56 protein-coding genes (2 of these 56 cut by a window edge) are annotated in these 55067 nt (G+C 68.3%); 36 read left to right on the top strand and 20 right to left on the bottom strand.

Annotated features, from left to right (window positions below; genetic code table 11):
- Nucleotides 1-1707, top strand: partial view of a hypothetical protein gene (locus tag G3W89_RS21835; protein ID WP_162576137.1) — the 3' portion only. 924 nt of this gene lie to the left of the window's left edge; 1707 of the gene's 2631 nt are visible here — the last part of the coding sequence; its start codon lies off the left edge, out of view; its stop codon occupies nt 1705-1707.
- Nucleotides 1708-1724: 17 nt separating this feature from the next.
- On the opposite strand, the gene G3W89_RS21830 is transcribed toward G3W89_RS21835, so the two are convergent.
- The 3 genes from G3W89_RS21830 to G3W89_RS21820 form a co-directional block, all read right to left on the bottom strand.
- Nucleotides 1725-2129 carry a hypothetical protein gene (locus G3W89_RS21830; protein ID WP_232076674.1) on the bottom strand — a complete coding sequence of 135 codons (405 nt, stop codon included), beginning with the start codon at nt 2127-2129 and terminating at the stop codon, nt 1725-1727.
- Between the two features lie 71 nt (nt 2130-2200).
- Entirely contained in the window at nt 2201-3757 is a 1557-nt protein-coding gene (locus tag G3W89_RS21825) for a TRAP transporter large permease (protein WP_162576135.1), read from the bottom strand.
- A gap of 36 nt (nt 3758-3793) precedes the next feature.
- Nucleotides 3794-4333 carry a TRAP transporter small permease subunit gene (locus tag G3W89_RS21820; RefSeq protein ID WP_162576134.1) on the bottom strand — a complete coding sequence of 180 codons (540 nt, stop codon included), beginning with the start codon at nt 4331-4333 and terminating at the stop codon, nt 3794-3796.
- A gap of 157 nt (nt 4334-4490) precedes the next feature.
- Between G3W89_RS21820 and G3W89_RS21815 the strand changes: the two genes are divergently transcribed.
- Both G3W89_RS21815 and G3W89_RS21810 read left to right on the top strand, forming a co-directional pair.
- The gene (locus G3W89_RS21815; protein WP_162576133.1) at nt 4491-5786 is read left to right on the top strand and encodes an SUMF1/EgtB/PvdO family nonheme iron enzyme; all 1296 of its coding nucleotides are present in this window, start codon (nt 4491-4493) and stop codon (nt 5784-5786) included.
- 52 nt (nt 5787-5838) lie between these two features.
- The gene (locus tag G3W89_RS21810) at nt 5839-6495 is read left to right on the top strand and encodes a TetR/AcrR family transcriptional regulator (protein ID WP_162577593.1); all 657 of its coding nucleotides are present in this window, start codon (nt 5839-5841) and stop codon (nt 6493-6495) included.
- A 26-nt stretch (nt 6496-6521) separates the two neighbouring features.
- Here G3W89_RS21810 and paaY read toward each other — a convergent pair whose 3' ends face one another.
- Nucleotides 6522-7124, bottom strand: coding sequence for a phenylacetic acid degradation protein PaaY (paaY, locus tag G3W89_RS21805; protein ID WP_162576132.1), 603 nt, complete (start codon nt 7122-7124; stop codon nt 6522-6524).
- Between the two features lie 181 nt (nt 7125-7305).
- On the opposite strand from paaY, the gene G3W89_RS21800 reads away from it, so the two are divergent.
- The 10 genes from G3W89_RS21800 (at nt 7306) to G3W89_RS21755 (ending at nt 16026) form a co-directional block, all read left to right on the top strand.
- On the top strand, nt 7306-8109 hold the full coding sequence (locus G3W89_RS21800; protein WP_162576131.1) for an enoyl-CoA hydratase-related protein: 804 nt from the start codon (nt 7306-7308) through the stop codon (nt 8107-8109).
- Nucleotides 8110-8123: 14 nt separating this feature from the next.
- Nucleotides 8124-8561 (top strand): hydroxyphenylacetyl-CoA thioesterase PaaI, encoded by a 438-nt coding sequence (gene paaI / locus G3W89_RS21795; RefSeq protein WP_162576130.1) that lies wholly within the window; start codon nt 8124-8126, stop codon nt 8559-8561.
- A 34-nt stretch (nt 8562-8595) separates the two neighbouring features.
- The gene (gene paaK / locus G3W89_RS21790) at nt 8596-9915 is read left to right on the top strand and encodes a phenylacetate--CoA ligase PaaK (protein ID WP_162576129.1); all 1320 of its coding nucleotides are present in this window, start codon (nt 8596-8598) and stop codon (nt 9913-9915) included.
- Between the two features lie 22 nt (nt 9916-9937).
- Complete coding sequence (gene paaA / locus G3W89_RS21785; RefSeq protein ID WP_162576128.1) at nt 9938-10945, top strand: 1,2-phenylacetyl-CoA epoxidase subunit PaaA; 1008 nt, start codon at nt 9938-9940, stop codon at nt 10943-10945.
- Nucleotides 10942-11244 carry a 1,2-phenylacetyl-CoA epoxidase subunit PaaB gene (gene paaB / locus G3W89_RS21780; protein WP_162576127.1) on the top strand — a complete coding sequence of 101 codons (303 nt, stop codon included), beginning with the start codon at nt 10942-10944 and terminating at the stop codon, nt 11242-11244. The genes paaA and paaB overlap by 4 nt, the downstream gene beginning before the upstream one ends.
- A gap of 9 nt (nt 11245-11253) precedes the next feature.
- Nucleotides 11254-12027, top strand: coding sequence for a 1,2-phenylacetyl-CoA epoxidase subunit PaaC (gene paaC, locus G3W89_RS21775; protein WP_162576126.1), 774 nt, complete (start codon nt 11254-11256; stop codon nt 12025-12027).
- On the top strand, nt 12027-12560 hold the full coding sequence (paaD, locus tag G3W89_RS21770) for a 1,2-phenylacetyl-CoA epoxidase subunit PaaD (protein WP_162576125.1): 534 nt from the start codon (nt 12027-12029) through the stop codon (nt 12558-12560). Before paaC ends, paaD begins: the two co-directional genes overlap by 1 nt.
- Nucleotides 12561-12563: 3 nt before the next feature.
- Nucleotides 12564-13649: a 1,2-phenylacetyl-CoA epoxidase subunit PaaE gene (gene paaE / locus G3W89_RS21765; RefSeq protein ID WP_162576124.1), complete on the top strand. Its 1086-nt coding sequence runs from the start codon at nt 12564-12566 to the stop codon at nt 13647-13649.
- A gap of 33 nt (nt 13650-13682) precedes the next feature.
- Nucleotides 13683-14834: an ABC transporter substrate-binding protein gene (locus tag G3W89_RS21760; protein WP_162576123.1), complete on the top strand. Its 1152-nt coding sequence runs from the start codon at nt 13683-13685 to the stop codon at nt 14832-14834.
- 163 nt (nt 14835-14997) lie between these two features.
- A complete protein-coding gene (locus G3W89_RS21755; protein WP_162576122.1) occupies nt 14998-16026 on the top strand; it encodes a branched-chain amino acid ABC transporter permease in 1029 nt (342 codons plus the stop codon).
- Between the two features lie 140 nt (nt 16027-16166).
- Here G3W89_RS21755 and G3W89_RS21750 read toward each other — a convergent pair whose 3' ends face one another.
- Nucleotides 16167-16538, bottom strand: a complete 372-nt coding sequence (locus G3W89_RS21750) for a hypothetical protein (protein ID WP_162576121.1) — start codon at nt 16536-16538, stop codon at nt 16167-16169.
- 509 nt (nt 16539-17047) lie between these two features.
- Here G3W89_RS21750 and G3W89_RS21745 point away from each other — a divergent pair.
- The 5 genes from G3W89_RS21745 (at nt 17048) to G3W89_RS21725 (ending at nt 21779) form a co-directional block, all read left to right on the top strand.
- Complete coding sequence (locus tag G3W89_RS21745; protein ID WP_162576120.1) at nt 17048-18886, top strand: branched-chain amino acid ABC transporter ATP-binding protein/permease; 1839 nt, start codon at nt 17048-17050, stop codon at nt 18884-18886.
- Between the two features lie 55 nt (nt 18887-18941).
- Nucleotides 18942-19688 carry an ABC transporter ATP-binding protein gene (locus G3W89_RS21740; protein WP_162576119.1) on the top strand — a complete coding sequence of 249 codons (747 nt, stop codon included), beginning with the start codon at nt 18942-18944 and terminating at the stop codon, nt 19686-19688.
- Nucleotides 19689-19811: 123 nt separating this feature from the next.
- Nucleotides 19812-20729, top strand: a complete 918-nt coding sequence (locus G3W89_RS21735) for a DUF72 domain-containing protein (protein WP_162576118.1) — start codon at nt 19812-19814, stop codon at nt 20727-20729.
- Complete coding sequence (locus G3W89_RS21730) at nt 20726-21229, top strand: DUF4259 domain-containing protein (protein ID WP_162576117.1); 504 nt, start codon at nt 20726-20728, stop codon at nt 21227-21229. Before G3W89_RS21735 ends, G3W89_RS21730 begins: the two co-directional genes overlap by 4 nt.
- Before the next feature lie 49 nt (nt 21230-21278).
- Nucleotides 21279-21779: a hypothetical protein gene (locus G3W89_RS21725; RefSeq protein ID WP_162576116.1), complete on the top strand. Its 501-nt coding sequence runs from the start codon at nt 21279-21281 to the stop codon at nt 21777-21779.
- A gap of 54 nt (nt 21780-21833) precedes the next feature.
- Here the strand turns inward: G3W89_RS21725 and G3W89_RS21720 are convergent, their stop codons facing one another.
- On the bottom strand, nt 21834-22931 hold the full coding sequence (locus G3W89_RS21720) for a substrate-binding domain-containing protein (protein WP_162577592.1): 1098 nt from the start codon (nt 22929-22931) through the stop codon (nt 21834-21836).
- A gap of 127 nt (nt 22932-23058) precedes the next feature.
- Between G3W89_RS21720 and G3W89_RS21715 the strand changes: the two genes are divergently transcribed.
- The 4 genes from G3W89_RS21715 (at nt 23059) to G3W89_RS21700 (ending at nt 25845) form a co-directional block, all read left to right on the top strand.
- Nucleotides 23059-23808, top strand: a complete 750-nt coding sequence (locus tag G3W89_RS21715; RefSeq protein ID WP_162576115.1) for an ABC transporter permease — start codon at nt 23059-23061, stop codon at nt 23806-23808.
- Nucleotides 23805-24566, top strand: a complete 762-nt coding sequence (locus G3W89_RS21710; protein ID WP_162576114.1) for an ABC transporter ATP-binding protein — start codon at nt 23805-23807, stop codon at nt 24564-24566. Before G3W89_RS21715 ends, G3W89_RS21710 begins: the two co-directional genes overlap by 4 nt.
- Complete coding sequence (locus G3W89_RS21705; protein ID WP_162576113.1) at nt 24563-25393, top strand: substrate-binding domain-containing protein; 831 nt, start codon at nt 24563-24565, stop codon at nt 25391-25393. Before G3W89_RS21710 ends, G3W89_RS21705 begins: the two co-directional genes overlap by 4 nt.
- A gap of 176 nt (nt 25394-25569) precedes the next feature.
- Nucleotides 25570-25845, top strand: coding sequence for a hypothetical protein (locus G3W89_RS21700; RefSeq protein ID WP_162576112.1), 276 nt, complete (start codon nt 25570-25572; stop codon nt 25843-25845).
- A gap of 30 nt (nt 25846-25875) precedes the next feature.
- Here the strand turns inward: G3W89_RS21700 and G3W89_RS21695 are convergent, their stop codons facing one another.
- On the bottom strand, nt 25876-26343 hold the full coding sequence (locus G3W89_RS21695; protein WP_162576111.1) for a winged helix-turn-helix transcriptional regulator: 468 nt from the start codon (nt 26341-26343) through the stop codon (nt 25876-25878).
- Nucleotides 26344-26473: 130 nt separating this feature from the next.
- Between G3W89_RS21695 and G3W89_RS21690 the strand changes: the two genes are divergently transcribed.
- A complete protein-coding gene (locus G3W89_RS21690) occupies nt 26474-27784 on the top strand; it encodes a D-amino acid dehydrogenase (RefSeq protein ID WP_162576110.1) in 1311 nt (436 codons plus the stop codon).
- Nucleotides 27785-27797: 13 nt separating this feature from the next.
- Here G3W89_RS21690 and G3W89_RS21685 read toward each other — a convergent pair whose 3' ends face one another.
- Nucleotides 27798-28334 (bottom strand): inorganic diphosphatase, encoded by a 537-nt coding sequence (locus G3W89_RS21685; RefSeq protein WP_162576109.1) that lies wholly within the window; start codon nt 28332-28334, stop codon nt 27798-27800.
- Nucleotides 28335-28459: 125 nt separating this feature from the next.
- Nucleotides 28460-29362 carry a ketopantoate reductase family protein gene (locus G3W89_RS21680; RefSeq protein ID WP_162576108.1) on the bottom strand — a complete coding sequence of 301 codons (903 nt, stop codon included), beginning with the start codon at nt 29360-29362 and terminating at the stop codon, nt 28460-28462.
- 153 nt (nt 29363-29515) lie between these two features.
- Between G3W89_RS21680 and G3W89_RS21675 the strand changes: the two genes are divergently transcribed.
- The gene (locus tag G3W89_RS21675) at nt 29516-30406 is read left to right on the top strand and encodes a DMT family transporter (RefSeq protein WP_162576107.1); all 891 of its coding nucleotides are present in this window, start codon (nt 29516-29518) and stop codon (nt 30404-30406) included.
- Nucleotides 30407-30553: 147 nt separating this feature from the next.
- Nucleotides 30554-30931, top strand: a complete 378-nt coding sequence (locus G3W89_RS21670; protein ID WP_162576106.1) for a nuclear transport factor 2 family protein — start codon at nt 30554-30556, stop codon at nt 30929-30931.
- A gap of 12 nt (nt 30932-30943) precedes the next feature.
- Here the strand turns inward: G3W89_RS21670 and modC are convergent, their stop codons facing one another.
- The 3 genes from modC to modA are packed head-to-tail and all read right to left on the bottom strand — an operon-like array spanning nt 30944 to nt 33480.
- Nucleotides 30944-32041, bottom strand: coding sequence for a molybdenum ABC transporter ATP-binding protein (gene modC, locus G3W89_RS21665; RefSeq protein ID WP_443083183.1), 1098 nt, complete (start codon nt 32039-32041; stop codon nt 30944-30946).
- The gene (modB, locus tag G3W89_RS21660) at nt 32038-32712 is read right to left on the bottom strand and encodes a molybdate ABC transporter permease subunit (protein WP_162576105.1); all 675 of its coding nucleotides are present in this window, start codon (nt 32710-32712) and stop codon (nt 32038-32040) included. The genes modC and modB overlap by 4 nt, the downstream gene beginning before the upstream one ends.
- A 6-nt stretch (nt 32713-32718) precedes the next feature.
- A complete protein-coding gene (modA, locus tag G3W89_RS21655; RefSeq protein ID WP_162576104.1) occupies nt 32719-33480 on the bottom strand; it encodes a molybdate ABC transporter substrate-binding protein in 762 nt (253 codons plus the stop codon).
- Nucleotides 33481-33545: 65 nt separating this feature from the next.
- Here modA and G3W89_RS21650 point away from each other — a divergent pair, with 65 nt between their 5' ends.
- Nucleotides 33546-33770 carry a hypothetical protein gene (locus G3W89_RS21650; RefSeq protein WP_162576103.1) on the top strand — a complete coding sequence of 75 codons (225 nt, stop codon included), beginning with the start codon at nt 33546-33548 and terminating at the stop codon, nt 33768-33770.
- Nucleotides 33771-33797: 27 nt separating this feature from the next.
- Here the strand turns inward: G3W89_RS21650 and G3W89_RS21645 are convergent, their stop codons facing one another.
- Nucleotides 33798-34250, bottom strand: coding sequence for a carboxymuconolactone decarboxylase family protein (locus tag G3W89_RS21645; protein ID WP_162576102.1), 453 nt, complete (start codon nt 34248-34250; stop codon nt 33798-33800).
- Nucleotides 34251-34449: 199 nt separating this feature from the next.
- Between G3W89_RS21645 and aspA the strand changes: the two genes are divergently transcribed.
- A complete protein-coding gene (gene aspA / locus G3W89_RS21640) occupies nt 34450-35874 on the top strand; it encodes an aspartate ammonia-lyase (protein ID WP_162576101.1) in 1425 nt (474 codons plus the stop codon).
- 1 nt (nt 35875) lies between these two features.
- On the opposite strand, the gene G3W89_RS21635 is transcribed toward aspA, so the two are convergent.
- Nucleotides 35876-36202, bottom strand: coding sequence for a thioredoxin family protein (locus tag G3W89_RS21635; protein WP_162576100.1), 327 nt, complete (start codon nt 36200-36202; stop codon nt 35876-35878).
- Between the two features lie 81 nt (nt 36203-36283).
- Nucleotides 36284-41443 (bottom strand): autotransporter-associated beta strand repeat-containing protein, encoded by a 5160-nt coding sequence (locus tag G3W89_RS21630; RefSeq protein WP_162576099.1) that lies wholly within the window; start codon nt 41441-41443, stop codon nt 36284-36286.
- A gap of 311 nt (nt 41444-41754) precedes the next feature.
- Between G3W89_RS21630 and G3W89_RS21625 the strand changes: the two genes are divergently transcribed.
- The 7 genes from G3W89_RS21625 to G3W89_RS21595 are packed head-to-tail and all read left to right on the top strand — an operon-like array spanning nt 41755 to nt 49292.
- Nucleotides 41755-42249, top strand: a complete 495-nt coding sequence (locus G3W89_RS21625) for a (2Fe-2S)-binding protein (protein WP_162576098.1) — start codon at nt 41755-41757, stop codon at nt 42247-42249.
- A gap of 11 nt (nt 42250-42260) precedes the next feature.
- Complete coding sequence (locus G3W89_RS21620; protein ID WP_162576097.1) at nt 42261-44705, top strand: xanthine dehydrogenase family protein molybdopterin-binding subunit; 2445 nt, start codon at nt 42261-42263, stop codon at nt 44703-44705.
- Between the two features lie 17 nt (nt 44706-44722).
- Nucleotides 44723-45514, top strand: a complete 792-nt coding sequence (locus G3W89_RS21615) for an FAD binding domain-containing protein (protein WP_162576096.1) — start codon at nt 44723-44725, stop codon at nt 45512-45514.
- 9 nt (nt 45515-45523) lie between these two features.
- Nucleotides 45524-46450 (top strand): AAA family ATPase, encoded by a 927-nt coding sequence (locus G3W89_RS21610; protein ID WP_162576095.1) that lies wholly within the window; start codon nt 45524-45526, stop codon nt 46448-46450.
- Entirely contained in the window at nt 46451-47644 is a 1194-nt protein-coding gene (locus tag G3W89_RS21605; protein WP_162576094.1) for a vWA domain-containing protein, read from the top strand.
- 20 nt (nt 47645-47664) lie between these two features.
- Entirely contained in the window at nt 47665-48267 is a 603-nt protein-coding gene (locus tag G3W89_RS21600) for a CoxG family protein (RefSeq protein ID WP_162576093.1), read from the top strand.
- A 17-nt stretch (nt 48268-48284) separates the two neighbouring features.
- Entirely contained in the window at nt 48285-49292 is a 1008-nt protein-coding gene (locus G3W89_RS21595; RefSeq protein WP_162576092.1) for an XdhC family protein, read from the top strand.
- A 39-nt stretch (nt 49293-49331) separates the two neighbouring features.
- Here G3W89_RS21595 and G3W89_RS33375 read toward each other — a convergent pair whose 3' ends face one another.
- The 5 genes from G3W89_RS33375 to G3W89_RS21570 form a co-directional block, all read right to left on the bottom strand.
- Complete coding sequence (locus G3W89_RS33375; protein ID WP_232076673.1) at nt 49332-50189, bottom strand: hypothetical protein; 858 nt, start codon at nt 50187-50189, stop codon at nt 49332-49334.
- Between the two features lie 215 nt (nt 50190-50404).
- Entirely contained in the window at nt 50405-50623 is a 219-nt protein-coding gene (locus G3W89_RS21585) for a hypothetical protein (protein ID WP_162576091.1), read from the bottom strand.
- Nucleotides 50624-50696: 73 nt separating this feature from the next.
- On the bottom strand, nt 50697-52358 hold the full coding sequence (locus G3W89_RS21580; RefSeq protein ID WP_162576090.1) for a hypothetical protein: 1662 nt from the start codon (nt 52356-52358) through the stop codon (nt 50697-50699).
- Nucleotides 52355-52945 carry a YceI family protein gene (locus G3W89_RS21575; RefSeq protein ID WP_162576089.1) on the bottom strand — a complete coding sequence of 197 codons (591 nt, stop codon included), beginning with the start codon at nt 52943-52945 and terminating at the stop codon, nt 52355-52357. Before G3W89_RS21575 ends, G3W89_RS21580 begins: the two co-directional genes overlap by 4 nt.
- On the bottom strand, nt 52942-53715 hold the full coding sequence (locus tag G3W89_RS21570; RefSeq protein WP_162576088.1) for a CDP-alcohol phosphatidyltransferase family protein: 774 nt from the start codon (nt 53713-53715) through the stop codon (nt 52942-52944). Before G3W89_RS21570 ends, G3W89_RS21575 begins: the two co-directional genes overlap by 4 nt.
- Nucleotides 53716-53773: 58 nt before the next feature.
- Here G3W89_RS21570 and G3W89_RS21565 point away from each other — a divergent pair, with 58 nt between their 5' ends.
- Nucleotides 53774-54772: a zinc-dependent alcohol dehydrogenase gene (locus tag G3W89_RS21565; RefSeq protein ID WP_162576087.1), complete on the top strand. Its 999-nt coding sequence runs from the start codon at nt 53774-53776 to the stop codon at nt 54770-54772.
- 30 nt (nt 54773-54802) lie between these two features.
- Nucleotides 54803-55067: the 5' portion of a 6-pyruvoyl trahydropterin synthase family protein gene (locus tag G3W89_RS21560; protein ID WP_162576086.1), read on the top strand. Its footprint extends 134 nt past the window's final position; 265 of the gene's 399 nt are visible here — the first part of the coding sequence; it begins with the start codon at nt 54803-54805; its stop codon lies off the right edge, out of view.

Genomic DNA, 55067 nt, shown 5'->3' with positions numbered 1-55067 from the left:
GACTACGACCAGAACGGCACGCGACTCTGGAGCCGCATCGAGTCGCGCTTCGACGCCCAGGGTCGCGAGGACTACGCCACTACTTTCATCGACGACGGCAGCCGGATCGTTTACGACTACGACCAAACCAACGCCCGCGGCGACAGGACATCGCAGACGTGCATTGACGCCCAAGGCCGCACCGACTCGACTTACGTGATCCAGGACGATGGCAGTGTGGACTCGACCGACTACGACCAGACCAATGTTCGCGGCGACCGCACATCGCAGACGCACGTCGACGCCCAAGGCCGCACCGATTGGGTCTACGTGACCCAGGATGACGACAGTGTGGACTCGACTGACTACGACCAAACCAACGTCCGCGCTGACCGCGCATCGCAGACGCACTTCGACGCCCAAGGCCGCGCCGATTGGACCTACGTGACCCAGGATGACGGCAGCGTGGACTCGATCGACTACGACCAGACCAATGTCCGCGGCGACCGCACATGGCAGACGCACATGGATGCTCAAGGCCGTACCGATTGGACTTACGCCACTTTGGATGACGGCAGCGTGGACTGGGCGGACTATGACCAGACCGGCGCGCGCGCGGACAGCATCTCACAGAGTCACATGGACGCCCAAGGCCGCCTGGACTGGACCTATGTCAGCCAGGACGATGGCAGCCGCGACTGGACGGACTATGACCAGACCGGCGTGCGCGCGGACAGCATCTCGCAGTCCCATACGGATAGCCAGGGCCTTCTCGACTGGACCTATGTCACCCAGGATGACGGCAGCTGCGACTGGGCGGACTATGACCAGACCGGCGCGCGCGCGGACAGCATCTCACAGTCCCACACAGATGCCCAAGGCCGTCTTGACTGGACCTATGTGACCCAGGATGACGGTAGCCGTGACTGGACCGACTACGACCAGAACAACGAGCGTGGCGACAGTATCTGGCAGAACCGCACCGACGCGTGGGGACGCGAAGATTGGGCAAGCATCACTCTCGACGACGGAAGCCGCAACTGGTACGACTACGACCAGGACGGCTCACAGGCCTGGAGTCGGGTCGAATCCCGTTTCGATGCCTGGGGCCGCGAGGACTACGCCGATCTGTACCTGGACAACGGCAGCCGCGAGCGCCACGACTACGATCAAGTGGGCAGCCAGAGTTGGAGTGCGGTTGTGTCGCATTTCGACGCGAGGGGGCGCGAAGACTTTGCCGACATGTCCATGGACGACGGGACGCGTGACCGATACGACTATGACCAGGACGGCACGCAAGACTGGACGCGCGTGATGTCCCATTTCGACGCCTGGGGGCGTGAGGATGAAGCCACCGTTTTCATGGACAACATGACGCGCATACGCTGCGACTACGACCAGGACAATACGAAGCCGTGGAGCAGGGTCGAACAGCATTTCACCACGTGGGGCTATGAGTCCACTGCCGATGTTTTCAACGATGACGGCAGCCGGATGCGGATCGAGTATCTCGACGTCGGCCTCAGGATGGTCACCACGTTCAATGCTTTCGGCCTGCAGGTATATAGGGAGGCGCAGGTCGATAGCCCGCACCTCCCGCCGCCACCGCCATTGTTCTACGGCCGCCCGACGGAGTCTCCTTCTCCGCCGCCGTACCATGACCCTTACGATCCTTATCCCAACGCTCATGTCGACGTCGGGCCGCTTGCGCCTTCAGGGGACTGGTAAGTGCAACGATCGGCGCCTCAGCCTGGCCGTTGCGCTGAAGACGCGCCTCTGTCCAGAGCCATCCGCTCAGCCACCCGTTCGGCAAACCCAGTCAACAACCGCGCATCGGAAGAGTGGAACCAGGTGACCGTGGGGCCTTGCCGCACCAGCAGCCGCGGCGCGACGATGCGGTCGACCCAGCGCCAATGCACCAGCTTGAGCTGCGTGACCTTGCCCGCGTCCGCTCGCCGGTTCCAGATCCAGGTCTGCGTCAGCACGTCGCCTTCGAGCCGGGTGCGGCTGTAGACGATCCAGTAGCCGACCCACACGATGCAGACCGCTGCGCCGGCGAACAGCAGCAGGCTGGGCGTCGACCACTCGGCGCTTCGCAGCGCGGGCAGGCTCCACAGGCCGAAGGCGATCAGGTCGACGACGAGAAGCACGGCCAGGATCCGCACCAAAGGCGGATACGCGGGGCTCTCGAGCGGTGTACCCCAGTCCGCCTCGGCGGGGCTCACTGCTTGCCGTCAGCCCCGGGCGCCGGGGCGGGCGCCTCGGGCTCGGGCTCGGGCATCGGCAGCGCGTCGGGCTCGCCGGACTTCCTGTTGCCGAACGGGTCGTCCATGTTGATGCCGCTGTTGCCGGGCCCCATCAGGTCGGCCGGCATCTCCAGCTTGACCTTGTCCACGTCGACCACGACCTTCTTGTCGAGGAAGACGGTGACGGTCTGCGGAAAGAAAATCACGATGCCGACCAGCAGCAGCTGCAGGCCGACCCACGGAATGGCGCCGAGATAGATGTCGCGCGAATCGACCTTGCGCGGCAGCGCGCCATTCTTGAACAGCGTGTCGGCAATGCCCCGCAGATAGAACAGCGCAAAGCCGAAGGGCGGGTGCATGAACGAGGTCTGCATGTTCACGCACAGCAGCACGCCGAACCACACCATGTCGATGCCCAGCTTGGCCGCGACCGGCCCGAGCATCGGCAGGATGATGAAGGCGATCTCGAAGAAGTCGAGGAAAAAGGCCAGGAAGAAGACGAAGACGTTGACCGCGATCAGGAAGCCGATCTGCCCGCCTGGCAGGCCGGAGAGCATGTGCTCGATCCACCTGGCACCGTCAACCCCCTGGAACACCAGCGAGAACACGCGCGAGCCGATCAGGATGAAGACCACCATGGCGGTGAGCCGCATGGTGCCGTTCATCGCGTCCTTGAGCATCGGCCAGTTCAGCCGCCGGTGGATGGCGGCCAGGACCAGCGAACCCACAGCGCCCATTGCGCCGGCCTCGGTCGGCGTTGCGATGGCGTGGTCCATGAAGGGCAGGCCGCCCATCGAGCCCAGCACCGCGAAGATCAGGATGGCCGAGGGGATGATGCCGCGCAGGCACTTGGCCCACAGCGCCCAGCCCTGCAGCGTGCGCGCCGAGGCCGGCACACCGGGCACGTAGCTGGGGCGGACGCGCGAGACCAGGAAGGTGTAGATCGCGAAGATCGCCACCTGCAGGATCGACGGGCCCCAGGCGCCCTTGTACATCTGGCCCACGTCGGTGCCGAGCTGGTCGGCCATCACGATCAGCACCAGCGAAGGCGGCACCAGCTGCGTGATGGTGCCCGAGGCCGCCAGCACGCCCGTGGAGTAGCGCATGTTGTAGCCGTAGCGCATCATCACCGGCAGCGAGATCATCGCCATCGCGATCACCTGTCCGGCCACGGTGCCGGTGATGGCGCCGAGGATGAAGCCCACGATGATCACCGAGTAGCCCAGGCCGCCGCGCACGGGGCCGAAGAGCTGGCCCATGGAGTCGAGCATGTCCTCGGCCAGGCCGCACTTCTCGAGCACCGCGCCCATCAGCGTGAAGAAGGGAATCGCCAGGAGCGTCTCGTTGGACAGGATGCCGAACACGTTGAGCGGCAGGTTGGCCATGAAGCCCGGCGGGAACCAGCCCATCTCGATCGCAACAAAGCCGCTGAGCAGGCCGAGCGCCGACAGCGAGAACGCCACCGGAAAGCCGATCAGCATGATCACCACCAGCCCCGCAAACATGATCGGGGCGAAATTTTCCATCTGCATTTCTTGTCCTGGGAAGCGGTGCGGTTGGGGGGGTGCTTATTGCACCGGCTTCTCGTAGTGCGTATCCATCTTGATCAGGCCGCGCAGGTAGGCGACGCGCTTGATCACCTCGGCCACGCCCTGCAGGAACACGGCGCCGAAACCCACGGGCATCATCAACGCCGCCGGCCAGCGGATCAGGCCACCGATGTTTCCGGACATCTCGCCGCTCCTCAGCATGCCGAGGAAGAAGGGGAGGGTGAGCCAGAACAGCAGGCCCATGACCGGCAGCAGGAAACAGATCAGGCCGAAGAGATCGACGTAGACCGGCCCGTTGCGCTTGAGCTTGCCGTAGATGATGTCCACCCGCACGTGCTCGTTGAGCTTGAGCACCAGCGGCGCGCCGAGCATCACCGTGGCGGCGAACAGGTACCACTGGATCTCGAGCCACGCATTGGAGCTCAAATCGAGTCCGTAGCGCACGAAGGCGTTGCCTGCGGAGATCAAGGAGGCGGCGAGGACGGCCCATGCCGCGAGCTTGCCGAGCTGGGCGCTGATCCAGTCCATGGCCAGCGCGAACTTGAGGAATGCGGACAAGGTATGTCTCTTTGGGGTGGTTCGGCGCCAGTCGGGTAGGGTCGGCGCAAAGCCCGGAATGTTAACTCGCCGCCGCAGAACGCCCGCTCGCGCACTCGGCGGGTTTACCCTGCGAAGTCCCCCCGTGTCGCGCGAGGGCGGTGGCCATAATGAGCGCATGCCTTCGAGTCCGCCGTCCCGCCCGCCTTTCGGCAGCTCCGGCCCGCCTCCCCATGCCATCGACTCGCCAGACATGCGGCGCGCGGGCCGCGAGCTGCTCTCGCTGGCACTGATCGACGCGCGCAACCACACGCTGCACCTTCTCTCGCTCTACGAGCAGGCGCTGGGCTCCCAGAGCCTCGCGGTGCCGCGGCAGGAAGGCATCGATCCGCCGCTCTGGCTGGCCGGCCACATCGGCTGGTTCTCCGAATGGTGGATTGCGCGCAACACGCAGCGCGCCTTCGGCGCCGACTGTCCTGTGCGGCCGACGCGGCTGGCCGCCATCGAGCCGCAGGCCGATGCATGGTGGAACCCGTCGCAGGTCGAGGCCAAGGCGCGCTGGTCGCCGGAGCTGCCCGATCTCTCGATGACCAAGGCTTACCTGCTCGAGACACTGGAGAGCACGCTTGAACTTCTGGAGCATGCGGTCGAGACCGATGCCGGCCTTTACTTCTACCGCTTGGCGCTGTTCCACGAAGACCTGCGTGGCGAGCAACTGGTCGTGATGGCGCAGACCCTCGGTCTGCCGCTGGGCATCGAGGCCCGAGCGGCGCCGGTGGAACACCAGCCGTTGCTGCTGCCCGCCACCGCCTGGACGCTCGGGCTCCACGAGTCCGGCTTTGGCTTCGCGCAGGAGCGCGGCCAACGCATGCTGCAAGTTCCGGAGTTCGAGATCGATGCGCAGCCCATCACCTGGAGCCAGTACGTGGAGTTCGTCGACGACGGTGGCTACGACCGCGAAGCGCTGTGGCTGCCGGGCGGGCTGGCCTGGCTCGCTGCCCAGACGGAGGGACGCCGTGGCCCCCGCCATGTGGAGCAGATCGGCGCCGCGCGGCGTGGCGGCGGCGGCTCTGTGCTGCAGCAGCGCTTCGGCCGCCCCGTGCGCGCGGCCGGCAACCAGAGCGCGGTGCATGTGAGCTGGTGGGAGGCCGATGCCTGGTCGCGCTGGGCCGGGCGCCGGCTCGTGACCGAGATCGAATGGGAGATCGCCGCCCATACCGCCGTGCGGCACGGCTTCCGCTGGGCCGATGTGCACGAGTGGACCGCCGGCACCCTGCGGCCCTGGCCTGGCTTCCGCGCCGACCCCTGGAGCGCAGGCACCGAGTTCGATCCGCAGCCTGCCTTCGGCACGGCGCGCGTGCTGCGCGGCGCTTCCACCGCCACCCGCGCACGCCTGCGTTCACCGAAGCGACGCGGCTTCGCCTGGCCGGAGCGGGATGACGGGTTCTTCGGGTTCCGGACCTGCGCGCTCTAGCGGCGTGCCATCATCGGCGCCGGCACAACATCGACGGAAAGGGCGCTTGCGGATGGCTCGCGTGCGTGACCCGGCTGGCTACGACGGCCAGCGAGAAATGATTCTTTCGAACGCGGCACAGCTGTTCGCGCAGCGCGGCTATGCGGGCACGTCGATGAACGAAGTGGCCGCGGCTTGCGGCGTTTCCAAGGCGACGCTCTACCACTACGTGCGCGACAAGCACGACCTCGCCGTGCGCATCGCCGAAGAGCACGTGCAGCGCCTCGAAACGGTGGTGGATGAAGTGCTGCGCGAACACGAGACGCCCGAGGCCCGCCTCGGTGCGCTGATCCGCAGCTTCGTGGCCGAATACGCGATGGCGCAGAACGCCCAGCGCGTGCTGACCGAAGACGTGCGCTTTCTGCGAGAAGAGGATCAGCAGCGCATCGTCGGCGTCGAGCGGCGCGTGGTCGCTGCCTTCGCGCGCACCATTGCCGAAGTGCGCGGCGAGGATCCGGCGAGCAAGCTCGGCAAGCCGATGGCGATGCTGCTCTTCGGCATGATCAACTGGATGTTCACCTGGATGAAGCCCGGCCGCGAGCTCGACCACGAGGCGATCGGCGAGATCGTCGCCGACCTGTTCTTCGGCGGCGTGCGGGCGGTGGAACTGCCGCCGGCGTTGGCCCCGAAGGGCGAGCGCGCAGTGGCCGGTGCGCGCAAGCTGCGTTGAGGAGCGATTAGAAAGAGACAGCGGGCTCAGCCGCGCCGCGTGGCGATCAGCGGACGCACGTCAGGCGACTGCAGGCGCGGCCGGTTCTCTTCCGCCGCGGCCAGGGGCTGCACCTCGACCAGGCTCGCGAGGCAGCGCTTGGTGAGGTCCTGGTAGGTCCGCGTGCCTTCCTGCTTCCACGCGACCTCTTCATCGCCGAGCTGGCGCCGTACGCGGGCCGGCACGCCCGTCACCAGACTGCGCGCGGGCACCTTCATGCCGGCTGGCACGAAGGCGCAGGCCGCGACGAAGGCGGATTCGCCGATCTCGGCCTCGTCCATCACCACCGCGTTCATGCCCACCAACGCATCGCGCCGCACCACGCAACTGTGCAGCACCGCGCCGTGGCCGATATGGCCGTCCTCCTCGACCACGGTGTCCTGGTCCGGGAAGCCGTGGATCACGCAGTTGTCCTGCACGTTGGCGCCGCGCTCGAGCACGATGCGCCCGAAGTCGCCTCGCAGGCTGGCGCAAGGGCCGACGTAGCAGCCAGGCCCCACGATCACGTCGCCTATCAGAACGGCGGTGGGGTGCACGTAGGCGCCGGGGTCGACGACCGGCACCACGCCTTCGAGCGCATAACAGGGCATGAGATCCGTTCCCTCACGATTGGAAGACAGGTCGACGCGCGCTCGCCCTCAGGGTTAGTACCGAAGGCGAAAGCTTGCGCGGGCGAGATCGCGAATCCTATAATCAACCGAACGGTCGGTCAATTATTCGAGACATCCTGCGGCCGATGGCCTGCCGTCAACCCCACCAGCAGCAACCACGATGAACGAACCCTTGGTACGTAGCACGCAATCGGGCGCCGTGCGCACGCTCCAGCTCAACCGGCCGGAGGCGCTCAACAGTTTTACCTCGCAGCTGCATGCCGCGCTCATGGCTGCGCTCGACGAAGCCGCGGACGATTCCGCGGTGCGCTGTGTCGTGCTGGGCGGCGTGGGTCGCGCCTTCTGTGCCGGCCAGGACCTGTCCGACCCGATGGTGGCGCCGGACTTCACGCCCGGCGCCACCCCCAAGGACCTGGGCCACGTGATCGAGTCGCTGTACGCGCCGCTCGTCCTGCGCATCCGCTCGATGCCGGTGCCGGTGATCGCCGAGGTGCATGGCGTCGCGGCCGGCGCCGGCGCCAATCTTGCGCTGGCCTGCGACCTCGTGATCGCCGGCCGCTCAGCGAGCTTCATCCAGGCCTTCACCAAGATCGGCCTGGTGCCCGACACCGGCGGCAGCTGGCTGCTGCCGCGCCTGGTCGGGCAGGCGCGCGCGCTGGGCCTCGCCCTGCTGGGCGACAAGCTGCCGGCGGCCGAGGCGGCGCAAATGGGCCTGATCTGGAAGTGTGTGGAGGACGACGAGCTCAGCCTCGCCGTCGAGTCGCTGGCGCAGCGCCTGGCCGCCATGCCGGTGCGCGCGCTGGTCGCCACGCGCAAGGCGCTGGCCGATGCACAGGCGCTGGACCTGCCCGCCGCGATGGCGCGCGAGGCCGCGATGCAGCGCGAGCTCGGTGCCGCTGCCGACTACCGCGAAGGCGTGGAGGCTTTCCGCGGCAAGCGCCTGCCGCAGTTCAACGACCGTTGAAAAAGCTTCGACCGATGAGCGACACCCACGCCCAGAACACCGCCGAACGCGTGCGCGATGCCATGTTCGCCAGGGACCGCGCCGTGCGCGGCCTCGGCATGGAGATCGAGGCCATCGCACCCGGCCGCGCCGACGTCACCATGACCGTGCGCGAAGACATGCTCAACGGCCACGACATCTGCCATGGCGGCTTCATCTCGGCCCTGGCCGATTCGGCCTTCGCCTATGCCTGCAACTCCTACAACGAGGTCACCGTCGCATCCGGCTTCGGCATCGACTTCGTTGCACCGGCGCGTGAGGGCGATCGGCTGCTTGCGCGCTGCGTCGAGGTCTCGAAGACAGGCCGCACGGGCGTCTACGACACCGAGGTGCTGAACCAGCGCGGCGAGCGGGTCGCGGTGTTCCGCGGGCGTTCCTACACTCTCAAGGGCAAGCCGGTCGCACCGGCGTGAATCGCAACAGCCCCCAGGATTTGAGGAGATTTCCATGCCCGCCCGACGCCCTTCGCCCGGTGATCTCGAACCCATCGAAACCGCGAGCCGCGACGAGATCGCCGCGCTTCAGCTGCAGCGCCTCCAGGCCACCCTGCAGCGCGCCTACGACAAGGTGCCGCACTACCGTCAGGCCTTCGATGCACGCGGCGTGCATCCGGGCGACCTGAAGCAGCTGAGCGACGTCGCGAAGTTTCCTTTCACCGTCAAGAAGGACTTGCGCGACAACTATCCCTTCGGCATGTTCGCCGTGCCGCGCGAGCAGGTGGCCCGCATCCACGCTTCCTCGGGCACCACCGGCAAGCCGACCGTCGTGGGGTACACCCTGCAGGACATCGAGCATTGGGCCAACCTCGTGGCGCGTTCGATCCGCGCCGCAGGCGGGCGGGCCGGCGACATCGTGCACGTGGCCTACGGCTACGGTCTTTTCACAGGCGGCCTGGGCGCGCACTACGGCGCCGAGCGCGCCGGCTGCACCGTGATCCCGATGTCAGGCGGCCAGACCGAGAAGCAGGTGCAGCTGATCCGCGACTTCCGGCCCGACATCATCATGGTCACGCCCAGCTACATGCAGGTGATCATCGAGGAGTTCCAGCGCCAGGGGCTGGATGCCCGCGAGAACTCGCTCAAGGTCGGCATCTTCGGCGCCGAGCCGTGGACCGAGGCCATGCGCCGCGAGATCGAGCACAAGGGCGGCATGGACGCAGTCGACATCTACGGCCTGTCGGAGGTGATGGGCCCCGGCGTGGCCAGCGAATGCATCGAGAGCAAGGACGGGCCGGTCGTGTGGGAAGACCATTTCTATCCCGAGATCATCGACCCCGAGACCGGCGAGGTGCTGCCTGACGGCGAAGAGGGCGAGCTGGTCTTCACCTCGCTCACCAAGGAGGCGCTGCCGATCGTGCGCTACCGCACGCGCGACCTCACGCGCCTCTTGCCGCCCACCTCGCGCAGCTTCCGCCGCATGGGCAAGATCGTCGGGCGCAGCGACGACATGCTGATCATCCGTGGCGTCAATGTGTTCCCCACGCAGATCGAGGAGATCGTGCTTGCGCACGAGAAGCTTTCGGGCCAGTACCTGATCAAGGTAGGCCGCGAGGGCCACCTGGACCATGTGGAAGTGCGCTGCGAGCTGCAGCAGGGCGCCGCCGGCATCCCCGATGCCGAGTGCGACCAGATCGCCCAATGGGTGCAGCAGCGCGTCAAGACCCTGGTCGGCATCTCGACCGCGGTGCTGGTGCAGCCCCCCGCCACGCTCGAACGCACGCTGACCGGCAAGGCCCGGCGCGTGATCGACGAACGCCCCAAGACCTGAGAGTTTGCTGAAAGGACACGCCATGTACACCCAAGCGATGGACACCATGGGCAAGGACAAGGACGGCCCCAAGGCCGTGCGCTCGGCCGAGGAGATGCGCCTGCAGCAGCGCTTCGACGATCGCATCGATGCCGGCGATTTCATCGAGGCCAAAGACTGGATGCCCGAGCACTACCGCAAGACGCTGGTGCGCCAGATCAGCCAGCATGCGCATTCCGAGATCGTCGGCATGCTGCCCGAGGGCAACTGGATCAGCCGCGCCCCCACGCTGAAACGAAAGGCCATCCTGCTGGCCAAGGTCCAGGATGAGGGAGGCCATGGCCTCTACCTGTACGCCGCCGCCGAGACCCTGGGCACCAGCCGCGACCAGATGCTGGACGCGCTGCACAGCGGCAAGGCCAAGTACAGCTCGATCTTCAACTACCCCACGCTGACCTGGGCCGACATGGGCACCATCGGCTGGCTGGTCGACGGCGCGGCGATCATGAACCAGGTGCCGATCTGCCGCTGCTCGTATGCGCCCTATGCACGCGCCATGATCCGCATCTGCCGCGAGGAGAGCTTCCATCAGCGCCAGGGCTACGAGGCGCTGCTGACGATGATGCAGCACGGTACCGAGGCCCAGAAGGCGATGGTGCAGGACGCGGTCAACCGCTGGTGGTGGCCCTCGATCATGATGTTCGGTCCGCCCGACGACCAGTCGCCCAACAGTGCGCAGTCGATGCGCTGGGGCATCAAGCGCTTCACCAACGACGAGCTGCGCCAGAAGTTCATCGATGCCGCTGTCGAGCAGGCCAAGGTGCTGGGCGTGACCCTGCCCGACCCCGACCTGAAGTGGAACGAGGAGCGCCAGGCGAACGACCATGGGCTGATCGACTGGGCCGAGTTCTGGCGGGTGATCGGCGGTGACGGGCCCTGCAACCGCGAGCGGCTCGGCGCGCGGGTGAAGGCCTGGGATGAGGGCGCCTGGGTGCGCGATGCCGCGCTGGCCCATGCGCGCAAGCAACATCATCTGAAGGAAGCAGCATGATCGACGCGACCGCAACCGAACATGAGTGGCCGCTTTGGGAAGTGTTCGTCCGCAGCAAGGCCGGCCTGGACCACAAGCATTGCGGCAGCCTGCATGCGCCCGACCCCAAGATGGCGCTCCAGATGGCACGAGACGTCTACACGCGGCGCCAGGAAGGCGTCAGCGTCTGGGTGGTGCGCTCCGACCAGATCGTCGCCAGCGACCCCGGCGACAAGGACATGTTCTTCGACCCGGCGGAAGACAAGGTCTACCGCCATCCGACCTTCTACGCCTTGCCGAAATCGGTCGACCACATGTGACGTGACGCCATGCAAGCATCCATCGAACTCGACCGCAGCCCCGCCGTGCAGTACCTGCTGCGCATCGGCGATACCTGCCTGATCCTCGCGCAGCGCCTCGGCGAATGGTGCGGCCACGCGCCCGTGCTGGAAGAGGACATCGCCATGACCAACATGGCGCTCGACCTCGTGGGCCAGGCGCGTGCGCTGCTGACCCGCGCCGGCCAGATCGAAAGCCGCGCGCACGATGAAGACCAGTTGGCCTTCCTGCGCGACGAGCGCGACTACTTCAACCCCACGCTGGTCGAACTGCCGCGCGGCGACTTCGCCTTCAGCGTGCTTCGCAACGCGATGGCCGCGACGCTGCTCAAGCTGCTGTGGGAAAGGCTTGAATCCTCGAGCGATGCCGAGGTGGCAGCCATTGCGGCCAAGGCCATCAAGGAAGCGCGCTACCACCAGCAGCATGCGGCCGACTGGGTGGTGCGCCTGGGCGACGGCACCGACGAATCGCATTCGCGCATGGAGGCTGCGCTGACCCAGCTGTGGCGCTATGTGCCCGAGCTCTTCGCGTCGGACGCCATCGACGAGGAGGCGCGCGCCAGCGGCCTGGGGCCGGCCTGGTCCGAGCTGCGGGAAGCCTGGTTTGCCGAGATGGGTTCGGTGCTCGAGGAGGCCACGCTCGCCATGCCGGCCGAATCCGCCTTCCTGAGCACCGGCAAGCGCGGCCTGCACAGCGAGCACATGGGCTACATCCTCGCCGAAATGCAGTTTCTGCAGCGCGCCTATCCCGGCGGGGTGTGGTGATGGATGCGCTGCGCCTTCCTGCTGCTGAAGAGGCTCGGATTGCACGCGCCTGGGAGGTACTGGGCACCGTGCTCGACCCCGAGGTGCCCGCGCTGTCGGTCTGCGACCTGGGCATCGTGCGCGAGATCCTGCCGCGAGAGGAGGGGTTCGAGATCGTGCTGACGCCCACCTATTCCGGCTGCCCCGCCACCGAGGTGATCGAGCGCAGCGTGCTCGAGGCCATCGACGCCGCGGGGCTCGGTCCGGCCCGCGTGACCCTTCGCCGCGCGCCGGCCTGGACCACCGACTGGATCAGCTCCGAAGGCAAGCGCAAGCTGCGCGAATACGGCATCGCGCCGCCAGGCGCAGCGGGCTCGCATGGCGGCGCGGTGCCGATTCGCCTGGTGCGCCGCCCGCCGGCCGCGCCGGTGGCCTGTCCGCGATGCGGAAGCGCCCACACGGAGCGGCTTTCGGCCTTCGGCTCCACCGCGTGCAAGTCGCTCTACCGCTGCCTCGATTGCCGCGAACCCTTCGAGCACTTCAAACCCCTCTGAGCCATGAGCGTCATCTTCCACCCGCTGCGCGTGCGCAGCATCGAGCCCGACACCGCCGAGGCGGTGATCGTCTCCTTCGACGTGCCGGAGGAACTGCGCGGCGTGTTCGGCTTCACCCAGGGCCAGTACCTCACGCTGCGCAAGGAGATCGACGGCCAGGACCTGCGCCGCTCCTACTCCATCTGCGCCGGGGTGGACGACGGCGAGTTGCGGGTCGGCGTGCGCAAGGTGCAGCAGGGCCTGTTCTCCAACTGGATCAACAGCAGCCTCCAGCCCGGCGACACGCTGCAGGTGATGGCGCCACAGGGCCGCTTCTTCGTGCCGATTGAGCCCGACGCACGGCGCCACCACGTAGGCATCGCGGGCGGCAGCGGCATCACGCCCATCCTCTCCATCATGAAGACGGTGCTGGCGCGCGAGCCGCATTCGCGCTTCACTCTCATCTACGGCAACCGGCAGCTCCGGTCCACGATGTTCAAGGAAGAAATCGAGGACCTGAAGAACCGCTACATGACGCGCCTGTCGCTGCAGCTCGTGTTCTCCGACGAGCACACCGACGTGCCCATCAACGCCGGCCTGATGAACCGCGAGAAGATCGCCGAGTTCCTCAGGGGCCTGGTGGCACCCGGCAGCATCGACCACGTCTATGTCTGCGGCCCCTTCCAGATGAACGACGAGGCCGAGGCCGCGCTCCTGGAGGCCGGCGTGCCCGAGGAGCGCATCCACATCGAGCGCTTCGGCCTCGCCCAGTCGCCCAGCGGCACGGTAGGCGCGGTCGTGCACGAGCCGCAGCCGGGCGATGCCGAGACCGCGCGCATCACCATCGTGCGCGACGGTATCGCGCGGGAGATCCCGTACACGCTGGGGCAGCCCAGCATCCTGGACGCGGCGTCTTCCGCCGGCCTGGAGGTGCCGTATTCCTGCACCTCCGGCGTGTGCGGCACCTGCCGCGCCAAGCTCCTGGAAGGGGAAGTGCGGATGGAGCGCAACTTCGCGCTCGACAAGAATGAGGTCGCGGGTGGCTTTATCCTCACCTGCCAGGCACACCCCCTGACCGAGCGCGTGCGGCTGTCCTTCGACGAACGCTGAGCGCACACGTTTTTTCAACTACCGGAGACCTTCATGAGTTCTTTCACCCGCCTCGGCGTGGCACTGCTGTGCGCCATGGCCTTTGCCGCGCACGCCGACATCAATGTCGGCGTCACCTTGTCGGCAACCGGGCCCGCCGCCTCCCTCGGCATTCCCGAAAAGAACACCATCGCACTCATGCCGAAGACCATCGGCGGGCAGAAGATCAACTACATCGTGCTCGACGATGCCTCCGACACCACGGCCGCGGTGTCGAACACGCGCAAGCTGATCAGCGAGAACAAGGTCGACATCGTGCTCGGCTCCACCGTCACGCCCAACTCGCTGGCCATGATCGACGTGGTGGCCGAGGAGAAGGTGCCGATGATTTCGATGGCCGCCTCGTCGCGCATCGTCGAGCCCATGGACGCCAAGCGCAAGTGGGTCTTCAAGACCCCGCAGAACGACATCATGATGTCGCTCGCCATCGCCGAGCACATGGCAGCCAACGGCGTGAAGACGGTCGGCTTCATCGGCTTTTCCGACGCCTACGGCGAAGGCTGGTTCCAGGAATTCACCAAGGCCGCCGAGTTGAGAAAGCTCAAGGTCGTGGCCAACGAGCGCTATGCTCGCAGCGACACCTCGGTCACCGGCCAGACGCTCAAGCTCATCTCCGCCAAGCCCGACGCCGTGCTGATCGCCGGCTCCGGCACCCCGGCCGCTCTGCCGCAGAAGACGCTCAAGGAGCGCGGCTACGCCGGCAAGATCTACCAGACCCACGGCGTCGCCAACTCCGACTTCCTGCGCGTCGGCGGCAAGGACGTCGAGGGCACGCTGCTGCCGTCCGGCCCGATGCTGGTGGCGTCGCAACTGCCCGATTCGCATCCGCTCAAGAAGTCCGCGCTGGCCTACGTCAATGCCTACGAAGCGGCCAACGGCAAGGGCAGCGTGTCGACCTTCGGCGGCCATGCCTGGGATGCCGGCCTGATCATGAACGCCGCGATCCCTGTCGCGCTGAAGAAGGCGCAGCCCGGCACGCCGGCCTTCCGCGCCGCGCTGCGCGATGCGCTGGAAGAGGTGAAGAACGTCCCCGGCGCGCATGGCATCTTCACCATGTCCCCGACTGACCACCTGGGCCTGGACCAGCGCGCGCGCGTGATGGTGAAGATCGAAAACGGCGCCTGGAAGTACCAGCCGCAAGACTAAGCTCGCCCCCAGGTTGGCTCACTTCGTGTAGCCGCCCACCCCTGCCGGGGGCAACACCAGCGGCCCGGCAAAGCCGGTTCCGCGGTGTTTCCCGAAGGGGGCCGCGTTCGTTTTGGAGCAATGAGTCAATGGGAGCCTTGGCGCTCTGCGTCGGAGTGGATGCATGGATTTGCAAATCGCCCTGATCCTGGGGCAGGACGGCATCGTGAACGGCGCGATCTACGGGCTCATGGCCCTGGCCCTGGTGCTGGTGTTCTCCGTGACCCGCGTCATCTTCATCCCGCAAGGGGAATTCGTGGCCTTCAGCGCGCTGTCGGTCGTGGCGCTGCAGGCTGGCCGGGTGCCTGCCACGCTGTGGCTGCTGCTGGTGCTGGCTGCGGCGGCACTCATCGTCGAACTGTGGCGGTGGAAGCGCGGCGTGGCCGTCGATTGGGTTTCGACACTCGCCTGGTGCGTGGTGCTGCCGCTGGTGGCGTGCGCGCTGGTGCTGCTGCTGCGGCCCGAATCGCAGTTCACCCAGACGCTCGCCGCGTTTGCCGTGATCGTGCCGCTGGGCCCGCTGCTCTACCGGCTGGCCTACCGGCCGCTGGCCGATGCGACCGTGCTCACGCTGCTGATCGTGTCGGTGGCGCTGCACGGCGTGCTCGTGGGCCTGGGGTTGCTGTTCTTCGGCGCCGAGGGCTCGCGCACGCCGGCCTTTTCCGAGATGCGGGTAGACCTGGGCGGAGTCGCGGTCACCGGCCAGTCGCTGGTGGTCGTGGCGGTCACGGCTGCGCTGGTGGTCTTGATGTTCCTGTTCTTCGAACGCTCGATCGTGGGCAAGGCGCTGCGCGCGACCGCGATCAATCGTGTCGGTGCTCGGCTGATGGGCATTCCCACCGGGCTTTCGGGCGACCTGAGCTTCGCGCTGGCAGCAGCGATCGGCGCGGTCTCCGGGCTGCTGATCGCGCCGATCACCACCATCTACTACGACACCGGCTTCCTGATCGGGCTGAAAGGCTTCGTGGCGGCGATCGTCGGCGGGCTGGCGAGTTACCCGCTGGCATTGGTGGGGGCGCTGATCGTGGGGCAGCTCGAGGCCTTCTCGTCCTTCTGGGCGAGTGCGTTCAAGGAGGTCTTCGTGTTCACGCTGATCATCCCGGTGCTGTGGTGGCGCTCGTTGAGCAGCCGGCATGTGGAGGATGAGGAATGAGCGCGCTGGTTTCCGATTTGCTCTCTCGGCCTCTGTGGGAGGGTTGGGGCGGCACCGGGGCTCTGATTTGCACGTCTATTTCGATTTGTACTTTGCGCTTGTTCGGAGGCAGGAGCCGGGGGTTCGTCCCGGCGGCCGAGTCACTTTCTTTTGCTTCGCCAAAAGAAAGTAACCAAAGAAAAGGCGACCCCACTGCGCGTGACCCTTCGCTTCGCTACGGGCAACCTGCGGTGCTCGCTTTTCGCGGGGTCCGCGCAAACTCGCCTGCGGCTCAAACACGCGCGGCCCTTTTTCCGCGAAAGGCTCCGCTCCTCGGCACGCGCAGAGGGGATGGGGGACCAGTCGGGCCATTGCTTCGCTCGGCCACCGACGGCCTCGCTGCGCGAGGCCTCGAACAGGTGCGTGCGTATGCGTGCGAACGGGAGCACGCGCATGTGCATCGCTACGAGCACGAGCACGAGCACGAGCACGAGCACGAGCACGAGCACGAGCACGAGCACGAGCACGAGCATGTGCCTGCACCTGTGCGTGTGCGTGTGCGTGTGCGCGAGTGTCGACGTGAGCGAGGACCCAGAGTTCACGCCGATCTGCACTCCACAGAAGGACGCGCCATGGCGCGTTGGAGTTCAAATCCCCTCTGGCCGCGCCGAGGAGCGGAGCTTTTCGCGGATCAGGGCCGCGCGTGTTTGAGCGCAGCGAGTTTGCGCGGACCCCGCGAAAAGCGAGCACCGCAGGTTGCCCGCAGCGAAGCGGAGGGTCGCGGCCAGTGGGGTCGCCTTTTCTTTGGTTACTTTCTTTTGGCGAAGCAAAAGAAAGTGACTCGGCTGCCGGGACGACGCCCCGGCTCCAGCCTCCGAACGAGCGCACAGTACGAATCGACAGCCAAAGCGCCCTCACCCCAGCCCACTCCCCGAGGGAGAGGGCGCAAGCGAGGGGAAGCGAGCACTACCATGAGTGTTCTCAAAGTCCAAGACCCCGCCGGCTCGCAGGCTGAAGCGACAAGCCGTCGGGAGGTTTGCCAATGACCCGCCGGCATCTGACCCTGGCCTTCATCGTCGCCCTCGCAGTGGCCTGGAGCTTCCTGCCCGACTTCTCGGTCACCGTGCTCAGCTACATCGGTCTCTACGCCTTGGTGGCGGCCGGCCTCGTGATGCTCACCGGTGTCGGCGGCATGACCTCCTTCGGGCAAGCCGCTTTCGTCGGCACCGGCGCCTACGCAACCGCGTGGATCTGCACCTCGCCGATGGCCGCCTCCGCGCTGGGTGGCATCAGCCCGGCGCTGCTCCCGTGGATCGGGCTGCTCTTCGGCATCGTCGTGACCTTCGTCATCGCCTGGTGCCTGGGCGCGATCACGCTGCGCCTGTCCGGCCACTACCTGCCGCTGTGCACCATCGCCTGGGGGCTGAGCTTCTATTTCCTGTTCGGCAATCTCGAGTTCCTCGGCGGCCATACTGGCGTGGCCGGCGTGCCGGCAATCGCAGTCGCAGGCATCTCCTTCGCTTCGCCGCGCTCGCTCGGCCTTGTCATCTGGGGCGTGCTGCTGCTGGCGCTCTGGGCGCTGCACAACCTGCTGGATTCGCGCGAGGGACGTGCCATTCGCGCGCTGAAGGGCGGCCGCGTGATGGCCGAGTCGATGGGCGTGGACACGGGCCGCTACCGCATCAAGGTCTTCGTGCTGGCGGCGCTGCTGGCGGCGGTGTCCGGCTGGCTCTATGCGCACCTGCAGCGCTTCATCAACCCGACACCCTTCAACCTCAATATCGGCATCGAGTACCTGTTCATGGCGGTCGTCGGCGGCGCCGGCCACCTGTGGGGCGCGGTGCTCGGCGCCGCGCTGATCACGCTGCTGAAGGAGCAGCTGCAGGACATCCTGCCGCAGCTGCTCGGATCGAGCGGCAACTTCGAGGTGATCGTCTTCGGGCTGTTGATGCTCGTCGTGCTGCAGCGCTTCGCCGATGGGCTGTGGCCGACGCTGGCACGCATCGGCGGGCGGTTCCTGAAGCCGGCTGCGGTGCGGCCGCCGCGCCACGTGCTCGCACTGCCCGAGACCGCATTGCCACCGCGCGGCCAGGTCGTGCTGGAGGCCAAGGCCGTCACCAAGCGCTTCGGCGGGCTGGTGGCCAACGATGCCGTCAGCCTCGATGTGAAGGCCGGCGAGATCCATGCGCTGATCGGACCCAACGGCGCCGGCAAGAGCACCTTCTTCAACATGATCTCGGGGGTGGACGATCCCACCGAAGGCGAGGTGCGGCTGATGGACCGGCCCATGACCGGCCAGCCCTCGCGTGCCTTCGCGGCGCTGGGCCTCGGCCGCACCTTCCAGCATGTGCGCCTGCTGGGCCAGCGGCGCGTGATCGAGAACGTCGCGCTGGGCGCGCACCGGCGCGGGCAGCGCGGCTGGATCGCCTCGATGCTGCGGCTCGACCGTGCCGAGGAGGCCGCGCTGCTTGCGCAAGCACGCCAGCAGATCGAGCGCTGCGGCCTGAGCGAGTTCGCGGAGGTACCGGCAGGTTCGCTGGCGCTGGGCCAACAGCGCGTGGTCGAGATCGCACGCGCGCTGGCGGGCAATCCGGCGGTGCTGCTGCTGGACGAGCCGGCGGCTGGACTGCGTCACCTGGAGAAGCGTGCGCTCGCGACGCTACTCGACCAACTGCGCGCCGAGGGGCTGGGCATCCTGGTGGTGGAACACGACATGGAGTTTGTGATGAACCTGGCGGATCGCGTGACTGTGCTGGAGTTTGGCGCTGTCATCGCGCGTGGGACGCCAGCGGAGGTTCAGGGGGATCCGAAGGTGCTGGATGCCTATCTGGGTGGGGTGGATGAGCCTGCTGAAGGTGGGCTTGTGGAGCAGGTGGCGTGAGCGGCGCATTGCTTCCGGTCTTGCTTCCTCTGCCGCTGGGGGAGGGAGCAAGACCATGAGCGCTTCCCCCTTGCTCCAACTGGAAGACTTCTGCGTCTCCTACGGCCCGGTCGAGGCAATCCACCACATCGACCTGCGCGTCGACGCCGGCGAAATCGTGACAGTGATCGGTCCCAACGGCGCCGGCAAGACCACGCTGCTGTGCGCTGCCATGGGCCTGCTGGCTTCGCGCGGCAGGGTGCTGCTCGGCGGCGAGCCCATGCCCCGCGTCAGCGTCGAGGCCATGGTGGCTCGGGGCGTGGGCCTGGTGCCCGAGAAGCGCGAGCTGTTCGGCGAGATGGCCGTTGAAGACAACCTGCTGCTGGGTGGCTTCTCGCGCTGGTGGCGCGGCGAGCGTGACCAGCGCCAGCGCATGGACGAAGTCTTTGCCATCTTCCCGCGCCTGGCCGAGCGCCGCGCGCAGCTGGCCTCCACGCTCTCGGGGGGCGAGCGGCAGATGCTGGCGATCGGCCGCGCGCTCATGGCACGGCCACGCCTGCTCATGCTGGACGAACCCTCGCTCGGCCTGGCCCCGCTCATCGTGCGCGAAGTGCTGCAGGTCGTGTCCTCGCTGCGCAAGCACGGCGTGTCGGTGCTGCTGGTCGAGCAGAACGCGCGCGCTGCGCTGCAGGTCGCAGACAGGGCCTATGTGCTGGAGATGGGCGCGGTCGCGCTGCAGGGCGCAGCCTCGGAGCTGTTGCACGATCGCCGCATCATCGACACCTACCTGGGGCTGGGCGCGCGCGCCGACAAGGCGGCTTAGCAAGGGCGGCAGGCGCGGCCTTGTCCTTCACGGCGAGGCCGTGCCACCACACAAAATCGCGCGCCGAGGCACGGCATCCCGCGCGGGCCCGTACGCGAAGGCTCCTTCAGAGCCCAGGAAAGCATGGCTGGAACACCCGGCGAGACCCGCGTCGGCATCTCAGGCTGGCGCTATGCGCCCTGGCGAGGCAAGTTCTATCCCAAGGGCTTGCCGCAGCGCCAGGAACTGGCTTTCGCCTCGCGCATGCTGCCCACCATCGAACTCAACGGGTCCTTCTATTCGCTGCAACGGCCAGAGTCGTACCTCGCCTGGCACGACGAGACGCCCGACGGTTTCGTGTTCGCAGTCAAGGGCTCGCGCTACATCACGCACATGCGGCGGCTGAAGGACATCCGCATCGCGCTGGCGAACTTCCTGGCCTCGGGCGTGCTCGCCTTGCGCGCGAAGCTGGGGCCGTTCCTGTGGCAGCTGCCACCTTCGATGGCCTATGAGCCAGAGCGGCTCGAAGATTTTTTCTCGCTGCTGCCGCGCGACACGAGCGCGGCACTGGCGCTTGCGCGCGAGCATGACGAGCGGCTCGAGGGCCGGAGCTGGCTCAAGCGTTCCGCGAAGCGGGCGCTGCGGCACGCGGTGGAAGTGCGCCATCCGAGCTTCGTCGACCCGGCTTTCATCGCCCAATTGCGCCAGCACGGCATCGCGCTGGTGGTCGCCGACACCGCCGGCCGGTGGCCGTTGATCGAGGACCTGACCGCCGATTTCGTCTACCTGCGGCTGCATGGCGACAAGGAGCTCTATGCCAGCGGCTACGACGATGCCGCGCTGGACCGGTGGGCCGCGCGCATCGATGCCTGGCGCCATGGCCGGCAGGTGGAGGATGCTCGCAAGGCCTCGACGCGCGCTGCGCCGCGCCGCGCCGCGCGCGATGTGTATTGCTATTTCGACAACGACGCCAAGGTGCATGCACCCTATGACGCCGCGAACCTCGCGCGGCGCCTGGGCGTGGCCACCGGGCTGGGCCCCGATGGAGAATTCGCCGCATGAACGTGTCCAGGCGCGCCTGCGTCGCCGTCCTCGCATGGATGCTGACCTTGCCGGTCCGGGCGGGTGCCTGGGGCGAGGGCGCCTTCGACAACGATGCCGCGCAGGACTTCCTGGCGGAATGCGCGCGCTCCACCGACGCCACCGTGGTGGCCCAGGCCATCGACATGGCGCTGACGGCGAGCTTTGTCGATGCCGATGATGGAGCCGCCGCCGTGGCTGCCGCCGAGCTCATCGCCAGCGCACTCGGCAGCAACGGCGCGGCCCCGAAGACGAGGGTGGCGCCATGCCTGTCCGCGACGCCGCCCGAGCAGCTGCGCGCACTGGCGCCACGCGCGGCGCAGGCCATGGTCCGCGTGACGGAACCCGCGTCTTCAGAGCTCGCGCAGCAGTGGGCGGAAGAGAAGCCGAACCGGTGGACAGCGAGCGTGCAGCGCTTGGCGGCGCGTCTTCGCAACTCGTTGTTGTGCGCCAAGCAAAGGGCCCCGGCTGACAGTCGCTAGACACAAAGAACGCGACACTGCGGCATCCAACAACAAACGGAGCCTGACAATGAAATGGCTGCGGCGCGTGTTCTCCGGCATTCATGCCTTCATGGCACTGCTCTTCGCCTGCGCAGCGCTGATGCTGATTGCCGTGTCGGCGCGTATCGGCTGGTCGGCCGTGGGCGAGGGATTCGACCGCGCGGCCGCGGAATCGATCATCGAGGCGGTGGGCCTGCTGGCTGCGGCGGTGGTCGCGCTGCAGGTGGCACAGACCATCACCGAGGAGGAAGTGGTGCGCGACGCGCACATCAGCGCGCCTACCCGCGTGCGTCGCTTCCTGTCGCGTTTCATGGTGGTCATCGTGGTGGCCCTGGCGGTCGAAGGGCTGGTGGCCACGTTCAGGGCGCGCGACGAACCGGCGCAACTGCTGTATGCAGGCAGCTTGGTGGGTTCGGTCGCGCTCCTGCTGGCCGGATGGGGCCTGTTCGTCCGCCTCAATCGCTCGGCCGAGGAACTGGAGCCCGAGGCGATGGCCGACGCCAAGCGCGAGGACCGCAAGCTGCGTTGACCAGGGCCTGGTACGCCGACCCGGCGATTTCGCAGCGCGAAGCCGCGCCTTCGGCTACCGCTTCGGCGCCTTGAAGCGCCACCACGGCAGCAGCGCGCTCAGCGACTGCACCTCGCCGCTGCCGGCGCTCTCGTAGCCCGCCAACGTGCCGAGCTGGTGCTGCCACCCGGCGCTGCGCAGCAGCGCGAGCAAGGCCTGGATAGCCGGCTGGTCCAGCGCCGACTTGAGACAGGCAAGGTGGTAACGCTCGTGAACCAGCGGCACGAAGCCAAGGTTCGCGCCCCGCGCGGCCGATTCGATTCCAAGGCCCGCGTCGGCCCGGCCGGATGCCACCGCATGGGCGACCGCCGTGTGCGAGGGCTCGTCGCGCGCATAGCCCTCGAGCACGTTCGCGTCCAGCCCTTCCTGCACCAGCAGCTCGTCCAGCAGCACCCGCGTGCCGGTGCCGAGGGCACGGTTCACATAGCGTGCGCGCTGCCGCGCCACATCGCCGATGCTGCGCAGGCCCAGCGGATTGCCGGGCGCGACGATCAGGCCCTGCGTACGGCGCGCAAAGCCGATCAGCTTGTGCAGCCCGGGCTTGAGCAGCGGCTTGTAGGTGCGCTGTGCGAGCGAGCCGGCCGGCGGTCGCTCCAGCGTGTGGAAACCCGCCATCACGCAGCGCCCCTGGTTGAGTGCGCTGATCGCGTCCACGCTGCCGGTGAAGCGGATGTCGAGCTGCAGCCGCGCACGCTCGGCCGCGTGGGCGCGCAGCAGCACCAGCGCATCGTCGTGGCTGGCATGCAGGCTGAGCACGTGCAGGCCGTCGTCGAAGGCCATGGCGAAGGCGCGCTCCAGGTCGGCATGCAGGGCCTCGATCTGCGGCGCCAGCCGGGCCTGCGCCTGCCGCTCGGCCCACAGCAGCTTGTCGCCGAATTCCGAGAGCTGGGCCGAGCGGCCCTGCTCACCGCTGACCAGCGGATGGCCCAAGGCCTGCTCCCAATGCTTGAGTTCGCCCCAGACATGGCGGTACGACAGGCCGAGCGCCCGCGCCGCGGCCGAGATGGAGCCGTGTTCGCGCACCGCGTGCAGCAGCTCCATGAGCGGATTGCGGATCAGCGTGCGCCCGCTGCGGCGCGGGGCGATGGCGTAGGAGAGTTCGATCTGCTGCACGACGGTGGAGGAGAAGGCCGGGATGGCGCGGAGGATTATGCAGAGTGCGTCTTCCACCTATGCACGTGTTTGCATAGGTTGTGCGCCGGCCTTTCCGATACTGCGCGAATTAAGCCAGCCGTCCCCGATGAACACCTTCACCGACAGCGCCATCGCTGCCTGGCACCTGCTGGTCGCCGGCGACCCCGTGCTACTTGCCATTGTCGGCCGTTCACTGGCCGTCAGCGCCACGGCCTGCGCGCTGGCCTGCGGCTTCGGCCTGCTGCTCGGCGCCTGGCTCGCGGTTGCACGCTTCGCGGGGCGTGGGCTGCTGCTCACCTTGCTCAATACGCTGCTGGCGCTGCCTTCGGTGGTGGTGGGGCTGGTGATCTACCTCCTGCTGTCGCGCTCGGGGCCGCTGGGCTTCCTGGGCTGGTTGTTCTCTTTCAAGGCCATGGTGCTCGCGCAGACGCTGCTGGTGCTGCCGGTGGTCACGGCCCTCACGCGCCAGTCCATCGAGGACGCGGACCGCGGCCACGGCGAGCAGTTGCGCTCGCTCGGTGCGCGTGGCCTGGTGCGAGCGCTGCTGCTGGTGTGGGACGAGCGCTACGCGCTGGTCACCGTGCTGATCGCCGCCTTCGGCCGCGCCGTGTCGGAGGTCGGCGCGGTGATGATCGTCGGGGGCAACATCGACGGCTTCACGCGGGTCATGACCACCGCCATCGCGCTCGAGACCAGCAAGGGCGACCTGCCGCTGGCCCTGGCCCTCGGCCTCGTGCTGCTCGGCGTGGTGCTGCTGCTCAATCTCGCGATCAGCGCGCTGCGCGGCTGGCGCGAGCGTGTCGATGGCGGCGCAGCCGATGCGGCAGGGCCGCGGCGGGTGGAGGTGGCGGCATGAGCGTTCGTCCCCGGCTGCAGGTCGTGGCCGCGCGCCACGACGCCGAGCCGCACGCGCCGGCGCTGGCGGGCACCGCACTTTTCACCCTGCAAGGCATCGATGTGCGCTACGGCCGCGTGCCTGCGCTGGCCGACATCACGCTGTCCATCCATGCCGGCGAGCGCGTCGCCCTGATCGGAGCCAACGGGAGTGGCAAGAGCACGCTGCTGCGCGTGCTGCACGGGCTGGTGCCGCACGCGGCCGGCGCGTTCGCCAGCCAGGTGCCGCCCTGCGCACAGGCCATGCTGTTCCAACGCCCGCACATGCTGCGCATGAGCGTCCACAAGAACGTGGCGCTGGCACTGTGGCTCCGCGGCGTGCCCTGGCGCAGCGCGCAGATCGAGGCCATGGTGGCGTTGGAACGGGTCGGCCTGGCCAGCGTCGCCGGCCGCAACGCACGCACGCTCTCAGGCGGGCAGCAGCAGCGCCTGGCGCTCGCGCGCGCGTGGACGTTGAAGCCGTCGGTGCTCCTGCTCGACGAGCCGACCGCGAGCCTGGACCCGACGGCCAAGCGCGAGGTCGAGACCCTGATCGCCGAGGCCGCGCAGGGCCGCACCCTGGTATTCGCAAGCCACAACCTGGGCCAGGTCAAGCGGCTGGCGAGCCGGGTGGTCTACCTGGAGCAGGGGCGGGTTCTCGCGGACCTGCCGGTCAACGACTTTTTCCACGGGCCGCTGCCGGAGGCGGCTCGTCTATTTGTCAAAGGAGAGCTGGCATGAAGGCATTCAAGATCCTGGCGGCAGCCCTCGCCCTTGCGGCGGGCAGCTTGGCGGCGCAGGCGGAGACGATCACCATGGCGTCCACCACCTCGACCGAGCAGTCGGGCCTGTTCGCGCACCTGCTGCCGGCCTTCAAGCAGGCCAGCGGCATCGACGTGAAAGTCGTGGCGGTCGGCACCGGCCAGGCCATCGACCTGGCCCGGCGCGGCGATGCCGACGTGCTCTTCGTGCATGACACCGCAGCCGAGGAGAAGTTCGTGGCCGAAGGCTTTGCCGACAAGCGCTACGCCGTCATGTACAACGACTTCGTGCTGATCGGGCCGAAGAGCGACCCGGCAGCGGCGAAGGGGAAGGACATCGCCGCGGCACTGAAGAAGGTGGCCGCTGCCAACGCGGCTTTCGTGTCGCGCGGCGACAAGAGCGGCACCGACGCTGCCGAGCGCCGCCTGTGGGTGCAGACTGGCCTGGGCAATGCAGGCCAACCCTTGCCCAGCGACCGGAAGGGTGCGGGCTACAAGGAATGCGGCTGCGGAATGGGCCCGGCGCTCAACATGGCGGCGTCCAGTGGCGCCTATGTGCTGGCCGATCGCGGCACCTGGCTCAGCTTCAAGAACCGCGCCGACCTCGCGGTGCTGGTGGAAGGCGACAAGCGACTCTTCAACCAATACGGCGTCATGGTGGTGAGCCCCTCGAAATTTCCGCAGCTCAACAATGCCGGCGCGCAGAAGTTCGTCGACTGGGTCGTCTCGCCGGCAGGGCAATCGACCGTCGCAAGCTACAAGATCGGCGGCGAGCAGCTGTTCTTTCCGAACGCGGGTGGCCTGTAGGGGTCTTGCCGGCGAGCGAGGCGGCAAGGCGATGCAGGACTGCGACGCCGTCCTACAGCAGGCGGATCGCAGCGGTGAGACAAGCACGCATGGTTGCATCCACATCACCCGAACCGGCATCTCCGCGGCAAGCGTTCACGTTCTACGCAGCGAACGGGCAAATCTACGTCAGCAACGTGAAGCAGAAGCTGATCGCTTTGGGGCCTCTGACCGAAGAGGGCCAAGGCTATGGCTACGTGCTCGATGGGAACCAGCAGACCGGGCAGGGGCTGCCCAGCCCTGAAGCGGCATTGCGCCACTTGGCAGACAACGTCCGGTTCCTTTACCTCGACGGCCAGTTCACCGCGCTGGCGGACGTCCGCGACACCGTCAATCTCGAGGGCGCCGCCCGCATCGACGTGATGCTCGACGAGCTGCCGCGCGAAGAAGGCATGCAGGACGCCCGCGCCTGAGCTGCTGCGGCGCGGCCGGCGGTCCGCATTTCACCGATCCATTGGCAGGTAGAGGCTTTCCTTGACCTCCTCCATGACGACATAGCTGTTCGATTCAGCCGTGACCGGCAGCTTCTTGAGCAGGTCGCCCAGCAGGCGCCGGTAGTCGCTCATCGCGCGCAGCCGCGCTTTCACCAGGTAGTCGAAGCCGCCCGAGACCAGGTGGCACTCCATCACCTCCGGCACGTGCAGCAGCTCGGTGCGCACCTTGTCGAAGACATCGGCCGACTTGGAGGAGAGCGTGATCTCGACGAACACCAGCAGGGTCTTGCCGACCGCCTGCGGGTCGATGCGGGCGTGGTAGCCGGTGATCACCCCTTCGCGTTCCATGCGCCGCACGCGCTCGGTGCACGGTGACGTCGACAGGCCGATCTGCTGCGCCAGCTCGGTCATCGGAATGCGGCCTTGCCGCTGCAGGACTTCGAGGATCTTGCGGTCGATACGGTCGAGCTCGGTCATTTCACTCCTGGTTGCCGGGGCGGCCGATCTTGACAGCAAGAAGCACCGGCATGTCGTCAAACTTCAGTGAAGTTTATGGCAAGAGGATGAATAACCTCTGCTTCTCTCTCGAGATCTAGGGGAAGTTGCCATGAAAGTAATTGTTCTGGGCGGCGGCGTCATCGGCGTCACGACGGCCTACTACCTCGCGCGCGCCGGTGCCGAGGTGACGCTGGTCGATCGTCAGCGTGGTCCCGCGGAGGAAACAAGCTTTGCCAATGCCGGGCAAGTCTCGCCCGGCTACTCCACGCCCTGGGCCGCGCCGGGCATTCCGCTGAAGGCGCTCAAGTGGATGTTCCAGAAGCATGCGCCGCTGTCGATCCGGCCGGACGGCAGCCTTTTCCAGCTGCGCTGGATGGCCGCCATGCTCAAGAACTGCTCGCCCGAGCGCTACGCGACCAACAAGGAACGCATGATGCGCGTGGCCGAGTACAGCCGCGACTGCCTGCGCGAGCTGCGCGAGCAGACCGGCGTGCAGTACGAGCACCGCACGCAAGGGACCCTCCAGCTGTTTCGCACGCAGGCGCAACTGGATGCGGTGCAGCGCGATGTTGCGGTGCTGCAGGAGTGCGGGGTGCCCTTCGAGCTGCTCGATCGCCACCAGCTCGCCGCGGTCGAGCCCGCGCTGACCCGCAGTGCAGCGCAACTGGCCGGCGGCCTGCGCCTGCCGAACGACGAAACCGGCGACTGCCACCTGTTCACCCGCGGTTTGGCCGATGTGGCGCGCGGGCTGGGGGTCGCGTTCCGCTTCGACGCCGCCGTTGAAAGCCTGCTCACCGAAGGCGGGCGCATCGCCGGCGTGCGGCTGGCCGGCCCCAAGGCCGAGGTGCTCAAGGCCGACCGCTATGTGCTTGCCTTCGGCAGCTATTCGCGCGCGTTGATCGCGCCGCTCGGGCTGGACATCCCGGTCTATCCGGTCAAGGGCTATTCGCTGACCGTGCCGCTGGTCGATTCCACGCTGGCGCCGCGGTCCACCGTGCTCGACGAGACCTTCAAGATTGCCATCACGCGCTTCGACAACCGCATCCGGGTGGGCGGCATGGCCGAGCTGGCCGGCTTCGATCTGCGCTTGAACCCGCAGCGGCGCGAGACGCTGGAGCGGGTGGTTGGCGAGCTGTTCCCCGGCGGCGACCTGCCGCGGGCCAGCTTCTGGACCGGGCTGCGGCCGATGACGCCGGACAGCACTCCGATCGTTGGCCCCACGTCATTTGCCAACCTGTACCTCAACACGGGCCACGGCACGCTCGGCTGGACCATGGCCTGCGGCTGCGGCAAGCTGGTGGCCGACGAAGTGATGGGGCGGCGGCCCGACATCAGCACCGATGGACTGGCGATGGACCGGTACGGGGCGATCGAGCCGCGACGCACGACGAGCCCGGTGCCCAACGGGGCTCCGGCCTGACCCAGGCGTACGCTCAACGTGCCTTGCGCTCGCCGGCCCTGAGCAGCGCTTCGGCCCTTTGCCGTCCATGGCGCCCGATCGCCCGGAACTCCACGCCTTTCTGCTTGTTGTAGAACTCGAAGAAGCGCTCGACCTCCTCGATCACGTCAGTCGCGATATCGACCAGGTCCTTGCAGTGCCGGAAGCGGTGCGAGGAGGACGCAACCAGCAGGAAGCGGTCGTTGCGCTTGGTCTTTCCCTTCTTCGTCTTCTGCTCGGCCTCGATCACGCCCACGAGGCGGCAGGGCACCACCACGCCCGGCGGCACCGATTCATCCATCAGCACCAGCGCGTCGAGCGGATCGCCGTCTTCGCCAAGGGTGCTCGGGATGAAGCCGAAATCGTAGGGAAAGGACACGCCGAGCGGCAGCACGACGTGAAGCTCCATGAGTGCGAGCTCCGGGTCGTACTTGAGCTTGTTGCGCGAGCCCTGGATGGCCTCGATCACGACCCGGATCGCGCCGTCTGCGTCGCGTAGCGCAAGGCGGTGCAGGGGTGGAGGTTTCGGCATGGCGATCATGGAAGCATGGAAGCCGGGCGTTGACGCCTCGACATTGGATGCGCAGCCGTCGCGCGACGGGCGGACGATGGCCCGCCTGGTTGAAGGAAAAATCCGAGGCTCGTGCGGCCGGCGCTTCAGTGCGTTGCCGTGTCGCGCGCCTCCAGCAGCTTGACCAGCGTGTGCAGCACCCGGTTGACCGGCGTCGCAACCCCCAGCGCCTCGCCCTGGCGCAGCACGTAGCCGTTGAGGTGGTCGATCTCGCTGCGCTTGCCGCGCGCCAGGTCCTGCGCGGTCGAGGAGAACTGCGAGGGCATGGTCTCGGCGATGCGCTGCACCGCCGCCCACGTGTCGCCCGCCACGGTGACGCCGCCAGCTTCGGCCACGGCCAGGCATTCGCGCACCACGTCGGCCATCACGGCCTCCACGCCTTCACCTCGCGACAGGACGCCATAGGGCAATTGCGTGATCGCCGAGATGGCGTTGTAGGCGCAATTGAGGATCAGCTTGGCCCAGAGGGCGCCGGTCACGTTGTCGGACACCTGCGTGGGCACGCCGGCGACGATCAGCAACTCGGCGATCTCGGCGCTCCTGGCGGAGGGCGCGATCACCAGTTCGCCGCGCCCATGGTGCTTGACGTGCCCCGGGCCGGCCATCTCCGTGGCCACGTAGACCACGGTCGCCGCGACCTCCTGCGCCACCGCAGCCTGCAGGCGGGTCGCGTTGTCGACGCCGTTCTGCAGCGTGAGCACCAGGGCATCGGGCGCCAGGTACGGCCGCATCGCCGCGGCGGCACTTTCGGTGTCGGTGGACTTTACGCAGAAGAGGACCAGCCCTGCATCGCGGACCGCATCGACCTCGGTGCTGGCCTCCAGCGGCACGCGGGCCTGGAAGGACCGCGTGTCCAGCAGCAGGCCATCGCGGCGGACCGCCTCCACATGCTGCGCCCGCCCGATCAGCACCACCGAATGCCCGGCGCGCGCCAGCATGCCGCCGTAGTAGCAACCCACCGCACCCGCCCCCATCACCGCGATCCTCATGACCTGCTCCGTTCAAGAAAACTGCTGCATGGTAGTGCGCCGTCCGCGGCCTCGCCGGGCAGGAGCGGTTCGGGCTGCACGCGTTCGTTCTCGCAATGGGAACTTTCGTGGCACATGGTCAGAGCCGCCAACCCGTGGCACGCTCGGCGTCTCATGAACAGCAATACGCGCGGCACGCTCGAGATGAGCGCGGCCATGGTGATCTCGGGCACGATCGGCTGGGCCGTCGTGCGGTCGGGCCAGCCGATCGTCGATCTGCTCTTCTGGCGCTGCGTCTTCGGCGCGGCCACGCTGCTGGCCGTCTGCGCGGCGCTGGGCATGCTGCGCGGCACGCTCAGCCTGCGGGTGATCGGCATCGCGGCACTGGGCGGTGTCGCCCTGGTCCTCAACTGGGTGCTGATCTTCGCTTCGTTCTCGCGCGCGTCGATCTCCATCGCCACGGCGGTCTACAACACCCAGCCCTTCATGCTCGTGGCGCTGGGCGCGGTCTTCTGTTCCGAGCGGCTGACCGCGACCAAGTTGACATGGCTGGCTGTCGCCTTCGGCGGCGTGCTGCTGATCGCGCAGGCCCAGCCCGACGCACGCTACAGCGGCACGGATTACGCGGCCGGCGTGCTGATGGCACTCGGCGCCGCCTTCCTCTATGCAATTGCCGCGATCATCACCAAGAAGCTCCGCGGTGCCGCGCCGCACCTGATCGCGCTCATTCAGCTTTGCGTCGGCATCCTGGTGTTCGCGCCATTCGCCAAGCTCTCCGTCCTGCCCTCCGACCCGGGGACCTGGACCGCGCTGGTGGCGATGGGCGTGGTGTACACCGGCCTGGTGTACGTGCTTCTCTACGGCGCCATACAGAAGCTGCCGACGCACCTGACGGCGGCGCTGTCCTTCATCTTTCCCATCGTGGCGATCGGTGTCGATTACCTGGTTTTCGGCCATCGGCTGTGCCCCACGCAGATCGTGGGCGCGGCGGCCATCCTGATTGCTGCGGCGGGAATGAACCTTGGCTGGTCGCTCCCGCGATCCAAAGCGCCGGTGCCGCAGTAAGGCTGCCGCTCCGGTGCCGCGGCAAGGTTGCGGGGAGGCTGGCACCAACCACCCATGACCTCCCACGTCATCGACCCGCGGCGCGCCTGCGGCGACCATTCGCTCACCCCGCGCCGTTGCGGGCCCTGAAGACGAAAGGATCGCACCATGAACACCGCCGCACCCGATGCCGCGCGCATCGCCGAACAGTACATCGCCGTCTGGAACGAGACCGATGCCGAGCGCCGCCTGAAGCTGCTAGAGGCCCACTGGAGCGCCGATGCGCGCTACGTCGACCCATTGATGCAGGGCAGCGGCCATGCGCAGATCAGCGCGTTGGTGGGCGGCGTGCACCAGCGCTACCCAGGCTTCCGCTTCAAGCTCAAGGGCCAGGCCGATGCGCACGGCGAGCACCTGCGCTTTTCCTGGACGCTGGGCCCGAGCGGGGCCGAGGACCTGGTCGAGGGCACGGACTTCGTGCAACTCGAGTCCGGCAAGCTGCGCGCGGTGACCGGTTTCCTGGACAAGGTGCCGGTCGGCGCGTGATCGACCGCGCCGTCACTCCACGATCGCGACGCCCTTGATCTGCGCATGCACGGCCGTGCCCGCGCGAAGGCGCAGCAGCGCGGCCGACTTGCGGGTAATGCGCGCCAACAGGCGAGCGCCGCCGGCATCCAGCCCCACCATGACCTGCGCGGGGCCGTCCTCGGCGAGCTCGGTCACTGTCGCAGGCAGGATGTTGAGCACGCTGCTGTCGGCGTGGGGCGCGAGCGTGAGGCTCACGTCGCGCGCCTGGATGCGCACCCGGACGGCCTGGCCAAGGCGCGCGCCGCCGTGCGGTAGCCAGAGCGTGCCGCCGGCGAACCCGAGCTGCGTCAGGCCGAAGGCCGCATCGAAGCCGGTGACGCTGGCCTCGACCAGCGCGCCGGCCGTGTCGCCGTGGGCCAGCGGCAGATCGAGCCGCGTCATCAGCGCATGGGCCGGGCCGCTGGCGACCACGCGCCCGGCCTCCATCAGCACCAGGTGGTCGGCCAGGCGCGCGACCTCGTCCGGTGCGTGGCTCACGTAGATGACCGGGATGTCGAGCTCGGCATGCAGCCGCTCGAGGTAGGGCAGGATCTCGCGCCTGCGCTGCAGATCGAGCGAGGCGAGCGGCTCGTCCATGAGCAGCAGCCGGGGGCTGGTGGCAAGGGCACGTGCGATGCCCACGCGCTGGCGCTCGCCGCCCGAGAGCGTGTCGGACCGGCGGGCCAGCAGATGGCCGATGCCCAGCAGCTCCACTGCCTGCACGAGCGCCACTCGGCGCTGTGCGGCGGCGACCCGCTTCATGCCGTATTCGAGATTGCGCCGCACGTCGAGATGCGCGAAGAGGCGTGTCTCCTGGAACACGTAGCCCAGGGCGCGCCGATGCGTGGGGACGAAGACCCTGTCGTCCTGCCAGCGCTCGCCGTTGATCTCCACGAGCGAGCCAGGGGCCGTCGGCTGCAACCCTGCGATGGCACGCAGGCAAGTGGTCTTGCCGCAGCCCGAGGGCCCGAAGAGCGCGCTCACGCCGCGGCCCGGCAGCGCCAGCGCGACCTCGAGCGAGAAGCCGGGGTGCTCGACCTTCAGGCGCGCCTGCACGCCCGCCGCCGCGTCGCTCATCTCATCGCTCATCGCCGCCGCCCGGTGGGATGGAGCACGTAGAGCGCCAGCAGCACGAGGAAGGAGAACAGCACCATGCCGCCGGCCAGCCAGTGCGCCTGCGCGTACTCCAGCGCTTCGACATGGTCGTAGATCTGCACCGACACCACCCGCGTCTTCTCCGGGATGTTGCCGCCGATCATCAGCACGACGCCGAACTCGCCCACCGTGTGGGCGAAGCCCATCACCACGGCCGTGAGGTAGCCGGGCCGCGCCAGCGGCAGGGCGACGCTGAAGAAGCGGTCGAGCGGCGAGGCCCGCAGCGTCGCCGCCGCCTCCAGCGGCTCGCTGCCGATGGCTTCGAAGGCGTTCTGGATCGGCTGCACCACGAAGGGCATCGAATACAGCACCGAGCCGATCACCAGCCCCGCGAAGCTGAAGGGCAGCAGCCCGATGCCCAGCCATTGGGTGAAGGCGCCGATCGGTCCGTCAGGCCCCATCGTCACAAGGAAGTAGAAGCCCAGTACGGTGGGCGGCAGCACCAGCGGCAGGGCCACCAGCGCGCCGACGGGGCCCTTCCAGGTCGAGCGCGTGCGCGCCAGCCACCAGGCCAGCGGCGTGCCAAGCAGCAGCAGGATCAGCGTGGTGAGTGCCGCCAGCTCGAGCGTGAGGACGACGGCGGCCAGGTCGGCGGCGGTGAGCATTCGAAGCTAGACGTCGTAGCCGAAGGACCGGATCACCGCCTTGGCGGCCTCGGACCTGAGAAAGGCCATGAGCGCCACGGCGGCCACATTGTCCTTGCCCCGGCCCAGCAGCACCGCGTCTTGCCGGATTGGCCTGTGCAGCTCCGCGGGCACGATCCAGGCCGAGCCTCTCTTGAGCTTGCCGTTGCCCCACACCTGCGACAGCGCGACGAAGCCGAGCTCCGCGTTGCCGCTGGAAACGAAGCCGAAGGTCTGGCCGATGCTCTCGCCTTGCACGAACTTCGGCTCCAGCCGGGCGAGCACGCCCAGGCGCGTCATCGCCTCGACGGCTGCCGCGCCATAGGGCGCGAGCTTGGGCGCGGCCAGCGCGAGGTGCGCGAACTGGCCGCTCTTGAGCACCTCGCCCTTGGCGTCCACAAGATCGGGCCGGGCCGACCACAGCACCAGCTTGCCGGTCGCGTAGGTGAAGTGGCTGCCCGGCACGGTCGCGTTTTCCTTGTCGAGCCTGGCCGGTGTCTCGTCGTCCGCTGCGAGGAAGACATCGAAGGGTGCGCCGCTCCGGATCTGCGCATAGAACTTGCCCGTGGAGCCAATCGAGAGCACCGCGTTGTGGCCGGTCGCCTTTTCGAAGTCCGCGGCCAGGACCTTCATCGGGCCGGCAAAATTGGCCGCGACGGCGACCTGGACCTCGGCCGCGTGGGCAACCAGCGATGCGGCCAGCGCGAGCAGGGCGGCAAGCGAACGCGAGAGCAGGGCGGCGACTTTCATCTTCGCTATTCATCAACGGAATAGCGGGAGTGTAAAAGGCGATTGCGCTGTGCAAGGCGACGGCGGTGCGCATCGAGCGTGCCTCCGTGCCGCGCCGGACCCGCGGCAACCAGCTTGCCGGCGTGGTGCAGGGCGTGGCGCGAGGCGATGACGGCGACCAGATCGCGATGGCGCTCGAAGGCGGCTTGCAACTCGTCGGCTTCGCACCTCGCGGGTCGGGTTTGCGTGCGCGGCAGCGCGTTTTGGCAACGGTCGACGACGCGGCCGTTGTGGTGGCGCTGCCGGGATAGGAGCTATCGCAAGCCTGTGACCGGCCCTCAGGCCTTTTCCGGCACCGGGTTGCGGAAGCTCACGTTGAGCAGGTTCCAGGCGTTGATCACGGCAATGGTGAAGCCGAGCTCGGCGATTTCCTCGTCGGAGAACTGCGCCTTGAGCTTGGCGAACTCCTCGTCGCTCGGGTCGCGGTGCGGGATGTCGGTGACGATCTCGGCCCAGGCCAGCGCGGCGCGCTCGCGCTCGGTGAAGAAGGGCGCCTCGCGCCAGCCCGCCAGGGCGTTGAGATGGCGAGCATCGATGTCCTGCTTGATCAGGTCGCGCCAGTGCATGTCGATGCAGAAGGCGCAGCCGTTGATCTGCGAGACGCGCAGCAGCACGAGGTCGTAAAGGCGATGGCCCAGCAGGTCCTTGCGGACCGCGCCGGAGAGGGTGAGCAAGGATTGGAAGGCCTTGGGCGCGAGCTGAAAGTAGGGAATGCGTGCGGCGTGCGTCATGAATGTTCCTTGAAAGGGGCTACGGAGAGCCACCCCATGCAGCCCTCCATGCACCTAAGACGCGTCGCTGTGCGCATTTGTGACAGGCCAGGTGTGGAATGCGCGCTGGCCGCACCCGGCTTTGCCGCAAAAGCGCCTTGGGCGCACACTCTGTTGCGGTCCGCGACCCAAACGGACCCGTGCCAACAAGGAAGCAAGCATGAGCAAGTTCCGCATCGAACACGACCTGCTGGGTGACCGCGAGGTACCCACCGAGGCCTATTACGGCGTGCACACGCTGCGCGCCAAGGAGAACTTCCAGATCTCCGGCACCACGATCTCGGCTTTTCCGGAGTTGGTGATCGCGCTGGCCTCCGTCAAGGAAGCGGCGGCGCAGGCCAATGCCGAGCTGGGCCTGCTGCCTCCCGAACTGCGCGACGCCATCGTCGCGGCCTGTGAGGAGATCCGCCACGGCGCCTTGCACGATCAGTTCGTGGTCGACGTGATCCAGGGCGGCGCCGGCACCTCCACCAACATGAACGCCAACGAGGTGGTGTGCAACCGCGCGCTGGAGATCCTCGGCCACCAGCGCGGCGAGTACCAGTACCTGCACCCCAACGAGCACGTCAACATGGCGCAGAGCACCAACGACGTGTACCCGACGGCGATCCGCGTCGCGACCTGCTTCGCGATCGAGCGGCTGCTGGCGGCCATGGCGCACCTGCGCGGCGCCTTCGCCGCCAAGGCCACGGAGTTCGCGCACCTGCTCAAGATCGGCCGCACCCAGCTGCAGGACGCAGTGCCGATGACGCTGGGCCAGGAGTTCTCGACCTATGCCGTCATGCTGGAGGAGGACATCGCACGCCTGACCGAGGCGTCTGCGCTGATCCGCGAGATCAACCTCGGCGCCACCGCCATCGGCACCGGCATCACCGCCCATCCGGAGTACGCGGGCAAAGCGCTGGCGGCGCTGCGCAAGATCACCGGGCTCGACCTCTCGACCGCGCCCAACCTGATCGAGGCGACGCAGGACTGCGGCGCCTTCGTGCAGCTGTCGGGCGTGCTCAAGCGCATCGCAGTCAAGCTGTCGAAGACCTGCAATGACCTGCGGCTGCTCTCCAGCGGGCCGCGCTCGGGCTTCGGCGAGATCAACCTGCCGCCGATGCAGGCCGGCTCCTCGATCATGCCGGGCAAGGTCAACCCGGTGATCCCGGAAGTGGTGAACCAGGTCTGCTTCGAGGTGTTCGGCAACGACCTGACCGTGACCTTCGCGGCCGAGGGCGGGCAACTGCAGCTCAATGCCTTCGAGCCGATCATTGCCAGCTCGCTGTTTCGCAGCTTCAAGCACTTGACCAACGGCTGCACGACGCTGGCCGACCTGTGCGTGAAGGGCATCACCGCCAACCCGGACCGGCTGCGGGAGAGCATCGAGCGCTCAATCGCGCTGGTCACCGCGCTCAATCCGATCATCGGCTACAAGGAGGCGACCGAGGTCGCGGCCGAGGCCTACGCCAACGGGACCAATGTGCGCGAGGTGGTGCTCAGGCGCAAGCTCATGACCGAGGCGGAGCTGGAGGATGCGCTGCGCCATGAAGTGCTGACGCAGCCGCGGGTGTACGAGAAGGCGCGGAACAGGGAGCAATAGCCTAGGCAGGCTGGGCGAGGCGAGTCAGTTCGTCCGAGATCGCGTCCACGCTGGTGGGACGCACCAGCCGCCCGACTTCCTGCCCGTCGCGCAGGAAGATCAGCGTGGGCCAGAGCTTGATGCCGTAGGAACGGCCCAGCGGCCGGCCGCTGCCGTCCTCGATCTTCAGGTGGCGCAGCGGCTTCGCGCCGTCCAGCGCCTGGGCGATCAGCGGCTGCGCCGCCTTGCAGATGCCGCACCAGGGGGCGCCAAATTCGACGAGCGTCGGGCCGGGGAGGCCGTCGACCTCCGCGCGCGAGGGCTCGGTGCTTGCGTAGTTTGTGTTCATCGCATGATTTTCGGACGGCGTGGCCCGCCGGTGTGCGCGGGGACTTCGGCGCCGGGCGTCGGTCGTGGCTGACGAGCGCATCTACCAGTGCACCCGCAGCCCCGCCGAAGCATTCAGCTGCGACTTCACGCGGGTGTCTCCACCTGAGGCCCACAGCTTGCCGACTTCGCTGTAGAGGCTGGTCGATTCGCTCAGCGACAGCGTGAAGCCGGTTGCCAGTTCGGTGGAGGTGCTGCCGGTGCTGCTGTCGATCGCCGTGATGGCCGCAGGATTGATGAAGCGGGTGCTGTCGTTGCCGCCCGAGGCGCGGTACAGGTTCACCCGGCCATAGGGCTGCAGCCGGCCTGCACTGGTGGCGATATCGCCTTTCACGCGCACCCCCACGCGGGCGAGCCAGCTGCCGTCTCGTTCCTGCTGCACGCGCGCCCCGGCGATGTCGACGTCGTCGACGTCCACCCGCTGGTGCACCAGCTGCGCCTGCGGCTCGATCTGCCAGCCCTCGCCCAGCGCGAAGGACTGGCCGATCTCCAGCGAGGCACTCAGGCTGCTGGCCTTGCCCCGGGTGCGCAGGTTGGCCTGCGGCTTGACCTCGTAGCGGTGGCGCCCGGCCTGCAGCACGCCGTCGGCGTAGAAGCCGCTGGTATCGGTGTAGGTGGCATAGCCGCCCAGGTACTGGCTGCGCAGGTCGTTGCTGCCCACGGTGAGATTGGCGATGCCGCGCGCGAAACCCTTGACCTGCATGTCGCCGTCGAGCTGGCCGACGTAGAGGCCGGCGCGCCAATTGGCGTGGGTCCACAGGTCGGTGCCGGCCTGCAGGCCGCTCAAGCGGCCGTCGCTTTGCGGGCTGACGGTGCCGCCCTGCTGGATGTTCAGGCCCGTGCTGAGCACGCGGCCCCAGGCGCGGCGCTCGCCGGTGGCGGAGGCTGCAGCGGTGGTCTGGGCGCCGGCCGCCGAGCGCACGTCGTCGTCGCCGATGCGCTGGTGCAGGTTGCCGAGCATGGCCAGGTTGCCCTGGCGCAGTTGCTCGGGCAGGGCCGCGAACAGGGGCACCTCGGCGCGGTAGGTCGGCACCTGGATGGGGGCGGCCGCAGGAGGGGCTGGCAGGGCCGGTGGCGCGGGAGGCGCGGGCTGCGGCGGCGGGATGATGGTGCTGGTGGAGCGCAGGTACCAGTTCTCTCCGGCGCCTGCGGCATCGCCCGCCTGCAGGCGGTATTCGTACGCCCCCGCATCCACATGGCCGCCCTGCAGGGCAAAGGCATCTTTCGTGCTCTGCGCAGTGGTGGCGGCGCCGTTGAGCGCACTGATCAGTTCGATGCCGTTGCCGATGGTGAGCGCCCCGAGGCCGCCGAGGTTGACGACCTGCACGGTGGTGCGCCCGCTGGCGACGGCACTCGGGCCGCTGAGGACGAGCCGGTCGCTGGCACTGGTGCTGTCTCCGAGAAACGTGCCCAGGCGCAGCAGGCCGTTGTTGCCCACATAGGGGCCGGTGACGGCGAGGGTGGTGCCCGGTGTTGCGCCGATGAGGGAGACGGTGCCGGCATTGGCGAGGCCAGCGATGCTCTGGCTGAAGCCGGCGAGATCGAGCGTGGCACCGGAGGCGACGCCGTGGGCGGAGGCCGCACTGAAGGTGTTGGCAGCACCCGCGCGCAGGGTGCCTCCGGTGACGGCGGTGGCGCCGCTGTAGGTGTTGGCGCCCGCGAGGACGAGGGTGCCGCTTCCCAACTTGCTCAAGTCCCCAGGCCCGGTGATGGCGCCGGTGAGGGTGGCGGTGAAGGGGCCGGTGTCGATGGCGGGATCGACCGCGTCGGTGAAGGCGATGGGATTGGCCAGGTCGAGGCCATCGGCGGCAAAGCGCAACGTGGTGCCTTCGTGCATGGCGAGTTGGCCGGTGCCCAGCGCACTGTTGTTGCCGACGGCGAGGCTGCCTTGCTTGAGGTCGGTGCCGCCTCTGTAGCTGTTCTCGCCAGTGAGGGTCAAGGTGCCGGCGCCGGTCTTGATCAAACCGCCTGCGCCGCCGACCCCGCCCTGCTGGATCAGCGTCGTACCTGCGAGTGTTTCGATCGTGCCGTTGCGCGTGTCGAGCGTCGTGGCACGGTTCATGGTGAGGTCGGCGGTGGTCCGCAGCATGCCGCCATCGAGGTTCAGCGATCCCGGCGCGGCGCCCAGGTTCCCGTCCGCGGAGATCGACATCGTGCCACTCGTCACAGTGGTGCCGCCGCTGTAGCTGTTGGCGCCGCTGAGGCTCAAGGTGCCGGTGCCTGTCTTGATCAGCGAGCCACCGACCCCGTCGATTGCTCCACTCGCCACCGTCGACAGGCCGTTGCCGCCGACCGTGAGCTGGTTGGCGCCGAGGGCATATCGGCCCGCTCCTTCGATGGAGCCTGCCGACAGCTGGCCATCCCCAGCGGCGCCGGCGCTTTGCGAGAAGTCGACAACACCGCCAGCGGCCGTGACGAACCTGGCCTGGGCCATGGAGCTTCGATCATGGAAGCGGGTCGCTGCGTTGGCGGCGGTGGTGATGACGGCACTGCCGGCCGTCGCGGTGTCGAAGAAGTCCGTCGTCGCGTTGTTGGTGATGGCCGCCTGGCCCGCCGAACCCGCACCCCGAAAGTTCAGCGCGGCATTGTTCTGGATGGTGGTGATGGCCGCGGTGTTGGCACTGGCGATATCAAGGGTTGCGTTGTTGACGACCGGACCCGCCAGCGTCGCCATGGCGTCGAGCACCAAGGTGCCGGCATTGTTGGTGGTGCCGCCTGTGTAGGCATCGGCGCCCGACAGCACCAGCGTACCCGCACCCTGCTTGATCAAGCCGCCCGTCCCGGTGAGCGCTTGAGCGACGCTGAAGCGGGCATTGCCATCGACGATGTCGAAGCCGCCGCCGCTGGCACCCCAGTTGATGCCGCGCGCGATGGACGTGAATGCGGTCCCGGTGACTTGCAGCGTCCCGCCGTCGAAGGTGAGCGCGCCAGAAACTGCGCCGAGGTTGGCGTCGCCCGCGACCGACAGCGTACCGGCCGAGATCGTGGTGCCGCCGCTGTAGCTGTTGGCGCCGCTGAGGCTCAAGGTGCCGGTGCCTGTCTTGATCAGCGAGCCACCGGCCCCGTCGATTGCTCCACTCGCCACCGTCGACAGGCCGTTGCCGCCGACCGTGAGCTGGTTGGCGCCGAGGGCATATCGGCCCGCTCCTTCGATGGAGCCTGCCGACAGCTGGCCATCCCCAGCGGCGCCGGCGCTTTGCGAGAAGTCGACAACACCGCCAGCGGCCGTGACGAACCTGGCCTGGGCCATGGAGCTTCGATCATGGAAGCGGGTCGCTGCGTTGGCGGCGGTGGTGATGACGGCACTGCCGGCCGTCGCGGTGTCGAAGAAGTCCGTCGTCGCGTTGTTGGTGATGGCCGCCTGGCCCGCCGAACCCGCACCCCGAAAGTTCAGCGCGGCATTGTTCTGGATGGTGGTGATGGCCGCGGTGTTGGCACTGGCGATATCAAGGGTTGCGTTGTTGACGACCGGACCCGCCAGCGTCGCCGTGGCGTCGAGCACCAAGGTGCCGGCATTGTTGGTGGTGCCGCCCGTGTAGGCATTGGCGCCCGACAGCACCAGCGTACCCGCACCCTGCTTGATCAAGCCGCCCGTCCCGGTGAGCGCTTGAGCGACGCTGAAGCGGGCATTGCCATCGACGATGTCGAAGCCGCCGCCGCTGGCACCCCAGTTGATGCCGCGCGCGATGGACGTGAATGCGGTCCCGGTGACTTGCAGCGTCCCGCCGTCGAAGGTGAGCGCGCCAGAAACTGCGCCGAGGTTGGCGTCGCCCGCGACCGAAAGCGTACCGGCCGAGATCGTGGTGCCGCCGCTGTAGGTGTTGGCGCCCGACAGGACCAGTCGCCCGGCGCCGCGCTGGATGAGGCCGATGCTGCCGGCATTCGAGCCGGTGCCGTCGGAGCCGGTCTGGTCGGCGATCGCGTCGGCCACGGTCTGCGTGGCACCGGCGTCGGACATGAAGGCGAGCGTGCCCGTACCCTGCATGAAAATGCCCGCGCCGAAGGCCGAGCCGTCCTGCCCTCGGCCGCCATTGCCCCGCACGCCGGCAACCACGCTGTTGCCGCTGACCTGGGAGGCACCACTCCAGGTGAGCGAACCCCCTTCCATGACGAAGACCGCACCGCCCATGCCGGCGCCGCCTCCACCGGCACCCAAGACGCCACCACCGATCAGCGCTCCACCGTCGCCACCCCCGAAGCCACCGGCGGCCGTGCCGATCCCGGCGGCTCCGCCGCCACCGCCGCCGAAGCCGCCCACTCCCCCGATCGCATTGCCAGCGCCGCCGCCGCCTCCAAATCCTCCGCGCCCTCCGACGCCGTCGAATCCCCAGGCTCCGCTGCCGCCGCCGCCGCCGCCCAATCCGCCGGCTCCGCCATGGGTGCTCACAGCAACGCCGTTGAAGCCACCACCACCGCCACCGGAGTAGGCGCCGCCAATGCCGCCATTTCCGCTGTTGCCTGCACCGCCATTCGGCCCACCACCGTTGCCACCCACGAGCAGGTTCCCGGCACTGGCGCTGGCGCCGTCGCCGAACAAGCCGCCGCCTCCGTTGCCAACCCCGGTGCCCAATGTCACGCCGCCGCCTCCACTGCCGCCCATCCCGCCCCCGCCGCCTTGACCATTGAGGTCGAGCAGCGGGCTGGTGGCGTCGCCACCGTTACCTCCGATTGCGCGGTTGCCGAAGATGGTCACGTCCCTCAAATCTGCGGCCGCGCCCTGGGCCACGAACACCGCCGCGCCTGCGCCCATGCCGCCACCGCCGCCGGAGAGACCCTGCCCACCCTGCCCGCCCTGGGCCCGCAGGCTCTGCATCGTCAGATTGCTGATGCTCGCCGTGCCGGCGCCAATAAAGAACCCACGGTAGGTATTGGCGCCATCCAGGGTGTGGCCATTGCCGTCGATCGCTGCATTGCCATTCAGCACGCCGATGCTGGCCGTGAGCGTGATGTCGGCCGTGAGCGTGATCGTGCTGTCCGTGGCGACGTTGGCAATGCAGCTGGCCAACGTGCCGGTGTCGCTTGCATTGCAGGCGAAGGCCGATGGTGCGGACCAGCCGAGCAAGCAGGCACTCGCAAGCAAGCCGAGACGGGCCGCGCCAATCCTCGCGCTGCCGCCGCGTTTGCCTCGCGCGCGAACGTTTTCGGGGACGGCGACCCAGGCGCCCAGTGCGGGACTCCAAAGACTGCGATGCATTCTGTTCATGACGAAACTTTCGAGTTGGGTGGAGAGCCCGCGCGCGTTGGTACGCGTCTTTTAGGGGGCAGGGTCGATGTGGCGGGAATGCCGAGCAAGGAGGGCAAGCTCTCCCAAACGCACGCGCAAACGGCGAGACTGTATCCGCGAAATCCTGATGCGGATTAGAGGAAGCATGCAAATGCGCCGCGCCCCGGCGGCGGGGCCGCCCTCGATCCATGGCATGACAAGCCCTAGGGTTTTGCCTAGGGCTGCGTCCCCGGCCGGCGTCCAACATGCGATGTCCGAATCCAGCCATCACCAAAAACGGAGAGAGCCACATGCAGGTTTCATTCACGGTCAACGGCCGCGCAGTCACGGTCGATGCACCTCCCAACACCTTCCTCGTGCAAGCGATCCGCGAGCGCCTCAACCTCACGGGCACCCACGTAGGCTGCGACACGGCGCAGTGCGGCGCCTGCACGATCCTGGTCGATGGCCGGGCGGTCAAGTCATGCAACGTGCTGGTGGGCCAGATGGCGGGCAAGACCATCACCACCATCGAAGGCATTGCCCAATCAGACGGCACGCTGCATCCGATGCAGGCGGCTTTCAAGGAGTGCCACGGCCTGCAGTGCGGCTTCTGCACCCCGGGCATGGTGATGAGCGCCATCGACCTGTGCACCCACCACCCCAAGGCCAGCGAGACCGAGATCCGCGAGCTGCTGGACGGCAACCTGTGCCGCTGCACCGGCTACCAGAACATCGTCAAGGCCGTGCAGATGGGCGGCGAGGCCATGGCGGCAGCGCCGGCCCAGACCTCGGCCACGGCATAAGGAGCACCACCATGGGCGCACCCGACTTCGCGAAGCTGCCGCACATCGGCGAGGCACTCAGGCGCAAGGAAGACTACCGCTTCCTCACCGGCGCCGGGCAATACACCGACGACGTGAACCTGGCCAACCAGTCGCATGCCGTGTTCCTGCGCTCGCCGCATGCGCATGCGGCGATCAAGTCCATCGACACCGCGGCGGCCTCGAAGATGCCTGGCGTGGTGGGCATCTTCAGCGGCAAGGACATCGACGGCAAGATGGGCGGGCTGCCCTGCGGCTGGCTCATCAACAACCCCGACGGCACGCCGATGAAGGAGCCGCCGCACCCCATTCTCGCCATCGGCAAGGTGCGCTACGTGGGCGACCACGTGGCCATGGTGGTGGCCGATACCGTGGAGCAGGCGAAGGACGCCGCCGAGGCCATCGAGGTCGAGTACGAGGTGCTGCCCGCGGTGGTGAGCGTGGCCGATGCCGCGAAGAAGGCCAGCGGCGTCACCCTTCATGACGCGGCGCCCGACAACCAGTGCTACAAGTGGGCGCTGGGCGACAAGGCGCTGGTCGAGGCGGCCTTTGCCAAGGCGGCGCACGTGACCAGGCTGGACCTCGTCAACAACCGGCTGGTGCCCAACCCGATGGAGCCGCGCGTTGCCATCGGCAGCTACAGCCGCGCGAACGACGAGTACACGCTCTACGTCGCCAACCAGAACCCGCATGTGGAGCGGCTCTTGATGACGGCCTTCGTGCTGGGTCTGCCCGAGCACAAGGTGCGGGTGATCGCGCCGGACGTGGGCGGCGGCTTCGGCTCCAAGATCTTCCTCTACGCAGAGGACGTGGCGCTGACATGGGCCGCGAAGCAGCTCAATCGCAGCATCAAGTGGACCGGCGAGCGCTCTGAATGCTTCCTGTCCGACGCGCATGGGCGCGACCATGTGAGCCATGCCGAGATGGCCATGGACAAGGACGGCAAGTTCCTGGCGCTGCGCGTGCACACCGACGCCAACCTGGGCGCGTACCTGTCGACCTTCTCGACGGCGGTGCCGACCATCCTCTACGCGACGCTGCTGGCGGGTCAGTACACCACGCCGCAGATCTACGTGGAGGTAGATGCCTGGTTCACCAACACCGCGCCGGTCGATGCCTACCGCGGCGCCGGCCGGCCCGAGGCCACCTACCTGCTGGAGCGGCTGGTCTCGCGCTGCGCCTGGGAGATGAACCTGGGCCAGGACGAGATCCGCAAGCGCAACTTCATTACCGAGTTTCCCTACCAGACGCCGGTTGCGCTGCAGTACGACACGGGCGACTTCCACGCCTCCATGGACAAGGCGAAGGAGCTGGCCGAGGTGGCTGGCTTCGCCGAGCGCAAGAAGGCGAGCGAGGCCAATGGCAAGCTGCGCGGCATCGGCTACTCCAGCTACATCGAGGCTTGCGGCATTGCGCCCTCCAACATCGCTGGAGCGCTCGGCGCGCGCGCGGGCCTGTTCGAATGCGGGGAGATCCGCGTGCACCCGACCGGCAGCGTGACCGTCTTCACCGGCTCGCACAGCCATGGACAGGGCCACGAGACCACCTTTGCGCAGGTGGTCGCGGCGCGGCTCGGCATCCCGGTCGAGAACGTGGACGTGGTGCATGGCGATACCGGCCGCGTGCCCTTCGGCATGGGCACCTACGGATCGCGCTCGATCTCGGTCGGAGGCGCGGCGATCATGAAGGCGCTCGACAAGATCGAGACCAAGGCCAAGAAGATCGCTGCCCACCTGATGGAAGCGAGCGATGCGGACGTGGAGTTCGCCAATGGCGAGTTCACCATCAAGGGCACCGACAAGAAGATCCCCTTCGGCCAGGTAGCGCTGACCGCTTACGTGCCGCACAACTACCCGCTCGACAAGCTGGAGCCGGGGCTCGACGAGACCGCCTTCTACGACCCGACCAATTTCACCTTCCCGGGTGGCACATACATCTGCGAGGTGGAGGTGGACAAGCAGACCGGCGAGGTGAAGGTTGACAGCTTCACCGCGGTGGACGACTTCGGCACCATCATCAACCCGCTGATCGTGGAGGGCCAGGTGCACGGCGGCATCGTGCAGGGCCTGGGCCAGGCGCTGATGGAGAACTGCGTCTACGACAAGGAAAGCGGCCAGCTGCTGACCGGTAGCTTCATGGACTACGCCATGCCGCGCGCCGACGATTTCCCGATGTTCAAGCTCGACACCACCTGCACGCCCTGCACCCACAACCCGCTCGGCACCAAGGGCTGCGGCGAGGCCGGCGCCATCGGCTCGCCGCCGGCACTGATCAACGCGGTGCTCGATGCGCTGGCGCCGCTCGGCGTGAAGGACTTCGACATGCCCGCGTCGCCCCACCGCGTGTGGGAAGCCATCCAGAAGGGCAGCGTGAGCCCGACGCAGGAACCGCAGCAAGCGCCCTTGACCGCCAGCACCCAGGGCCGTCCGGCGCCCTGACACGGAGGAAATCGAACATGTATGCCTTTACCCTCGAACGTCCCGCCACCGTGGCGGATGCGGCAAAGCTGGCGGGTGCCGGCGGCAAGCTGCTGGCCGGCGGCCAGACCCTGCTGGCCTCGATGAAGCTGCGCCTCGCGGCGCCCGAGCAACTGGTCGATCTCGGCGGCATCCAGGAGCTGGCCGGCATCAGGAAGGAGGGCAATGCCTTCGTGATCGGCGCGATGACGCGCCATCTCGATGTCGGCGCCAACGCGGAGATCAAGGCCGCCTTCCCGGCCCTGGCCTGGCTCGCCGACCATATCGGCGACCGCCAGGTCCGCGCCATGGGCACCCTCGGCGGCTCGCTGGCCAACAACGATCCGTCGGCCTGCTACCCGAGCGCCGTGCTGGGCTCGGGCGCCACCGTCATCACCAGCAAGCGCGAGATCGCGGCCGACGACTTCTTCCAGGGCCTGTTCGCGACAGCCTTGGGAGAGGACGAGCTGATCACCGCGGTCCGCTTCCCGGTCCCGAAGCGCGCGGCCTACGAGAAGCTGCGGCAGAAGGCCTCCAACTTCCCGCTGGTCGGCATCTTCGTGACCCAGGGCGATGCGGGGGTGCGCGTGGCCGTCACCGGCGCGGGCAATGGCGTGTTCCGCCACAAGGGACTCGAAGAGGCGCTGGGCAAGAGCTTCACGCCCGAGGCCGCGGCCGGCGTGAAGATCGACGCGAGCGAGCTCAACAGCGACCTGCATGCGACGGCTGCCTACCGCGCCAATCTGATCAGCGTGTTGACGCAGCGCGCAGTGCGCAAGGCATTGGGCTAAGCTTTCCGGATGACCGACATCACGCCTGCCGCGGCCTCCCCGTTCCCCACCATCGACGCGGTCGTGCAGGCGCTGGAAAGCGCGGGCTACTACGCCGACCGGCGGCTGGCGACGGCGGTGTTTCTCGCGCTCAGGCTGCAGCGCCCGCTGCTGCTGGAGGGCGAGCCCGGCGTGGGCAAGACCGAGCTGGCCAAGGCGCTGTCGAGCGCGCTGCAGCGCGAGCTGCTGCGCCTGCAGTGCTACGACGGCCTGGAGCAGCGCGAGGCGCTTTACGAATGGAACTATGCGGCGCAGCTGCTGCACATGCGCGCGGCCGAGGCGCATGGTGCCGCGCGTGATGTCGAGGCCGAGGTCTACCAGCCGCACTATTTGATCCGCCGGCCGCTCCTCCAGGCCTTGCAAGCGCCGGCGCCAGGCGCCGTGCTGCTGATCGACGAGGTCGATCGCGCCGACGAGCCCTTCGAGGCTTTCCTGCTCGAATACCTGGGCGAATACCAGGTCAGCATTCCCGAGCTGGGCACGGTGCGCGCGCTGGTGCCGCCCGTCACGCTGCTCACCAGCAATCGCACGCGCGAGCTCCACGACGCGGTCAAGCGCCGCTGCCTCTATCACTGGCTCGACTACCCCGATCGCGAGCGCGAGCTATCGATCGTGCGCGCGCAGGTGCCGGGCGCCAGCGAACGCTTGTCCGAGCAGGTGGCGGCCTTCGTCGCGGGACTGCGCAGCGCGCCCTTCGCGAATGCCTTCCAGCGCGCGCCCGGCATCGCCGAAAGCGTGGAATGGGCGCGGGCGCTCGTCGCGCTCGATACGCTGGCCCTCGACCCCGAGGTCGTGGTGGACACCGCCGGCATCCTCTTCAAGCAGCGCGACGACGTGGCGGCGTTGACGCACGAGCTCGCCTCGGAACTGTTGAAGGCGCCTGAGGCGGGGACATGAATGCAGCAACTCGGTGACGCTCGCCGCGGCAAGCTCGCCGACAACATGGCCGGCTTCGGCCGTGCACTGCGGCGCGCCGGCGTGCGAACCGATTCGGCCCGCATCGCCCTCGCGGCCGAAGCGGCGATGCTCGTGGGCGTGCAAAGCCGGCCCGATCTCGCCGCCGCGATGGAGGCCGTGATGATCAGCCGTGAACAGGACCGCGGGGTTTTCCGCGAGCTCTTCGATGCATGGTTCCGCGACCCCGAGCTCGCCGCCAAGCTGCTCGCGCAGATGCTGCCGAGCGCCGAAGGAAAGGCCGAGCCCTCGAAGCGCCGGCCGCGCGTGCGCGAGGCGCTTGCCGCGCCGCGCGAGACCGTGCAGGCTGCCCAGACCGAGCGCGAGGTCGACTTCGATGCCGCCATGACCGCCAGCGACCGCCAGCGCATGCACCATGCCGACTTCAACGCGCTGGGCGCCGCCGAGTACCGCCTGGTCGAGCGGCTGGCGCGCGACGTTGCGCTGCCGGTGCCCACCATCGCCGCCCGTCGCTTGCACGCGGCCGGCAACGCGGGTGCCCATTCGCGCATGAACTGGCCGGGCGTCTGGCACGAAGCGGGCCGCACGGGCGGCGAGATGCTGCGCCTGCCGCGGCTTGCGCGGCGTACGCAGCCGCTGCCCCTCTTGGTGCTGATCGATGTCTCCGGGTCGATGGAGCGTTATGCGCGCCTGTTGCTGGCCTTCCTGCATGCGGCGACGCGCCGCGCCGGGCGGCGCGACGTGTTCGCCTTCGGCACGCAGCTGACGGACCTGACCCCGGCCTTCCGCATCGCCGATACCGACGTGATGCTGCGCGCGGCCGGCGAGGCGATCGCCGATTTCGCAGGCGGTACGCGCCTGGGCTCGTCGCTGGCCGAGCTGCACCGGCACCACGCGCGCCGATTGACGGGCCGCCGCACGCTCGTGCTGGTGATCAGCGACGGCCTCGACACCGGCGAGCCCGAGGTGCTGGAGCGCGAGCTGCTGTGGCTCAAGCGCCATTCGCGGCGCGTGCTGTGGCTCAACCCTTTGCTGCGCTATGAAGGCTATGCCCCGCTGGCGCGCGGGGCTGCGGTGCTGCACCGCCATGCGGACGCGATGCTCGCGGTCCACAATCTCAACGCACTGGAACAACTGGCCTCCAGCCTTGCGGCACTGATGCGCTGCGGCCGTTGACGAAGAACAAAGGAACCATCATGGAAATGCTCGGCAACCGCCGCCTCCCGATCACGCAGCAGCAGGCCTGGGAGGCGCTCAACGATCCGGAGACGCTCAAGAAGTGCATCCCCGGCTGCGACAAGTTCGAGCCCGTCGGCGACAACGAATACACGGTGGCGCTGGCCGTGAAGATCGGCCCGGTCTCGGCCAAGTTCAATGGCAAGGTCAGGCTCGCCGACATCACGCCTCCCGACAGCTACAAGCTCTCCTTCGAAGGGCAGGGCGGCGTGGCCGGCTTCGCCAAGGGCTCGTCGGGCGTGACGCTCAAGCCGGTGGACGGCACCGATTCGGCGTGCGAGCTCGACTACACGGTGCAGGCGCAGGTCGGCGGCAAGATCGCGCAGCTGGGCCAGCGCCTGATCGACGGCGCGGCCAAGTCGACGGCCGACGACTTCTTCAAGCGCTTCGAGGCCGAGATGCAGGCGCGCTACGGTCCGCCTCCCGCTGTCGAGAGTACCGAGGCGCAGGCTGGAGAGTCCTCCGAGAAGACCGGCAAGATGGCAGGCCTGATGCGCAAGATGGGTTTCGGCAAGAAGGACGACACGCCCGACGCGGACGCCGGCGAGAAGCCGGCCGAATAGCGAGACGGAAGACGAGCATGGAAAACCTCGACGTGATGGTCCTGCGCACGCTGCGCGACTGGCGGCTCGCGGGCCGCCGCGCGCTGCTCACGACGGTGGTGCGCACCTGGGGCTCCTCGCCGCGGCCGATCGGCTCGATCATGGCGCTGGCCGAGGACGGTGCGGTGGTCGGCTCGGTCTCGGGCGGCTGCATCGAGGACGACCTGATCGCGCGCTACAGCCGCGCCCATGGCGCCCCGGGCGAAATGCCCTCGGGCCCGCCGAATCTGGTCAAGTACGGCATCACCGCCGACGAGGCGCACCGCTTCGGTCTGCCCTGCGGCGGCACGCTGGAGCTGCTGCTCGAGTACGACCTCGATGCCGCCTCGCTGGCTGCGCTGGTGGAGCAACTGGAGCAGGGAAGGCTGATGCAGCGTTCGGTCTCGCTGGCCGACGGCGTTGTGCGGGTTGCCGAGGCGAGTGCGCCCGCCGAGCTCACTGTCAACGACAAGGAGCTGGTCAACACCTTCGGGCCCGAGTACCGCATGCTGCTGATCGGCGCCGGCCAGCTCGCCGAATACCTGTCGACCATGGCCAAGTTCAGCGGCTTCGCGGTCACGCTGTGCGACCCGCGCGCCGAGTACCGCACAGCCTGGTCCACGCCGGGCGTGACGATCAGCACCGAGATGCCCGACGATGCCGTGCTCGCCTTCAAGCCCGACCGCCGCAGCTGCGTGGTCGCGCTCACGCACGACCCCAAGCTCGACGACCTCGCCCTGCTGGAGGCGCTGCAGAGCGACGCCTTCTATGTCGGCGCGATCGGCTCCCGCCGCAACGCGCAGGCGCGGCGCGAGCGGATGATCGAGCACTTCGAGCAGACCGATGCCTCGCTCGCGCGCCTGCGCGGCCCGATCGGCATCTACATCGGCAGCAAGACGCCGCCGGAGATCGCCGTCAGCGTGATGGCGGAGATCCTGGCGGTGAAGAACAACGTGACGCTGCCGCGCGAGACCGACGTTGCGGTGGCCAAGGCGGCGGCGGGCTGAACGGCCCCGGCATGGATTCGCCCGGGCCGCGCACCGCGATCAGCGGTAGCCTGGCTCGTTGGGGTTGTGGATGATCCAGATCAGGTAGCCGCTGCCGAAGTCGCCCATGCCGCCGCCGGCGAAGATCAGGCGGCCCTGGCCCTTGTAGGTCATCTCGAAGCGGTGCCGGTCGGCGCCGAAGTAGAACGGAATCCAGGCCTTGCCGGTGATGTAGGCGCCCTGGTCCGTGGGCGGGCCCGCGAGGTCGGTCACCTGCCGCACCGGCATGCCGATCTGCAGCCTGGTGAATTTGCTGTTGGCTGCGGGGTTGCCGGTGATTTCGCCTTCGTACTCGTTCAAGCCCTTGACGGTCCGGCCACTGCCGGCCTCGACCTTGGACGAATCGAGCACATTCCCCTGGGCATCCATGCCGGGCTTGGCGGGGCCGCCCGTGCGGGGCGCCGGGGCCGGCTGGGGTGCTGCCGGCGCAGGGGCTGTAGCGGGCGCCGGCGCAGGGGCGGCAGCCGCCCTGGCGGGCTCCGCAGCCGTGGGGCTGCAGCGCTCGAGGTCGAGGATCTTCTGCTTCGTCCTGGCGACGAAGCGCAGGTCCTGGACCTTCGTCGTGACCTCGCCACCCGTGAAGCCGCCTGCGACCGCGCGGCACCGGAAGAAGACCGGATCGCCGTTCTCGGCGGTGTACGTCCCCGCGGGTGCATTGCGGCCCCTGGCCCGCGCGAGGTTCAGCAGCACGGTCTGGCCCACGACGTTCTGCTTGACCGATTTCTCCGTGCCGACCGCCAGCAACTCGGACAGCTCTCGGTAGCTCAGGCCTTCGGGCACCGGCGGCGGTGCGGGCGGTGCAGCGGGTGCAGGCGCGGCCTGCGCTGCCGGCGCGGGCGCGGCGGCCTCGGCGGACATGCGGGACTGCGTCGAGCAGCCCCCGAGCATGAAAGAGGCGGCGGCTGCAACAGCCAGGGGGAGGGGGCTCCTCAGGATCACTCTGGATACTCCATGTTGATGTTGATGTTGCGATGCCCGCGCGCGCGCAAGCGAGCCGCATTCTGACCGAGCTGGAGACCCGGACGCGGCGTGAAGGAGGGGGGCTTGTCGGGCCAGTCAGGCCCAGGTCGCATTCAGTGCTTGCGCAGGCCGGCGAGGAAGGTGGTGCTGCGGCCGAAGGCGCGCTGCAGCTGCTTCGACTCGCGGGCCTCTTTGCTTGCCATTGAATAGGCGAAGCTCGCGGCGGCCAGCACGAAGCAGGTGCCGATGGCGATCAGGAGACCGGTGAAGGAACCCAGCCACCAGGCCGTGACAGGGATCGCGATGCTGACAAGAAGGAGAAGGATGCGCATGGGCGAAAAGGTATCAGACCACGCGCCTCCGCGACTGTGAACTATTGCTCGGAACAGTCCTTCGCGATCCGCCTCATTCAGCCGCGCCCGGCAAGCCGGTCCGGCTGCCATCGAAGACTTCGAGCAGCAGCGGCGTGAGCGCATGCATGCGCATGGCCGCGGGCTCCGGTTCCGGCAACAGGCCCGGCTTGAAGCCGTGGGCCTCGAAGCGTCTGAGCAGGGCGGCGTCGCCGCTGATGATGTGGACCGGCACGTCCCAGGAGGCGCCGGTGCCGCTCACGCTGGCGAGCGGCTGGTGGTCGCCGATCACGATGGTCAGCAGCTGCCGCGGGGCACGGTGTTCGAGATAGTCGCCCAGCCATCGGAAGGTGTAGGCCAGGGATTCGAGATAGGCCGGCACTGGCGTTTGCCACGAGACCGGCAAGGCCAGTGATCGCGCCACTTCGGCCGACGTATAGGCCTCATGGCCCGTGAGCTTGTGCCAGTCCGTCACATAGGGCGCCAGCGGCCGGAAGGGTGCGTGGCTCGCGAGCGTCGCAAAGACCATGAAGCGCGGGGCGCGCTGGCTGGGCGGGCTGGTCAATTCCTGCGCATGCAGCAGCGCCATCGAGACCTGGTCGGGAATGCGCCAATAGCCGAAGGCCGGCCCGCGGTAGCCGATGCGCTCGGCATCGCCATAGCGATCGAAGCCGTAGAAGCGGCCTTCGGGCCAAGGCCGCTGCAGGCCGGGCATCCAGTTCACGGTGCGCCAGCCGCTGGCCTGGAAGTGGCGCACCAGGGTCGACCGCTGCGTGGCCAGCAGCAGCTCGTAGGCGCCGGGGTCCTGCATGTCGACGCCGCTCAGCAGTTCGGCATGGGCCAGCCACGATGCGCCGCCGTAGGTGGGCGAGCGCACGCGCGCCGACACCACCTGCAGCCCGCCGGCGGCAAGCGCCTGCGCGAAGGCCGCGCGTTGCGGCGCGAGGGCGGCGGCTTGCCGCGGATCGTCGAGCGTGGTGACGCCATACGACTCGGCGAAGAGCAGCAGCACGTCCGCACCATGCAGGCCGGCGAGGCCGCCTTGCGCGAAGTCGGGGCTGGGCGCGAGGCGCGCGCTGGCCTGTCCGGGCAGCAACTGGCCCGCCAGGACCCCGGCCTGGTGGGCGAGGATCGGCGCGACCGGCATGGAGAAGAACCAGCGCGTGTCGCGCCCGCCGATGCCGTGCGCCGCGAAGCAGGCGCCGAGCAGCAGGCCGGCCAGTCCGATCGCCGGCCGCGGTGGTGTCCAGGCGAGCGCCTGCGCAACCGCGCGCCAGCAGCGTAGTGCCAGCGCGTACAGCAGCAGCGGCACGGCCATCACCGCCAGTGCGCCCATGCCGATCTGCCAGGCCGAGAACTCGCCCATGCGAAGTACCTCCAGCGCGTGGCGACTATCCCAATAGAGGTTGAGCTGGCGGCCGAACACGGCAGACACCGTGACGTCGAGGTAGCGCGCGACGACCCAGAAACTGCTCGCGGCCGCCAGCATCCGCAGCACGCCAATGCCGGGCCGGCCGCGCGAGGCGATCCACGCCGCAAGCAGCAGCAGCGCCACCACCAGCTCGAAGGACAGCCGCAGCGCGGGGCGCGGCCACAGGCCGGGGCCGTGGTTCTCCAGCGTGAGAAGTGCGTTGAGCAGCAGCAGCGGCAAGGCGAAGCGCGCCGTCCAGCCGCACCCACCCACGCACGGCGTCAGGGGGCCGCGCGCGGCGGTCACTTGCGCCTGGCCTCGAACTCGATAATCAACGCCACCTCGTCGCCAACCCACCCGTTGTCGACACCGTACCGCATGCCATACGCGCTGCGCTTGAAGCTGCCGCGCGCCGAGACACCCATGATGTAGGCCTTGTCGATGGGCGAGGCGCCGCTCTTGTTCCAGGTTGCGCTGAGCGTGAGCGGCTGGGTGCGGCCCAGCAGTTCGAGCTGGCCCGCGATGTCGAAGGTGCGCTCGCCGGTGCGCTTGGCATCCACGGCGGTGAAGACCATGCGCGGAAACTCGGCGCTGTTGAGGAAGTCGGCGCTCTTCAGATGCCGGTCGCGGCTGGCGTAGTTGCTGAACACGCTTTGCGTGTCGATCTCGATGCGCACCTGGCTGAGCGCGGCGGTGGCTTCGTCGAAGCTGTAGCTGCCGCGCGCAGCGCGGAACAGGCCCAGCACCTTGGCGTAGCCGATGTGCTCGACCAGGAAAGCCACGGTGAGGTGCTCGGGGTCGAGCTCGTAGCGCGCGGGCTCTGCGCGGGCGGATGCCGCGGCGAACGTCAGCAGGAAGGCCGCGCACAGCGTGCGGACAGCGGGAGCTTTCATGTCGCAGTCTCCGGTGGAATGTCTCGGTGGCGCAGCAGCCAGGCGATGTCGATCGCGAAGGACGCCGCCAGCAGGGTGAGGCTCGCGGCCGCGAGCGCGCGGCTCCAGGGCAGCGCGATGATCGGGCCGAGGCACGCGATGAGGCTGGTGATCTGCACCACGCACACCGTCTTGCGGCGCCTGCTGGAGGGCAGCGTGCGCGCCAGCCAGGGCCAGGGCCGTGCGGCCAGGACGAAGACATGGCGCATCAGGCCAGCCGTCAGGATCCACGGGCCCGCCTTGCCGAAATGCACGACCAGCATCGACAGCACCAGGACCAGTAGCGCATCGGTTTCCATGTCGAAGCGGGCGCCGAAGTTGCTGGACAGGCAGCCCCGGCGCGCAAGGGGTCCGTCGAGCGCATCGAGCAGCGCGGCGCTGGCGGCGACTGCGATGCTGCCCCAGGCCATGGCGTCGTGGGCGGGCTCGCCGATCAGCGCTGCCAGGACCGCGATCAGCGCCAGGCGCGCCAGTGTCACGCGGTTGGCGGCGCCGAACCGCATGTTCGGCGCGTGCGCAGCGAGCCCTGCGAGCACCAGCGCGAAGGCCACCGCGAACACGGCGAGCGATTTAAGCTGGAACCAGGGACCGAGCTCGCCCAGGCGGCCCAGCAAGGCAGCCAGCGCGGCCAGCAGCAGGAAGCAGGGCAGGGCTTCGCGCCAGGCATCGCGGCGCAGCGCGGCCAGGCGCGCCGCCCCGGACGCAGGCGCATGAGGGGATCGCGTGAGCATGGTCTTAAGATCGGTTGCCGAACACGAATCGCCGCCGCAAGCGGCCGAGCGAAGGAGCATGCCAGCAAATCACTCTCGCGTCGCCCCTGGCGAGTCCCGGGCCTGCTGGGTCGAGGCGCCGGGCCGCGCCGGCCTGCGGCAGGCTGCGCTGGCTGCGCCCGGACCTGGCGATGTACTGGTGCGCGCGCTGCACAGCGGCATCAGTCGCGGAACCGAGCTGCTGGTGCTTCGCGGCGAGGTGCCCGAAAGCGAGTACGAGCGCATGCGCGCGCCTTTCCAGGAAGGCAGTTTTCCTGCACCGCTCAAGTACGGATATGCCAGCGTAGGCGTGGTCGAGCAGGGGCCGCCGCCGCTGCTGGGGCGCGCGGTGTTCTGCCTTTATCCGCACCAGACCCGCTACGTCGTGCCCGCCGAGGCGGTGCATCCGCTGCCTGAAGGCTTGCCGCCTGCGCGCGCCGTGCTCGCGGCCAACATGGAGACGGCCGTCAACGCGCTATGGGACGCGGCGCCGCGCGTCGGCGATCGCATCGCAGTCGTGGGCGCGGGCGTGGTGGGGCTGCTCGCGGCCTGGCTGGCCGGACGCATGCCGGGTTGCGAGGTCGAGGTCATCGACACGAATCCCCAGCGCCGCGCCGTGGCCGAGCGGCTGGGCCTCGTCTTCGCGAGCCCGCAGTGCGCGCGTCCCGATGCGGACCTGGTCATCCATGCCAGCGGCAACGCCGAAGGGCTGGCCACCGCGCTTCGGCTTGCCGCCTTCGAGGCCACGGTGCTCGAGATGAGCTGGTACGGGCGGCAGGCGGTCACGCTGCCGTTGGGCGAAGCTTTTCATTCGCGGCGGCTCACGCTCAGGAGTTCGCAGGTCGGGCAGGTCGCGTTGCCGCAGCGGGCGCGCTGGAGCCATGGCCGCCGTCTGGCGCTGGCGCTGGCGCTGCTGCGCGATCCGGCCCTCGATGCGCTGCTGACCGATACCGCGCCCTTCGACGAGCTGCCCGCGGTGCTGGAGCGGCTGGCTGCCGGCGCGCCGCAGACCTTGTGCCATCGAATCGATTACCCCTGAGTTCTTCGCTCACTCCATTGCAAGGAAACCATGTACAGCGTCAATGTCCGCGACCATTTCATGATTGCCCACAGTTTCCGCGGCGCGGCCTTCGGGCCTGCACAGCGCCTGCATGGCGCGACCTATGTGGTCGACCTGGAGATGCGCCGCGCCGAGCTCGACGTCGACGGCATGGTGGTCGACATCGCGCGCGCCACCGAGGTCCTGCGCAGCGTGCTGGCCGAGCTCAACCTGCGCAACCTCGATGACGACCCGGCCTTCGAGGGCCGCAACACCACGACCGAGTTCATGGCCC

Origin of the sequence: Variovorax sp. PBL-H6 (genome assembly GCF_901827155.1) — a bacterium.
Classification (GTDB): domain Bacteria; phylum Pseudomonadota; class Gammaproteobacteria; order Burkholderiales; family Burkholderiaceae_C; genus Variovorax.
The sequence above is the reverse complement of the archived record's forward strand: the minus strand, read 5'-3'. Positions and strand labels throughout refer to the sequence as shown.

Coding starts and splice junctions, on each gene's coding strand:
- G3W89_RS21825 (WP_162576135.1), bottom strand. CDS start 3,757: ATGCAGATGGAAAATTTCGCCCCGATCATGTTTGCGGGGCTGGTGGTG.
- G3W89_RS21815 (WP_162576133.1), top strand. CDS start 4,491: ATGCCTTCGAGTCCGCCGTCCCGCCCGCCTTTCGGCAGCTCCGGCCCG.
- G3W89_RS21810 (WP_162577593.1), top strand. CDS start 5,839: ATGGCTCGCGTGCGTGACCCGGCTGGCTACGACGGCCAGCGAGAAATG.
- paaY (WP_162576132.1), bottom strand. CDS start 7,124: ATGCCCTGTTATGCGCTCGAAGGCGTGGTGCCGGTCGTCGACCCCGGC.
- G3W89_RS21800 (WP_162576131.1), top strand. CDS start 7,306: ATGAACGAACCCTTGGTACGTAGCACGCAATCGGGCGCCGTGCGCACG.
- paaI (WP_162576130.1), top strand. CDS start 8,124: ATGAGCGACACCCACGCCCAGAACACCGCCGAACGCGTGCGCGATGCC.
- paaK (WP_162576129.1), top strand. CDS start 8,596: ATGCCCGCCCGACGCCCTTCGCCCGGTGATCTCGAACCCATCGAAACC.
- paaA (WP_162576128.1), top strand. CDS start 9,938: ATGTACACCCAAGCGATGGACACCATGGGCAAGGACAAGGACGGCCCC.
- paaB (WP_162576127.1), top strand. CDS start 10,942: ATGATCGACGCGACCGCAACCGAACATGAGTGGCCGCTTTGGGAAGTG.
- paaC (WP_162576126.1), top strand. CDS start 11,254: ATGCAAGCATCCATCGAACTCGACCGCAGCCCCGCCGTGCAGTACCTG.
- paaD (WP_162576125.1), top strand. CDS start 12,027: ATGGATGCGCTGCGCCTTCCTGCTGCTGAAGAGGCTCGGATTGCACGC.
- paaE (WP_162576124.1), top strand. CDS start 12,564: ATGAGCGTCATCTTCCACCCGCTGCGCGTGCGCAGCATCGAGCCCGAC.
- G3W89_RS21760 (WP_162576123.1), top strand. CDS start 13,683: ATGAGTTCTTTCACCCGCCTCGGCGTGGCACTGCTGTGCGCCATGGCC.
- G3W89_RS21755 (WP_162576122.1), top strand. CDS start 14,998: ATGGATTTGCAAATCGCCCTGATCCTGGGGCAGGACGGCATCGTGAAC.
- G3W89_RS21750 (WP_162576121.1), bottom strand. CDS start 16,538: ATGCTCGTGCTCGTGCTCGTGCTCGTGCTCGTGCTCGTGCTCGTGCTC.
- G3W89_RS21745 (WP_162576120.1), top strand. CDS start 17,048: ATGACCCGCCGGCATCTGACCCTGGCCTTCATCGTCGCCCTCGCAGTG.
- G3W89_RS21740 (WP_162576119.1), top strand. CDS start 18,942: ATGAGCGCTTCCCCCTTGCTCCAACTGGAAGACTTCTGCGTCTCCTAC.
- G3W89_RS21735 (WP_162576118.1), top strand. CDS start 19,812: ATGGCTGGAACACCCGGCGAGACCCGCGTCGGCATCTCAGGCTGGCGC.
- G3W89_RS21730 (WP_162576117.1), top strand. CDS start 20,726: ATGAACGTGTCCAGGCGCGCCTGCGTCGCCGTCCTCGCATGGATGCTG.
- G3W89_RS21725 (WP_162576116.1), top strand. CDS start 21,279: ATGAAATGGCTGCGGCGCGTGTTCTCCGGCATTCATGCCTTCATGGCA.
- G3W89_RS21715 (WP_162576115.1), top strand. CDS start 23,059: ATGAACACCTTCACCGACAGCGCCATCGCTGCCTGGCACCTGCTGGTC.
- G3W89_RS21710 (WP_162576114.1), top strand. CDS start 23,805: ATGAGCGTTCGTCCCCGGCTGCAGGTCGTGGCCGCGCGCCACGACGCC.
- G3W89_RS21705 (WP_162576113.1), top strand. CDS start 24,563: ATGAAGGCATTCAAGATCCTGGCGGCAGCCCTCGCCCTTGCGGCGGGC.
- G3W89_RS21695 (WP_162576111.1), bottom strand. CDS start 26,343: ATGACCGAGCTCGACCGTATCGACCGCAAGATCCTCGAAGTCCTGCAG.
- G3W89_RS21690 (WP_162576110.1), top strand. CDS start 26,474: ATGAAAGTAATTGTTCTGGGCGGCGGCGTCATCGGCGTCACGACGGCC.
- G3W89_RS21685 (WP_162576109.1), bottom strand. CDS start 28,334: ATGCCGAAACCTCCACCCCTGCACCGCCTTGCGCTACGCGACGCAGAC.
- G3W89_RS21680 (WP_162576108.1), bottom strand. CDS start 29,362: ATGAGGATCGCGGTGATGGGGGCGGGTGCGGTGGGTTGCTACTACGGC.
- G3W89_RS21675 (WP_162576107.1), top strand. CDS start 29,516: ATGAACAGCAATACGCGCGGCACGCTCGAGATGAGCGCGGCCATGGTG.
- G3W89_RS21670 (WP_162576106.1), top strand. CDS start 30,554: ATGAACACCGCCGCACCCGATGCCGCGCGCATCGCCGAACAGTACATC.
- modC (WP_443083183.1), bottom strand. CDS start 32,041: ATGAGCGATGAGATGAGCGACGCGGCGGCGGGCGTGCAGGCGCGCCTG.
- modB (WP_162576105.1), bottom strand. CDS start 32,712: ATGCTCACCGCCGCCGACCTGGCCGCCGTCGTCCTCACGCTCGAGCTG.
- modA (WP_162576104.1), bottom strand. CDS start 33,480: ATGAAAGTCGCCGCCCTGCTCTCGCGTTCGCTTGCCGCCCTGCTCGCG.
- G3W89_RS21645 (WP_162576102.1), bottom strand. CDS start 34,250: ATGACGCACGCCGCACGCATTCCCTACTTTCAGCTCGCGCCCAAGGCC.
- aspA (WP_162576101.1), top strand. CDS start 34,450: ATGAGCAAGTTCCGCATCGAACACGACCTGCTGGGTGACCGCGAGGTA.
- G3W89_RS21635 (WP_162576100.1), bottom strand. CDS start 36,202: ATGAACACAAACTACGCAAGCACCGAGCCCTCGCGCGCGGAGGTCGAC.
- G3W89_RS21630 (WP_162576099.1), bottom strand. CDS start 41,443: ATGAACAGAATGCATCGCAGTCTTTGGAGTCCCGCACTGGGCGCCTGG.
- G3W89_RS21625 (WP_162576098.1), top strand. CDS start 41,755: ATGCAGGTTTCATTCACGGTCAACGGCCGCGCAGTCACGGTCGATGCA.
- G3W89_RS21620 (WP_162576097.1), top strand. CDS start 42,261: ATGGGCGCACCCGACTTCGCGAAGCTGCCGCACATCGGCGAGGCACTC.
- G3W89_RS21615 (WP_162576096.1), top strand. CDS start 44,723: ATGTATGCCTTTACCCTCGAACGTCCCGCCACCGTGGCGGATGCGGCA.
- G3W89_RS21610 (WP_162576095.1), top strand. CDS start 45,524: ATGACCGACATCACGCCTGCCGCGGCCTCCCCGTTCCCCACCATCGAC.
- G3W89_RS21605 (WP_162576094.1), top strand. CDS start 46,451: ATGCAGCAACTCGGTGACGCTCGCCGCGGCAAGCTCGCCGACAACATG.
- G3W89_RS21600 (WP_162576093.1), top strand. CDS start 47,665: ATGGAAATGCTCGGCAACCGCCGCCTCCCGATCACGCAGCAGCAGGCC.
- G3W89_RS21595 (WP_162576092.1), top strand. CDS start 48,285: ATGGAAAACCTCGACGTGATGGTCCTGCGCACGCTGCGCGACTGGCGG.
- G3W89_RS33375 (WP_232076673.1), bottom strand. CDS start 50,189: ATGTCCGCCGAGGCCGCCGCGCCCGCGCCGGCAGCGCAGGCCGCGCCT.
- G3W89_RS21585 (WP_162576091.1), bottom strand. CDS start 50,623: ATGCGCATCCTTCTCCTTCTTGTCAGCATCGCGATCCCTGTCACGGCC.
- G3W89_RS21575 (WP_162576089.1), bottom strand. CDS start 52,945: ATGAAAGCTCCCGCTGTCCGCACGCTGTGCGCGGCCTTCCTGCTGACG.
- G3W89_RS21570 (WP_162576088.1), bottom strand. CDS start 53,715: ATGCTCACGCGATCCCCTCATGCGCCTGCGTCCGGGGCGGCGCGCCTG.
- G3W89_RS21565 (WP_162576087.1), top strand. CDS start 53,774: ATGCCAGCAAATCACTCTCGCGTCGCCCCTGGCGAGTCCCGGGCCTGC.